Origin of the sequence: Hydrogenophaga pseudoflava (assembly GCF_004353865.1) — a bacterium.
Classification (GTDB): Bacteria; Pseudomonadota; Gammaproteobacteria; order Burkholderiales; family Burkholderiaceae_C; genus Hydrogenophaga; species Hydrogenophaga pseudoflava.
The window spans coordinates 718203-774464 of sequence record NZ_CP037867.1; the positions used below are offsets into that span (position 1 = coordinate 718203).

Consider the following 56262-nt stretch of genomic DNA (forward strand, 5'->3'; position numbering starts at 1 on the left):
GCTGCTGGCCGCCGTGATGCTTGAAGGCATGCAGCGCGCCACCGGGCGCCAGGCCGGTGCCATGCACGCCGCGGCCGCCGCCGCGGGCCAGACGCTGAGTGCGCGCGACTGCCTGCGCGTGCTGGTGCGCAACCACCTGGAGGTGCTGCTGGGCGCAGAGAGCGACTTCATCCCGGTGATGCTCTACGAGTGGCGCTCCTTGTCCGAGGTGCAGCGCCAGGCGGTCAACGAGCTGCGGCGAGAGTACGAGGCCGTCTGGGTGCCGGTGCTGCAGGCGCTGCACGACAGCGGCGAACTGCAGGGCGACCCGAGCCTGGCGCGGCTGATGATCTTCGGCGCGCTCAACTGGGCGGTGCAGTGGTTCGAGCCGGGGCGCCGGTCTTCGCTCGACGATCTGACCGAGGCGGCGCTGCAACTCTTCCTGAAGGAGGCCGCATGAGTTCAGGCTACCGGTCGGTGTTTCGCGACGGCCTGTTCGCCAGTCGCGTGGTGATGGTCACGGGTGGCGGATCGGGCATCGGTCGCTGCACCGCGCACGAGCTGGCCCGGCTGGGGGCCATGGTGGTGCTGGTGGGCCGCAACCCCGAGAAGCTGCAGGCCACGGCGATCGAGATCGCCGACGACGGCGGCCGCGCCAGCTTCCACGTCTGCGACATCCGCAACGAAGACGGCGTCAAGGCCATGGTGGCGGACGCGGTGCAGGCCCACGGCCGCATCGACGGCCTGGTCAACAACGCGGGCGGCCAGTACATCACCCCCCTGGAGAAGATCAGCGCCAAGGGCTGGCAGGCGGTGATCGACACCAACCTCACCGGCGGCTTCCTGGTGGCGCGCGAGTGCTACCTGCAGAGCATGGCGGCACACGGCGGCTCAGTGGTCAACATCGTGGCCGACATGTGGGGCTCCATGCCCGGCATGGGCCACAGCGGCGCGGCGCGCATGGGCATGGTGAGCTTCACCGAAACCGCGGCGATGGAGTGGGCGAAAAGCGGGGTGCGCGTGAACGCAGTGGCGCCGGGCTATATCGCCTCCAGCGGCATGGACCATTACCCGCCCGAGGCCGGGCCCATGCTGCGCGAGATGCGCCAGACCGTGCCGCTGGGGCGCTTCGGCAACGAGGCCGAGACCTCGGCCGCCATCGTCTTTCTGCTCTCGCCCGCGGCCAGCTTCATCAGCGGCACGGTGTTGCGTGTGGACGGCGCACGGCCCCAGGTGCGCATGGGCTGGGGGCAGGTCGCCGCACCGGCCGAGGTGCAGCAGCGCGACGCGGTGAAACCTTTCGACGGTTTCCACCGCGCGGTCACGCCCAAGGTGTTCCAGTCATGAGCTTTGCGTCGAATTTCAACCCGCACAGCGAACAGGCCGCGCAACGCCGCGACGCCCTGCTGGCGCGCATCGCCCAGCTGCGGGCGCTGGAAGACCGCGCCGCGGCCGCTTCGGCCCTGTCGGCGCCGGTGTTCCACAAGCGCGGGCAGCTGCTGCCGCGCGAGCGCGTGGGCCTGCTGCTGGACCCGGGCGCGCCGTACCTGCCGCTGTGTTCGCTGGCCGGTTTCCTGCAGGACACGAAGGACCCGGAGAAGTCCGTGCCCGGCGGCGGCATGCTGGCTGGCATCGGCTTCATCGGCGGCGTGCGCTGCATGGTGGTGGCCAGCGACTCGGGCATCGAGGCCGGTGCGATCCAGGCGCGCGGGCTGGAGAAGATCCTGCGGGTGCAGGAGATGGCGCTGGAGAACCGGCTGCCTTTCGTGCACCTGGTCGAGAGCGCGGGCGCGAACCTGATGAAGTACCAGGTCGAGGGCTTCGTGCTCGGCGGCGGTCTGTTCCGCAACCTCGCGCGCCTCTCGGCGGCGGGCCTGCCGGTCATCACGGTGCAGCACGGGTCGGGCACCGCCGGTGGCGCCTACATGCCGGGCCTCTCGGACATCGTGATCATGGTGCGCGGCCGCTCGCGCGCCTTTCTCGCCGGGCCGCCGCTGCTCAAGGCCGCCACCGGCGAGATCGCCACCGAAGAGGAGTTGGGCGGTGCCGAGATGCACACCACGGTGTCGGGACTGGGCGAGCACCTGGCCGAAGACGACCGCGAGGCCCTGGGCCTGGCGCGCGACATCGTGGCGCGCACCGGCTGGCAGATGCCTCAGCGACCGACGGCGCCCGAACCCCGTTTAGACGCCGAGGACCTGCTGTCCCTGATGCCCGCGCACCACCGCGAACCGGTGGACATGCGCGAGGTCATGGCCCGCATCACCGATGGCTCCGACATCCTTGAGTTCAAGGCGCTCTACGGCGCCGCCACGGTCTGCGCCCAGGCGCACATCGGCGGCCACGCGGTCGGCATCATCAGCAACAACGGTCCCATCGACGTGGCCGGCGCGAACAAGGCCACGCACTTCATCCAGTGGATGTGCCAGCTCGGCCACCCCATCGTCTACCTGCAGAACACCACCGGCTACATGGTCGGCAAGGACAGCGAGCAGGCCGGGATGATCAAGCACGGCAGCAAGATGATCCAGGCGGTGACGAATGCGACGGTGCCGCAGATCACCATCCAGTGCGGCGCCAGTTTCGGTGCGGGCAACTACGGCATGTGCGGCCGCGGTTACGCGCCGCGCTTCCTGTTCAGCTGGCCCAACGCGCGCACCGCGGTCATGGGCGGCGAGCAGGCCGCAAAGACCATGCAGATCGTGGCCGAGGCCGGCATGGCGCGCAAAGGCGTTGCCACCGACACGCCCGAGGTGCAGGCGCAGATGAAGGCGCAGTACGACGCCATCGTGCAGAAGTTCGAGTCGCAGGCGGATGCTTTTTATACGAGCGGTCTGGTGCTGGACGACGGCGTGATCGACCCGCGCGACACCCGCGCCGTGCTCCGCTTCTGCCTGGACACCGTGGCCGAGGCGGCGTTGCGCCAGCCGAGGCCCACGCAGTTCGGTGTCGCGCGCATGTGACCACCGCATTCCAGACAACGACAGGAGACACGACATGCAGTTCACCCACGAACACCGCGAGATCCAGAAGACCCTCAAGCGCTTCATCGACGAGCAGATCAACCCGCACGTGGACGAATGGGAAGCGGCCGAGATGTTCCCGGCGCACGAGGTCTTCAAGCAGATGGGCCGGCTCGGCCTGCTGGGCCTGACCAAGCCCGAGGCGCACGGCGGCATGGGACTGGACTATTCCTACAGCGTGGCCATGGCCGAGACGCTGGGCCACATCCACTGTGGCGGCGTGCCCATGGCCATCGGCGTGCAGACCGACATGTGCACGCCCGCACTGGCGCGCTTCGGCAGCGAAGAACTCAAGGCGCAGTTCCTGGCGCCGGCGATTGCGGGCGATGCGGTGGGCTGCATCGGCGTGAGCGAACCCGGCGCGGGCAGCGACGTGTCGGCCATCAAGACGGTGGCGCGCAAGGACGGCGACGACTACGTCATCAGCGGCCAGAAGATGTGGATCACCAACAGCCTGCAGGCCGACTGGATGTGCATGCTGGTCAACACCAGCGACGGCCCCGCGCACAAAAACAAGAGCCTGGTCATGGTGCCGCTGCGCGAGAACGGCAAGACCGTCAAGGGCTTCGAGGTCGGTCAGAAGATCAAGAAGATCGGCATGAACAGCAGCGACACCGGCCTGCTGTTCTTCGACGAGGTGCGTGTACCGCAGCGCTACCGCATCGGCGCCGAGGGCGCGGGTTTCATCTACCAGATGCAGCAGTTCCAGGAAGAGCGCCTGTGGGCCGCGGCCAGCTGCATCCAGAGCCTGACCAACTGCATCCAGTGGACGGTGGAGTACGCGCAGGAGCGCAAGCTGTTCGGCGCCTCGCTGGCCGACCAGCAGTGGGTGCAGTTCAAGCTGGCCGAGCTCAAGACCGAGGTCGAGAGCCTGCGCGCGCTGACCTACCAGGCCTGCGAGCACTACGTGGCCGGCGAAGACGTGACCGAGTGGGCCACCATGGCCAAGCTCAAGGCCGGGCGCCTGAACCGCCTGGTGCCCGACACCTGTCTGCAGTTCTGGGGCGGCATGGGCTTCACCTGGGACAACAAGGTCTCGCGCATGTACCGCGACGGGCGCCTCGCCTCGATCGGCGGCGGGGCCGACGAGGTGATGCTCGGCATCCTCACGAAAATCATGGGCATCGCCAAACGCCCGGTGCACTGAAGGGGCGCGGCATGAGCAACTTTCTGGTGGTGCGGCAGGGCGACACCGAGCGCTGGACGCTCAACGACCCGGCCACGCGCAACGCGCTGTCCGACGGCATGGTGGTCGCCCTGTTCGAGGCCTGCCTGCGGGCCAAAGCCGACGCCAGTCTGCGCACGGTGGTGCTCACCGGCGGGGGCGGCGCCTTCTGCGCAGGCGGCAGCCTGGGGCATTTCGCCAGCGCCATCGGCCAGCCGCTGGCCGAGGGCGCACACGACCCGCTGGTCGACGCCAACCGCGCGTTCGGCGACGTGCTGCACGCGCTGACCGAACTGCCGCAGCTGCTGGTGGTGGCGGTGGACGGGCCGGCCCTGGGCGGCGGCTTCGGGCTGGCCTGCTGCGGCGACGTGGTGCTCGCCACGCAGCGCTCGGTGTTCGCCACGCCCGAGGTGACGCTGGGCCTGCCACCGGCGCAGATCGCGCCCTTCGTCTGGCGCCGCCTCGGCGACCGCGCCGCGCGCGACTGCCTGCTCTCGGGCAGGCACTTCAGCGCCAGCGAAGCGTGCGACCTGGGCCTGGTCAACGACGTGGTGGCCGACGGCGAGATGGAAGCGGCGCTGGCCGACACGCTGGCGCGCCACCGCCTGGCCGCACCCGGTGCCCTGGCCGCCACCAAGCAGCTGCTGCGCCGCCTGCACGGACCGCTGCCCGACCTGCGCGACGAAGCCGCCATCGCCTTTGCGTCGGCCCTGCGCGGGCCGGAGGCGGCCGCCGGCCTCAAGGCCTTTGTGCGCAAGCAGCCCGCACCGTGGGTGGAGGGGGGCGCATGAAGCGCCTGCTGATCGCCAACCGCGGCGAGATCGCGCGCCGCATCCTCCGCACCGCGCGCCGGATGGGCGTCGCGACCGTGGCGGTGTATTCCGACGCCGACCGCGACGCCTTGCACGTGCGCGAAGCCGACACGGCCGTGGCGCTGGGCGGCACGGCCTCGGCCGACAGCTACCTGCGTGTGGACAAGCTGATCGACGCCGCGCGCGCCAGCGGCGCCGACGCGGTGCACCCCGGCTACGGCTTCCTGAGCGAGAACGCCGGTTTCGCGCAGGCCGTCATCGACGCGGGCCTGACCTGGGTCGGCCCGCCGCCCGCCGCCATCCGCGCGCTGGGCAGCAAGTCCGCCGCCAAGGCGGTGGCGCTGCGGCAGGGCGTGCCGGTGCTGCCGGGCTACTTCGGCGACGACCAGCGCGACGAGACCTTCGCGGCCGAGGCGCAGCGCATCGGCTACCCGGTCATGGTCAAGGCCGTGGCCGGTGGCGGCGGGCGCGGCATGCGCCTCGTGCACAGCGCCGAGCAACTGCCCGCCGCGCTGCAGAGCGCGCGGTCCGAAGCCCTGGCCGGTTTCGGCAATGGCGACCTGCTGATCGAACGTGCGCTGCTCAACCCGCGCCACGTTGAGGTGCAGGTGTTCGCCGACACCCACGGCCACTGCATCCACCTCGGCGAGCGGGACTGTTCGGTGCAGCGCCGCCACCAGAAGATCATCGAGGAGTCGCCCAGCCCGGCGGTCTCGCCCGAGCTGCGCGCCGAACTGGGCCGCTGTGCGGTGGCGCTGGCGCAGGGCGCGGGTTATGTGGGCGCGGGGACCGTGGAGTTCCTGCTCGACGGCGACCGGTTCTTTTTGATGGAGATGAACACTCGGCTGCAGGTGGAGCACCCTGTCACCGAAATGCTCACAGGGTTGGACCTGGTCGAATGGCAACTTCGCATCGCGCGAGGCGAACCCCTGCCGCTGACGCAAGACCAGGTGCGGCTCCAGGGCCACGCCATCGAGGTCCGCCTCTGCGCCGAAGACGGGCATTTCACCCCGCACGCCGGCACGGTGCAGCGCTTCGGCGAACCACCGCTGAGCGACGGCCTGCGCTTCGACCACTCACTCGAAGACGGCACGGTGGTTACGCCGCACTACGACGCCATGCTGGGCAAGCTGATCGCCCACGCGCCGACCCGCGGCGAGGCCATCGCGAAGCTCGCGCAGTCGCTGGACGACACCGTGTTGCTGGGCCTGCCCAGCAACCGCGCCTTCCTCGCGGCCTGCCTGCGCCACCCGGTGTTCGGCGCGGGCGAGGCCACCATTCCCTTCCTCGCGCAACACGGCGACGGGCTGCGCGCGGCGCTCCAGCCGCCGCACGAGGCCGGCGTGGCCGCCGCGCTGGCCGCGACCTGGCTGGGCCGTGCGGGCACCGATCTGCCCAGCCCGTTCGTGCGGCCGCTGCGCGTGAAGTTTGGAGAGACCACGCTGGACCTGACCGTACGGGAACTCGGCCACGGGGTGTTGCAGGTGCAGGCCGGTGAGCGTGAACACACCGCGCACATCGGCTACGGGACGGTGGCGCTCGATGGCATCGCAAAGCCCGCGCAGGTGGTGCGCAAGACCGGCGGCCACTGCCATGTGCGCTGGGGTGCCCACGACCTGCACCTGCAGGACCTGAGCCTGTCCGCCGCGCTGAGCGGTGGCCAGGGCCCCGCGGCGCGCGAACTGCGCGCGCCCTTCAACGGCAAGCTGGTGTCGCTCATGGTGCAGCCCGGCCAGCGCGTGGCGCGCGGGCAGGTGCTGCTGACCATCGAGAGCATGAAGATCGAACACCAGATCGGCGCGCCGCGCGACGCCACCGTGTCCGGCGTGACCGTGGTGGCGGGGCAGCAGCTGGTGCCGGCACAGGTGCTGCTGGTCTTTTCGGAAGAGGGCGCATGACCACCGACACCGCGAACCACTTCGACGCCGCCGACCTGCAGGCGCTCGTCGACACCGTGCGCCGCTTCGCTCTGGAGCACGTGCGCCCCAACCTTGACGCCTGGGAAGCCGCCGGCGAGATTCCGCGCGCGCTATACCGCGAAGCGGCCGACCTCGGCCTGCTCGGTCTGGGCTACCCCGAACACCTGGGCGGCGCGCCCGCGCCCTGGCGCGCGCGCGACGCGCTCTCGCAGACCCTGGCCCGCTACGGCACCAGCGGCGGGCTGATGGCCAGCCTGTTCTCGCTCAACATCGGCCTGCCGCCGGTGCTGGCGCACGGCACGCCCGAGCTGCAGGCCGAGGTGGTGCCGCCCGTGCTGCGCGGCGAGCAGATCGCCGCACTGGGCATCACCGAACCCGGCGGAGGGTCCGACGTGGCCGTGCTGCGCACCACCGCGCGGCGCGAGGGCGACGAGTACGTGATCGACGGCGAAAAGGTCTTCATCACCTCCGGCCTGCGCTGCGACTGGCTGACCCTCGCGGTGAGAACCGACGCCAGCAACAAGGGCGCCAGCGGCATCAGCATGGTGGTGGTGCCCATGGACCGGCCCGGCGTCTCGCGCAGCGCGCTGCAGAAGATGGGCTGGCACTGCTCCGACACCGCGCACCTGCGCTTCGATGGTGTGCGCGTGCCGGTGCGCTACCGGCTCGGCGAAGAGGGCGCGGGCTTCCGCATGATCATGGGCAACTTCAACGGCGAGCGCCTGGCCATGAGCGCCATGGCGCTCGGCTTTGCCCAGGCCTGCTACGACGAGGCGCTGGACTGGGCGCGCCAGCGCCAGACCTTCGGCGCCGCGCTCATCGAACGCCAGGTCATCCGCCACAAGCTCATGGACATGCGCATGCGCATCGAATCCACCCAGGCCTGGGTGGACGCCGTCACCGCGCGCGCCGACGCGGGCGACACAGGCCCGGATTGGGTGGCGCATGTCTGCCTGCTCAAGAACCACGCCACGCAGGCCATGCAGTTCTGCGCCGACGCCGCGGTGCAGATCCTCGGCGGCATGGGCTACATGCGCGGCACCGCCAGCGAACGCATCTACCGCGAGGTCAAGGTCATGATGATCGGCGGCGGCGCCGAAGAGATCATGAAAGAACTCGCCGCGCGACAATCCGGACTATGAGCAAAACCCCACCACCACTGCCCACCGAGTTCGAGCCCGAGTTCATCGCCGGGCTCAAGGCCATCTTCGAAGAGAAGATCGTGTTCAACCAGGTGCTGGGGCTGAGGATCACCAGCCTGCTGCCCGAGCGCGTGACCGCGCGCATCGACATGCGCCACGAACTGATCGGCCACTACAGCCACAACCGCGTGCACGGCGGCGTCATCAGCGCCGGGCTCGACGCCATGGGCGGCCTGGCCTGCATGGCCGCCATCGGCGCGCGCCACATGGACGAAACGCCCGATCAGCGCCTGCACCGCTTCGGCAAGCTCGGCACCATCGACCTGCGCATCGACTACCTGCGCCCCGGCATCGGCGAGCACTTCGAACTCAGCGCCGAGGTGCTGCGCCTGGGTTCGCGCGTCGCGTCCACGCGCATGGAGTTCCGCGGCGCGGACGGCAAGCTGCTGTCCTGCGGCTCGGGCGCATACATCGTGTCCTGACGCCATGTCACGCCGCAGGCCCCGGCCGGCCGGTCGCCTCGGGCGCTGGGCGCGGCGGTTCTGGGCCTCGCCCAACACGCTGCTCGGTCTCGCGCTCGGCCTGCTGCTGGTGCCGTTTGGCGCGCGCCTGCGCATCGTGGACGGCGTGATCGAGATCGCCGCGCGCCGCGCGCCACCCCGCCGCCGCTGGCCGTTCGCCGCCATCACCTTCGGCCACGTCGTGCTCGGCACCCATGCGCAGGAACTGCAGCGCCTGCGCGCGCACGAGCGGGTGCATGTGCGGCAGTGCGAACGCTGGGGGCCGCTGTTTCTGCCGGCGTATCTGCTGGCCGGGGCGTGGCAGTGGCTGCGCGGGCGGGATGCCTACCGGGACAACCCGTTTGAGGTGGAGGCGCGGCGGTTGGGTGGAGGATGAACCCCGTTGGACGGGTTGAAGCTGCGGCCTTGATTGGCCGGGTGTCCGAGTTGCAGCGACAGCCGACGGTGGACATCGCCAAACGTACTCTCCGTGACTGCCCAAAAAAAGCGGCTGTTGGTTAAAGCGTCTGGCGCAGGCATGAGTGGCGGCTGTGCGAGGTGCCGCGGCCATAACGTTCCCGCGATCCGGCCACTCAAAGACACTCTTGACCGCGTGCCACAGTGCATCGAACCCGTGGACTCAGAATGCCGTTCGCGCAATGTTCTTCGCGACCACCCGTTTGGTTCGAAGATGCCCACGCTCGCGCTCTACTTGTCTGCGTTGACAGCGCGTGCGTAGAAAAACTTCTTCGCCAACTCCACAGCGAACACGTAGGTCAAAGCCAAAGCGATCATGCCGAGCATCAGGGGGGCAGGCAAAGGAACAAAACCGAAGATCGAGCTGAATGGCAGGTACGGCAGTACCAATGCAATCGCAATCACTACCCCGGTGGCAATCAAAAGCCAATTGCCTGGTCGGCTGCGATAGAACGGGCGTCGTGTACGAACGACCAGTGCGATCACCAATTCCGTGAGAAGCGATTCGACGAACCAGCCGGTCCGGAACTCTTGCGGCGCAGCCTGGAACACCCTCAGCAGGACGCCAAAGGTCAGCAAGTCGAACACGGAACTGAGCAACCCAAACAGCACCATGTAGTCGCGGATGAAGACCGTGTCCCAGCGGCGCGGCTTCGCCACCATATCCGCATCCACCCGGTCGCTGGCGATGGCCGTGGCCGGAATGTCGGAGAGGAAGTTGTTGAGCAGGATTTGCGAGGCCAGCAGCGGCAAGAAGGGCAGAAAGACAGATGCCACTGCCATGCTAAACATGTTGCCGAAGTTGGCGCTGATGGTGGTGAGGATGTACTTGAGTGTGTTGGCGAAGGTCATCCGCCCTTCGTCGATGCCCAGGCGCAGGATGCCCAGGTCCTTACGAAGCAGAACAAAATCAGCCGCGTCTTTCGCGACGTCCACCGCGGTATCCACCGAGATACCCACATCGGCGGCGTGCAGGGCCAGAGCGTCATTGATGCCGTCGCCCATGTAGCCGACCACATGACCGGTCTTTTGCAGCGCGAGGATGATGCGCTCCTTCTGGTTCGGGTCCACCTCCGCGAAGACGGTGGTGCGCGATGCCGCATGCATGAGAGCCTCGTCGCTCATGTCGTTGAGCTCTCGGCCGGTGATGACGTTCGTAGTGGGAAGATTGACCACTTTGGCGACATGGCGTGCCACCTTTTGGTTGTCGCCCGTGATGATCTTGAGTTGCACGCCGCGCTGCGCCAGATCGACCAATGTCTGGCTCGCGTCCGGCTTGGGTGGGTCCATAAAGAGCAGGAACCCAGCAAAGTTCAATCCGTGCTCGTCCACGCGCGCATATGACCCGCTGCGAGCTTCGATCGCCCGCGAGGCCACACCAAGAACACGGTAGCCCTGGCCGCTCCACTCCTCAAAACGGGCCTCGATTTGCTGGCGCCTGGTGGCATTGAGCGGTGCTTGATCGACTCCCGCACTCGTGCACAGTGCCAGTATCTTGTCGAGCGCGCCCTTGGTGATCAGCGTGCGCGCACCGGCGGCATCGGCGACCACTACGGACAGGCACTTGCGCACGAAGTCATAAGGGATCTCGTCGACCTTCTTCACAGCACCGAGGTCCAGGTCGGTGTTCTTCGCTGCGGCGATCACCGCCTCATCGAGCGGATTGGCAAGGCCAGACTGGAAACCTGCATTGATGCTTGCAAGCCTCAATACCTCCGCGCTGGGTTGTCCGAGGACGTCGACAGCGCCGTCGAGCGCCACAACGCCCGCGGTCAGGGTGCCAGTCTTGTCGGTGCACAGCACATCCATGCTGCCGAGGTTCTCGATCGAGTTCAACCGGCGCACGATCACGCCCAGCTTGGCCATGCGCTTGGCCCCATGCGACAGGGTGATGCTGACGATGGCCGGCAGCAGCTCCGGCGTGAGGCCAACCGCCAAGGCCAGGGCGAACAGCAGCGAGTCAATCGGCGGCTTGGCCATGAAAATGTTGATGGCGAGCACCACCAACACCATCACCAGCATGATTCGAGTGAGCAGGTAGCCAAAGCGCTGGATACCGCGCTCGAACTCGGTCATGGGGGGCCTCATGGCGAGCTTGCCCGCTATCTGACCGAACACGGTTGCCTTGCCTGTCTGAGCAATCAAAACGAGCGCAGTGCCGCTGCTCGCACTGGTCCCCATAAACACACAGTTGTTGCGCTCGGCCAAGCCAGCTTTGGCGGTGACGACACCCGGCTTCTTTTCAACTGGAAATGTTTCTCCGGTGAGAACCGCCTGATTGACGAAGAAGTCCTTCGCTTTCAGCACGACGCCATCGGCGGGGACCAGGCTGCCAGCAGAAAGGAGCACCAGATCGCCCTGGACCACCCTCCTTGAAGGCAATGTCTTAGGCTGACCATCACGCAGGACATTCGAATGAATGGTGACTTTGGAGCGCAGCTTTTCGATGGCGTTGCCCGCGATGTATTCCTGCGCAAAGCCTAGGAGGGTGCTGCCCAAAACAATGGCCACTACCACGCTCGCATCAATCCACTCACCGGCGAACATCGAGATGATCGACGCGACGATCAGGATCAGCACCAGCGGACTCTTGAACTGGGTGATGAAAAGCCCAAGTGCCGTTGCCTTCTTGGTCGCATCGAGCGCGTTGGGGCCATGGAGCTTCAGGCGAACACTGGCCTTGTGCTCGGAGAGGCCACTTGCGTCGGAACCCAGTTTTTCCAAGAGCTCTTCTGCCGGCACGCTCCAGTATGCGTCGGGAATGATTTGTGAGGCTGAACTCGGGCGCGATTTGGGCCTGATCAACTTGGAAACCAACGGCATTGATGTTTCCTCAAACCACTGAACCGGTTCTGATGTTCAGGTCAGGGGCAACCATTGGTCAGAAAGCAGCCAACTCCACCCGATCGACGGCAACGGGTCACCGGTGGGCCAAGACAAAATCTATGAACCCGCGCTCAACTGAAGTGGAAACCAGCTTGACCTGTACCTGCTCGCCAATATGGATGCTGGTGGTGACGCCTTTGATTCTTCCCTCCGCAGGCGGTTCGAAGATGCGCACCCATATCCCGTTGTCGCCTGCCCCCGTGACCACGCCAGCAAATACCTGACCGATGTGGGAGTGAAGCAGCAAGGCCGCCTCTGACTTGCGAACCTGACGTTCCACCTTTTGTGCCGCGTCCTCCTGAGTGGTGCAGTGAATCGCCAGCTCATCCAGTTCCTCGTCTGTATACGCCGATGGCGCGTCGGCCAACGCCGCCTTCAACAACCTTTGAGTGATCAGGTCCGCAAAACGCCGGTTAGGCGCGGTGGAATGCATGTAGTCCCGCACGGCAAGGCCAAAATGCCCGATCGCTGGGCTCTCAGGCCGCTCGACGACGTACTCGCCCGAGCCCATCAGCTTGACAATCACCAGCGAGAGGTCGGGAAATCGCAGGGGATCGGCTCGGTGTTGTTGCGCAAGAAAAGCCTCCAGAGCCTTGCCGTCTGGCTGCCGAGGCAGGCTCGTGCCGTACTGGTGTGCAACCTCAACGATGCGCTGCCACCGTTCTGGTGACCGAACCACCCGCCGCAACGATGCCATGCCTTTGTCCGCCAGGAACCGTGTGGTACAGCCGTTGGTGGCAATCATGAATTCTTCGATCAACTGCCGGGCGCGGTTTTGCGGTTGTTGCCGTATCGCGGTGATGCGCTCTCCTTGAAACAGGGCCCTGGGTTGGAAGGTTTCAAACTCCAGCGAGCCCTGCATCCGGCGCAGCACCCGGAGTTTCTGTGCTAGGTCGTCTTGCCAACGCAGCTGCAAGCTCATGCCTTCAACGCGCTGTGCAGGCTCGGGCAGCTCGCCTTCACCCTCAATCCAGGCCGACACTGCGTCATACGCGAGCTGCGCCTTGTTGCGCACGATGGCACGGTAAATGGAGGAAGCCGTCATGATCCCGTCGTCACTGAACAGCATCTCGACGACAACGGCCAGCCGGTCCTGATCGGGGTTCAGTGACGTCAGGTCGGTGCACAGGCGCTCTGGCAACATTGGAAAGATCCGCGCCGAGGTATACACCGAGGTGGTGTTGTGGCGCGCATGCGAGTCGATCGGTGTCCCCTTTTTGACCAGGGCATCAACATCCGCAATGGCGACGAACAAACGCATCTCCCGATGCTTCACTGTTTCTATGGCGGTCAGTTGATCCAGGTCACGGGAGTCATCGTTGTCGATGGAGCACCAAGGCAGGCCGCACAGATCCCGGATATGGGAATCCTTCTCCATCGCTGGACTGCTCAGACGTGCTACTTGCTTGTGCACGTCGTTTTGAAACTCCGGCTCCAGGCCCCGGCTGAACATGGCCCATGAGGCTATCGTCGCCAGGCTGGTACGGTGATTGGACAACGCGTGGCGCAAGATGTTCTCCGGCAGTTGACATGCATTCTGCGCCCGTGGCGCGCTGCGCGGTTTGCACACGGTCAACATTTGACTTTCGGTGTGATCGGACGATGCAGAGCAACCTCAGTGGGCAGTCGCTGGTGGAGCGCATGGTGGGCGGTTCGGGCAGTGGCGGTGCACGCATCACGCCGCAGGGTCTGCAGCTGCTGGCGCTGGCGGCGGTAGCAGCCGCGAGGGCCAGAGGCGGTTTTGGACTGAGCAATCCCGGGCGCAAGCTGCATGGAGTTGCCTCAGCAGGAACCTCATTCGAACGAGCACCGCCAGGTGGCAGTCCATCCACATGTCCGTGCGCCCTGACCGCCGACGCTGACAAGCTCAGCGACTCAAGGGGGTTTCATTCGGACTCGGAAGTCGAGCGGTCAAGACTCGGACCAAACCACCGCCACATCGGCTTTGTTGGCTTGCTCCAGCATGCTCACCAGTGGCACCAGCCGCTGTGACAGCCGCACATCGGGGTCGGCATCGTCCGTGGCGGGGAGCGGTTCCGGCGCTGACTTTTCTTCCTTCAGGCGCAAGGCGTGGTCTTCCCGCCAGGCCCGCTGCAGGATGTCGATGGCCCGGGGCAACTGATCCGGACTGATCACGCCCTCTGGCGTGAGGTCTTTTCCGATCAGCCGCAGCGCACCCTGGGCATCGGCGCCCAGCATGACGAGATCGGCCGTGGCCTGTGATTTGAATCGGTACAGCATGGGCAGCTTTCGGTTGAAGTGGTGAAGGGTGTGGACGACCGGAGCATCGAACACCAGTGGCCACAACGGCAATCACGACCGTACGCCAACTTGCCACGTTGCGCAAACCCGAAAGTCAAGCACGTGCCCGATACGCGTCATGAGACATCCGTGGGTTCGCCAGCGCACAGACGCCCGCCGGCCCGGGCGCCAGCATGCGTGCACGGGTCTCGCAAAAGCATGGCCCTGCGGCGCCGCTGTTTGCGGACGCTGCCATTCCTCTCCTACCGAAAGCCCCCCATGAAAACCAGCACCCAACGTTTCTCCGCCCTCCTGCTCGCAGCCGCTGCGCTCACCAGCGTGATGGGCTGTGCCTCCACTGCCACCCAGGAAAGCACCGGCCAGTACATGGATGACACCGCCATCACGGCCAAGGTGAAGTCGGCCATCTTCAACGACGCGTCGCTCAAGTCGGCCGAGATCAATGTCGAGACTTTCAAGGGCGTGGTGCAGCTCAGCGGCTTCGTCAACTCGGCGGCCGACATCCAGCACGCAGCACAGCTGGTGCAGGGCATCAGCGGCGTGCGTTCCGTGCGCAACGACATGCGCCTGAAATAAGTGTCCCCTCCCACCACCCTGGAAAGAACGCCATGAACACCACCGTCAAGACCCTCGGCGACGAAGCCTCGAACCTGGCCCACGAGGCCGCACTCGGCACCGAGCACGCCATCCGCTCCACACAACACCTGGCCCAGCAGGGGCTCGACGGACTGGGCACCGCGCGGGCACAGACCGGTGCCGCCCTGCAGCAGCTGGCGCACGACACCAGCGCGCTCACCCACCGGGGCATGGAAGCCCTGCGCGACGGGGGCCAGCAACTGCGCGAGAAGTCCTCGCACGCGCGCCAGGCCACCGCCGAGTACATCCAGCACGAGCCGATCAAGTCCGTGCTGATCGCGGCCGCGGTGGGGGCGGGTCTCATGGGCCTGCTGACGCTGTTGAGCCGGCACCGCGGCAACGGCCACTGACTCACGGACGCCGGTACATGATCCATCCCGTGTTCCGCCTGGCCGCGGCTCAGCCCATGCTGCTGGCCGCGCATGTGGGCGCCTATGCCGAGCTGGTGTCCGAAGAATTGCACACCAGCGCAGCCGCGGTCCAGCGGCGCCTGCTGTGGCAGCTCGGCGGGGCCTTGTGCCTAGCGGTCGCGGCGGTGCTGGCCGGGGTGGCCTTGATGCTCTGGGCGTCGCTCGCGCCCGGCGCGGCACCGGCCGCATGGCTGTTCGTGGCCACGCCGCTGCTGCCTGCGGCACTGGGGCTGGCGGCGTGCTGGCGGGCCCAGACCCACCGCAACGGCGAACCCCTGGCCCAGCTGCGCGCACAACTGGCCGAAGACGCTGCCCTGCTGGCCGGTCACACCGCGCCATGAACACGCCCACACCGTTCTCCCAGGCGCTTTCTGCCAGCAGCGCACAGCTGCGTCTGGCCGAGAGCCGGGCACAGATCGCCCGCTGGCTGGAACAGGACCGCCAGGCGCCCGTCGCATCGTCGGCACTGGGCTGTGCGGTGCGCAGCGCACTGCCGCTGCTGGGTGGTCTGCGTGCCCACCCGGGAACGGCCGTGGTGCTGGGGGCGCTGGCACAGGCCTGGCTGCGGTCCGGTCCGCCGCCATCCCCTGTTGGGAGCGGCTTCATACGCCCGCCGTGGGACCTGGCCATCGCGCTCGCACGCCGCCATCCCAGGATCAGCCTGGTCGCGGTGGGCGTCACCGGTCTGGCGCTGTGGTGGTGGAGCCGTTCGTCCAGCCGCCCACCGTCTCGCTGAATCTCCTCACCCCTCGAAAGGAACCGCCATGCTGTACACCATCGCCCTCGCTCTGCTCATCCTCTGGCTGCTGGGCCTGGTCACCGCCACCACACTGGGCGGTTTCATCCACATCCTGCTGGTGGTCGCCATCGTCATCGTGCTGCTGCGCGTGATCCAGGGGCGCAGCCCGCTTTGATTCCGGCGCGGGGCGCGCCGGTCCGATCCGGCCACCCCGCCCGACTCACTCCCGGGGTTCGCCCTGGGCGTTGACCGTCACGCTCGGTCCCGGCCGCTCGGTCAGCTGCACATGGTGGATGACGCCCCGGAACTCGTAGGTCACATCCCAGTAGTCGACCTGGTCGCGGCCACCCGAGGGGCTGCAGCGCTGGACGTCCTGGGTGACGGGGCCGCGCTGTGGGGACTGGCCCACCTGGGAACCGATTGCCGCACCGGCCACCACACCACCGACGGTGGCCAGGTCCTTGCCGGACCCGCCACCGATCTGGTGACCCAATATGCCGCCGATGACCGCGCCCGCCAGCGCGCCCGGGACATTGGCGCTGCTGCGCGGCGGTGGCACCTCTTCGCGCTCCATCCAGCAGCGCTGGCCGCCGGCGGTGATCACGGCGCGCGCCGACAGCACTTTCGCCTCGAACAGCCGTTCGTCGGGGGCACGCCGGTAGTCCCGCCGCGCCGATGACGGCCCCGCCTCCGGGTGGCTGGGCCGAACCGTGTCCGGATAGCGGTCGGCCGGGGCCGGTGCCGCGCAACCGGACAAGCCAGAGATGAATGGCACCAGCACAACGGCGATGCACAGGCGGGTGAGCGGGGTGGGAAGACGGGTGTTCATGGTGAAGCTCCTGACGGTGGACCGAACGGTTCAACGAACGGGATGACACAGGCTGTCCAACCCTTGTTCGCCACCGTCAGGCTAGGCCCGAGGGAGGCGAGGGTCTGTTCGACGGCGCACAGACCATCGCGCCCCCAATCCTTACAAATGTTCTGCGGGCCGACCGGCCACTTTCTCCCTCCCCAGACAGGCGCAGACCATGACACACACACCTTCTTCCCCCCCCACCTGGGACACCGCTTCGCTGGGCCGACCGGCCGGCGCATCGGCCCTGGAACACAGCGCCCTGAGCGCCCACCTCAGCGACTGCGGCGCCCGCCGCGGCCGCCTGCGCGACCTGCGGTCGGGTGCCGACGGTCTGCGGCAGGTGCTGTCCGCGCGCGTGGTCTCCACCGCGCTGGTGCTGACCCTGCTGCTGGGTGCCTTGTGGCTGTTGCGCTGAATGGCACTGGCCAGCCTGCGGGCCCGGTGGGAGTGGATTCCACCCCTTGTTGACGGCATGCTCGACGCCCGCCGGGGCATGGCGCTGGAGCCGATCCGATCCGAGCTCTTCGGTGTGGACCGGCTGGCGCAGCATGGCCGCAGCCTCGGCAGCACGCACCGCGCCGGGCCGGCCCGCTTCGGCCAGGCCACCTTCTACCCGCGCCTGCAGAGCAATGTGCGCACTCTGCGCGCGGCCTACCAGTTCGTGGCGCACGAAGCCCAGACCGGGGGGGACATCAGTCCCGCGGCCGAATGGCTGTTTGACAACTTCCAACTGATCGAGGCGCAACTGCGCGAGATCCGCGAGGGCCTGCCCGCGCGCTTCTACCGCTCGCTGCCGGTGCTGCTGGACGCCCCGCTGGCCGGACTGCCTCGCATCTACGGCGTGGCCTGGGACTACGTGGCGCACACCGACAGCGCGTTCGACGAAGACCTGCTCGTGCAGCTGCTGGACGCCTACCAGGATGCGCGGGAACTCAGCCAGGGCGAGCTGTGGGCATTGCCCACCACCCTGCGTGTGGTCCTGGTGGAGAACCTGCGCCGCCTGGCCGACCGCATTGCCAGCCAGAAGGCCGCACGCGAACTCGCCAGCCTGTGCGCGCTGCGGATCAACAGCATGGGCCTGCCGGAACTGCAGGCCCTGCACACGCTCATGGTCCAACGCGGCGTCGGTCCCGAGTTCCTGTGCGCCCTGGTGAGGGCCCTCATCGGCCGGGTCGCCATGCCAGGGGAAGACGGGCTGCGACAGGCCCAAGCCTGGTTGCAGGTCCAGGTGCCCGACCCGGCCGCACTGCAGGCGCAGGAAGCGGCCGACCAGGCCGCCGACCACTTGAGCGTCGGCAATGCCGTCACGGCGCTGCGCCGGATCGGGGCGGCCGACTGGCAGGACATCGTCAGCCGGTCCAGCCGTGTGATCCGCGAGATGCTGGCCTCTCCCGTGTTCGCCGCCGAGGACGACACCACCCGCAACGCCACGCTGCATGCCATCGAGCGCCTGTCGGTGCAGAGCGGCCACAGCGGCGCGCACGTGGCCCGCGAGCTGATCCGTGCCATGGCAGAGACCCGCCCGCCCAGCCTGGCCTCGCACTGGCTGCAGGGAGATGGCCGCTCGGAACTGGGGCGCACGCTCGGCGTGCGCCAGCACCGCAGGGGCTGGTGGCGGCCCTTATTGCGGGTATCACGCACGCCCGCTTACCTGGGCACGCTGGCGCTGGGCAGCGCCGGGCTGGTGGCCGCGCTGCTGCCCATTCCGGTGGGAGCCACCGCCAGCCCGGCCGCGCTGGCCCTCACTGCGCTCACCGGCCTGTTGATGCTGCTGCCCGCGTCCGAAGCGGTGGTGGCCCTGGTCAACCGGCTCATCAGCGAATCGGTGCCACCGGTGCACCTGCCGCGCCTGCTGCTGGCCAAAGGCATCCCGCCCGAGGCGCAGGTCATGGTCGTGATACCCGCGCTGCTCGGTCACCGCGCGGGCATCGACGCCCTGGTGCGGCGTCTGCAGCTTCACCACCTGGCCAACCCCGAGGCACACGCCCAGTTCGCCCTGCTCAGCGACTGGACCGACGCCGACACCGAACACCACCCGGACGACGACGCGCTGCTGGCGCATGCCGCCGATGCGCTGCGCGCGCTCAACCGGCAGCACCCGGTCGCCGCGGACGCCCCCGCGCGCTTTCTGCTGCTGCACCGCGCACGCACGTTCAGCGCCACCCAGGCCCAGTGGCTGGGCTGGGAGCGCAAGCGCGGCAAGCTGCAGCTGCTGGTGGCCCGGCTGGCCACGGGCGAGCCCGGTCCGTTCTTCGACCTGGGCGAGCTCTCGTGCACCGCACCACACACGCGCTATGTGCTCACGCTCGACAGCGACACGCAACTGCCCCCCGGCCGCCTGCGCGCGCTGGTGGGCGTGGCCGAACACCCGCATAACCGGCCGGTGCTGGACGCCGGTGGCCGGCGTGTGCTGCGGGGCTACGGCATCCTGCAGCCGCACCTGATCCCGCCGCTGCCCACCGAGGGTGTGCAGACGCCCTGGCAGTGGCTGTTCGCCGGGCAGAGCGGCATCGACCCCTACAGCGCCATGAGCTCCGACGCCTACCAGGACCTGTTCGGTGAAGGCAGTTTCACCGGCAAGGGCCTGCTGCACGTGGCGACGCTGCACGCGGTGCTGGGCGAGCGCCTGCCCACGGAACGCATCCTCAGCCACGACCTGCTCGAAGGCGCGCTGGTGCGCTGCGCCGTGGTGAGCGACGTCACCCTGATCGAAGCCGAACCCGAGCACAGCGACGCCGACGCGGCCCGCCAGCACCGCTGGATGCGCGGCGACTGGCAGTTGATGCCCTTTCTGTGGCAGTACCGGCGCTGGCCCCTGGGCGCCATCAACCGCTGGAAGCTGCTGGACAACCTGCGCCGCTCGCTGGTGCCACCGGCCGCATTGGCGCTGACCGTCCTGGCGCTGGGCGGCCTGGGCCTTAGCCTGCCGGTGGCCCTGGTGCTCGCGGTGACCGCCTACACGGCCGGCCCGCTGATGGGGGCGCTGGCGGCCTGGGTGCCGCGCCGCTGGGACCTGACGGGCGAGCGCTTTGTGGTCACCGCCTCGCTGGACCTGCTGCGCGCCCTGGCCGCTGGCCTGTGGCAGCTGGTCCTGCTGCCGCAGCACGCGCTACGCGCACTCGACGCCGTGCTGCGCACCGCGCACCGCCTGGCCCGCAGCCGCCGCCAGTTGCTGCAGTGGACCACCGCCGAAGCCACCCAGGCGGGCCTGGGCACCGGCCTGTGGGCCACGCTGCGCCGCCACGGCGCCGGGCCGCTTGTGGCGCTGGCGGGGGCGGCGGCGTTGTGGGTGGCCGGCTTGCAGCCCGGTGCCCTGGGCTGGACCCTGCTCGCGCTGTGGGCCACCGCGCCGCTGGTGGTCTGGGCGGCCAACCGGTCCTGGGCGGTGCATCCGCTGCCGCTGTCGGCAGCGGACCGCGAATGGCTGCACGGCGTAGCACGCGACACCTGGCGCCTGTTCGAGCGCACGGTGGACGCGACCGACCACCACCTGCCACCCGACAACCTGCAGAGCGCGCCTTACGAAATGGTGGCCCACCGCACCTCGCCCACCAACATCGGCCTGTACCTGCTGAGCGCCGCCTGCGCGCGGCGGTTCGGCTGGATCGGCACGCAGGACCTGCTGGCCCGGCTGGAGGCGACGCTCGCCACCCTGCACCGGCTCGAACGCCACCGCGGCCACTTTCTCAACTGGTATGACACCCGCACCCTGTTGCCCCTGCCGCCGCGCTACGTGTCCACCGTGGACAGCGGCAACCTCTGCGTGCACCTGCTGGCAGTGGCCCAGGCCTGCCGCGAACTGACCCACGATGCCGACGGCGACGCCGCCTGCGCGCAAGCGATCGTGCGCTCGCGCCGGCGTCTGCAACCTCTGCTGGAACTGCTTCCAAAGCGGCTGCACCAGCCAGTGGAGCAGACCGCGCTGGGCCGACTGTTCGCGGCCGAGCCGCTGGCGGCCGGCGAGACGCCCCTGCCGTTGGACTTCCCTGCGCTGCTGCAGGCCGCCACGATCGAGCTGGACAGCCTGCCCCCCACCGGCCACCCGGGCATCGTGGACCACGCGCCTACCGCGCACGACGAGTTGCAGTGGCTGCTGGGCGACCACCTGGCCACCTGGCGCTCGGCCCTGCGCGACCAGGCCGCCGCCGATGCCGGCTGCGACGCACCGCACTCGCACACCCACCAGCGCCTGCTGGCCCTGGCAGACGCCTTTGAGGCCCTGGCATGGGCGGCCGACTTCCGCTTTCTCTACCACCCGCGGCGCCACCTGCTGCACATCGGCTACCGGCCCGACGATCAGCTGCTCGACACCGCCTTCTACGACCTGCTGGCCTCCGAGTCGCGCAGCACCAGCCTGCTGGCCATCGCCAAGGGTGACGTGCCGTTCAAACACTGGACGGCGCTGGGCCGGCCCTTCTTCGCCAGCGGGCAGCACGCGGTGCTGCGTTCCTGGTCGGGCTCGATGTTCGAGTACCTCATGCCCACCCTGGTGATGGCCGAACCGCGCGGCAGCGCGCTGGGCGAGGCGGCGTATTCGGCGCTGCAGGAACAGCGCGCCAGCGCGCCCGGCAGCGGCCAGCCCTGGGGCCAGTCCGAAAGCGCCTACGCGGTGCGCGACCAGACCCTGGCCTACCAGTACGCCCCGCAGGGCGTGGCCCGGCTGGCGCTGCGCCGCACGCCACCGGCCGAACACGTGGTCGCGCCCTACGCCAGCGTGCTGGCCACGCTGGTGGACCCGCGCGCCGCCTGCGCCAACCTGCGCCTGCTCTGCGGGCTGGGCGCGCGCGGACGCTACGGCCTCTTCGAGGCCCTGGACTACACCCCCGCGCGCCAGTCCCACGGCCACGCCCACACCCTGGTGCGCACCAGCATGGCGCACCACCAGGGCATGAGCATCGTGGCGCTGGCCAACCTGCTGCACGGCGGGGTGGCCCAGCGTTGGGGCATGGCCCACCCGCGGCTGCAGGCGGTGGCCTCGCTGCTGCACGAACGCGCCCCGCGCGAGCTGGCGCCGCCCCTGCCGCTGCCTGGCCTGGTACCTCAGGAGCTGCACCCCCGCGTGCCCGAACCGGTGCGCGCGCTGGTGCCTGGCGAACAGGCACTGGAGCCGACCCACCTGCTGTCCAACGGGCGCTACACCGTCACGCTGCGGCCCGGTGGCGCAGGCTGGAGCCGGCACGGGCAGACCGGCATCACGCGCTGGCGCGACGACGCGCTGCGCGATGCAAACGGCAGCTTCCTCTACCTGAGGCGCGACGCGGCCCTGCCACCGGTCTCGCTGACCAGCCACCCCGCGCCCGACCCGTCGGCGCGCTACCTGGCCCACTTCCACACCGACCGGGTGGTGTTCGATGCCGCCTGGGACGACCTGCGCGTGAGCACCACCGTCTGGGTCAGCCCGGAGGACGACATCGAGCTGCGCCAGGTGGTGCTGCACCACGACGGCGACGAGCCCATCGAGCTGGAGCTGATCTCGGCCTTCGACGTCACGCTCGCCAGCCACGCGGCGGACGAGGCACACCCCGCCTTCTCCGGCCTGTTCGTGCTGGCCGACTGGCTGCCCTCGCAGCAGGCGCTGCGCTTCGCGCGCACACCGCGCCTGCCCACCGAAGGCCGGCTGCAGGCCGCGCACTTCGTGGCCAGCACGCAGGGCGAGGTGCTGGAGCTTCGCTGCCAGACCGACCGCGCCCGGTGGCTGGGCCGCCACCACCCCGCCAGCCAGCCGCTGGCCGACCTGCAGGCCGTGCCCCTTGGGCCCGAAACCCTGACCACCGGCCTCGACCCGGTGGCCGCGCTGGGTGTGCGCCTGCGCATCGAACCCGGGGCGCAGGCCTGTGTGACCTTTGCCACCGCCGCCAGCGAAGACGCCGCCACCCTGATGGCCGTGGTCGACAAGTACCGCCAGCCCAGCTACGTGGAGCGCTCCTCGGTCATGTCGGCCACGCTGACCAGCATCCCGGTGGCCTCGGGCCGGCCACACACCCAGGATTTGCCGGCCCTGCACGCGCTGACCACCGCGCTGGTGCTGACCCTGCCCCGGGTGGCCATGGCCGACCCTGGCGTGGCCGAAGCCCCGCCGGTCGTCGAGAGCGACCGGCGCCTGCTCTGGCCGCTGGGCCTGTCGGGCACGCGCCCCCTGGTGCTGGTCACGGCCGGGCCGACCAAGGGCATGGGCCTGCTGCGCGCCCTGGTCCAGGCCCAGCGCGAATGGGCCCGCGCCGGTGTGCCCTGCGACCTGGTGGTGCTCAGCCACGAGGCGCACTCGTACCACATGCCGCTGCAGCACGAGCTGACGCTGATGACCGAACAGCCCGGTTCAGTGCCCGCGGGCTCCACGCCCACGGTGAGTGCGCTGCACCGCCTGCGCTTCGACCAGCTCTCGCCTGACCAACTGGCCACGTTGCAGCGCCTGGCGCGCGTGCACCTGGTGGCCGGCGGCCGGCCGCTGCTGGCGCAGGTGGGCGCCTGGAGCGAGCGGCATGCCACACCGACGGCCGGTGCGTGGAAGGGTTTGGTCACCGAGACCGTGCCGGTGCGCCGGCTGCCGGCCAGTCCCGGCCCGTCCAGCGGCCACTTCGGTCCGGACGGGCGTGATTTCGGCTTCAGCGTCGGCGCCGACCAGCAACCGACACGGCCCTGGATCAACGTGCTGGCCAACCCCGGCTTCGGCTGCATGGTGTCCGACAGCGGCGCAGGCCCCACCTGGGCACTCAACAGCCGCCTGAACCAGCTCACGGCCTGGTCCAACGACCCGGTGGCCGACCCGCCGGGCGAGTGGTTCCTGCTGCAGGACCGCCGCAGCCGCGACATCTGGAGCGTCGCCCCCTCGGCCTGGGGCGCGCCCGGCGTGGACTACACCGTCACGCACACCCAGGGGCTGACCTCCATCAGCCACCGGCGCGGCGCGCTGGCGGTCAGCGTGCACTGGTGCGTGGACCCGGTGACGGCGCTCAAGCAGGTGCGCATCCGGCTGGAGAACCAGGGCGGCCGCAAGGCCCACCTGCGCATCACCGGCCTGGTGGAATGGCTGCTGGGCGAACAGCGCAGCGACCGCGCCACCCTGGTCACGCAGCCCTGCCTCGCGACGCCGCCCGAGGTCGGCCTGACCGGCCTGCTGTGCACGCAGACCGAGGCGGCCGCGGGTCTGGGGGGCGGCACCGCGTTCTTCTGCGAATCTCACGAAGGCGTGGACGCGCCCGAGGCCATCGACTGGACCTGCGACCGCCGCGCCTTCTTCGATGCCCGCGGCCAGCTGGTCCTGCCCCAAAGCCTGGGGCAGCGCAGCGGGGCGGGGCTGGACCCGTGTGCCGCGCTGTCTCGCCCCATCACCCTGCGGCCGGGCGCGGTCATCGACCAGGTGTTCCTGATCGGCCACGCCGCCAGCCCCGAGGCCGCGCGCACCCTGATGCGCCAGGCCGTGCGCAGCCCTGCGCGGGCGCGCGAACAGGCCGCGCAGGCGCAGTGGGAGCGCCTGCTGGGCGCCACACAGGTGCACACGCCCGACCCGCTGTTCGACGCCCTGGTTAACCGCTGGCTGCTCTACCAGACCGTCTCGTCGCGCCTGTGGGCCAAGGCCGGCTTCTACCAGGCCGGTGGCGCCACCGGCTACCGCGACCAGCTGCAGGACGCCATGGCCCTGGTCTGGGCCGACCCGGCGCTGCTGCGCGCCCAGGTCCTGCGGTGCGCGGCGCGCCAGTTCGAAGAAGGCGACGTGCAGCACTGGTGGCACGAACCCGGTGGCGCCGGCGTGCGCACGCATTTCTCGGACGACCTGCTGTGGCTGCCGCTGGCCATCGCGCACCACGTTCAGGCCACCGGCGATGCGTCGCTGCTGGACGAGACGGCCCCCTTCCTGACCGGTCCGCCAGTGCCCGAGGGCGCTGAAGACCGCTACGACGTGCCCGCCGTGAGCGCGCACCGCGCCAGCGTGTTCGAACACGGCGCGCGCGCCATCGACCACAGCCTGCGCGTGGGCGCGCACGGCCTGCCGCTCATGGGCAGTGGCGACTGGAACGACGGCATGAACCGCGTGGGCCACGAAGGGCGGGGCGAATCGGTCTGGCTGGGCTGGTTCCTGTGCCACATCGTGCGCGCCTGGCTGCCGCTGGCGCTGGCGCGCGGCGACCACCACCGGGTGGAGCGCTGGGCTGCGGCGCTGGCGGGCTGGCGCGAGGCCCTGGCCACTCAAGCCTGGGACGGCGCCTGGTTCAAACGCGCCTTCTTCGACGACGGCAGCGCCCTGGGCAGCCATACCAGCGCCGAGGCCCGCATCGACCTGATCGCCCAGGCCTGGGCGGTGCTCTCGGGGGAAGCCACGCCCGAGCGACAGCACCTGGCCCTGCAGGCGGTGGACACCGAACTGATGGACATGGAGCACGGCCTGGTGCGCCTGCTCGTCCCGCCGCTGGTGGACGCCGTGCCCAGCGCCGGCTACATCCAGGCCTATCCGCCCGGCGTGCGCGAGAACGGCGGCCAGTACACCCACGCCGGCGCCTGGGCGCTGATGGCCGCGGCCCTGGTGGCGCTGCGCGAGCCGGGCAACGCCTGGGCCCGCAACACACCCTACCGGCTGTTCACCTGCCTGAGCCCGGCCCACCGCGCCGCGCACCCCCAGTGGGGGCAGGTGTACGGGCTGGAACCCTATGCGGTGGCGGCCGACGTGTACAGCCAGTCTCCCTATGTGGGGCGTGGTGGCTGGAGCTGGTACACCGGCGCCGCCGGCTGGCTGCACCGGGGCGCGGTGGAGTCCATCCTGGGCCTGAACCTGCAGGCGGACGAATTGTGGTTCACGCCCTGCCTGCCGCTGCACTGGCCACGTGCCGAGCTGACGCTGAAGCGGAACGGGTACCGCCTGCACTTTGTGCTGCTGCGTGCCGACATGTCCACGGCCCTGTCCGCCTGTGCCAGACTGAACGCGGGCCTGCTGCGGGTGGACAAACGCCTGCGCTGGCGCGAATGGCCGACCGACAGCACGTTCGTCGTTCCGCTGGACTGAGCGGTCGCCGGCGCGGCTCAGCCGCGGCGGCGCACCACGGGGAAGTGCAAACGGCCCGGTGCCTTGCGAGGAGGGCTGTGGCCGCTGGTGCGCAGCACCCGGTCCCAGAAGCCGCTGGTGACGCCGAAGCAGCAGGGCTGCAGCAGGTGGTGGTGGCGGGCGTGGGCATACCGGCGGGCCTGCCACCAGGGATGAACCATCTGTGCGTGGTGCAGGGCATGGTGCGTGGCCACATAGGCCAGGTAGCCCACGAGAACGCCCAGCGTGAGGGCGCCGCCGCGCAGGGGCTCCAGCGCCAGCACCGCCGGCAGCGCCACCAGCAGGCCGAACAGCGGCGCGCTCACGAGCGTCGGTGTGCCGATCAGCGCCTTCGGCCGACGGTGGTGTTCGCCGTGCCAGCGCGCAAAGGGCTCGAGCCCGTGCAGCACGAAGCGGTGCAGGGCGTACTCCAGCGCGGTCCACAGGACGACGCCGGCCAGGGCCAGTCCCACCAGGGACCACCCCGTACCTTCCGGCGCCTGCAGGGTGAGCCACCCGGCGAGGGCCGCCACCGCAAGACCGTAGACGACGAGGTCGGCGCGGTAGCGTGCGGGGCTGTGTTCGATGGCGAAAGCGGGCATGCGCGGGTCCTGTGGGCTGCGGTGGTGTGGGTGTCGAGCCTGTTCATGTTCGGTCCTGTGCGCCGGGGGGTCTGTGCAGCAGCGAACCGAGCGCGCCGAAATTCCTCGACATTTGTATGTGCGATATCGAACATACGGCGCACGCACCCGTGCCTACACTGAAGAAAGTCACACCACGTGCATGGGCGCATGGCCCGCGCACTTTCCGGGAGCCTCCACATGAACCCTGCACCCATGCAATCCGTCAACGATCTGTTGGCCTCATTGCCACCCGCCGAATGGGCTCGCCTCGCACCCCAGCTCGAAGCCGTCGAGCTGCCCCTGGGCAAGGTGCTGTACGAGTCGGGCGCCGCCATGGGCCATGTCTACTTCCCTACCACGGCCATCGTCTCGCTTCTGTACGTGATGGAGGATGGCGCCTCGGCCGAAATCGCGGTGGTGGGGCATGAAGGCGTGGTCGGCATTGCGCTGTTCATGGGCGGTGAGACCACGCCCAGCCGTGCCGTGGTGCAGAGCGCGGGGCAGGGTTATCGGCTGCGCGCCCCCGCCATCAAGGACGAGTTCAACCGCTCTGGTCCGGTCATGCACCTGCTGCTGCGCTACACCCAGGCTCTCATCACCCAGATGGCGCAGACGGCGGTGTGCAACCGCCACCATTCGCTGGACCAGCAGCTGTGCCGCTGGCTGCTGCTGAGCCTGGACCGGCTGAACAGCAACGAGCTGGTGATGACGCAGGAGCTGATCGCCAACATGCTGGGCGTGCGGCGCGAAGGCGTGACCGAGGCAGCGCTGAAGCTGGCGCGGCTGGGGCTGATCCGCTATGCGCGGGGCCACATCACGGTGCTGGACCGCGCGGCGCTGGAGGGGCGTGTCTGCGAGTGCTACGCAGTGGTCAAGAACGAATACGACCGGCTGCTGCCGCACCGCCTGTCGGAATGATCGCCCGAGGCACGCACCCGCCACGGCGGGCCCCGGGGTCGTGGCAGCGGGTCAGCGGGTGCCGGTGACTTCGATTTCCACCCGGCGGTCGGGTTGCAGGCAGTCGATCAGGCGGGCGCGCGACAGGCTGTCGGGACAGTCGGCCACCGCGGTCACCGGCTGGCGCTCGCTCAGGCCGGTGGCGCTGATGCGGGCCGGGTCGATGCGACCGTGGATCACCAGGTAGTCCTTGACCGATGCGGCCCGCGCATCCGAGAGACGCTGGTTGAAGGCGTCGGACCCCGTGCGGTCGGTGTGGCCCTCCACGCTGATCGATTCGTAGGTGGCCCCGCCGAGTTGCTGGCTGAAACGGTCCAGGTCGTTCTGGCCCTGCTGCTGCACCACCGACTGGTTGGAGCCGAACAGGGCATCGGCCGACAGGCTCAGGCGCTCCGGTTCACGCGGCGCCACTGCGGGAGCCGCCGGCACCGGCGCGGGTTCGGGCGCGGGGGCCGCCGCCACGGCCACCGGCGCCGGTGCCACATAGGCAGGAGCGGCGGCCATGCGCGGCGCCGCCGTGCGACCGAACGGAAACACCAGGCTCACCGAGGCGACATCGATGTTGTTGCGGCGACCGGTGATGTCCTTCACGCGGTAGCGCTCCATCTCGCCGCGCACCCACATGGCGGGGGTCAGCTGGTACTGCGCCCCCAGTCCGACCTTGTAGTTGGTGTTGTTGTGTTTGCTGCTGAACGCGACGCCGGCGCCCGCACCGGTGCCGCTGTAGCGCTCCTCGGACCAGGCGTGGTGCACACCCACCCGCGCCAGTCCGGCGAAGCGCTCGGTCAGTGGCAGCGTGCCCACCACGTCGAAGTTCAGGCCACGCACCTTGGTGGCGCCGGAGAGCGAACCGGCCGGCGAGGTCTGCGTCGTGAACCGGCTCTTGCCCAGGCTGTAGTAGCCCGTTTCAAGCGCGAGGTTGCGGTTGATCTGGTAGCCGCCAAACACCTTGAAGGCGTTGTCGTTGCGGTCGCTGGAACTGGAGAGCGTGTCGACCCCGGGCAGCAGCACGCCGGTGGTGCGGGCCGTCTCGTTGGCCGAGCGGGCGATGCCGGCACCGACGCCACCATAGAAGTGGCTGCTGCTTTGGCCCAGTGCGGGCACGGCGAGCAGGGCACCGAGGCCGGCAAGCCCGATGAGGCGGAAAGAGGAGGCGTGGTTCATGGGGTCTTTCTTGCGTTGTGGACGCGTTGCGCGGATTGCGTGGTCCGTTTGTAGAGGCCCTGACGAGGGCCGTCGGTGCGCTGTCCAACATGGCGTTTGACGGGTGAGCGTGCGCTGTCGAACAGTCGGCACCGAAACGACCCCACACACTGGGCACCCACCGGTCACACCGAGGCGCCTGCACCATGTCCACATCCGAGAATTTCCTGATCCGCCGATTGCCCCGGACGGCACGCAAACACTTGTTGGACCAGTGCGCGCTGTTTGAGCTTGTGCTGTCCGACGAGCTCAGTGTGCGCGGTCAGCCGCTGGGCCATGCGCACTTTCCTATTGATGGGTTCATCTCCATGGTGATCGACATGGACAACTATCCGGAACTGGAGGTGGGCATGGTGGGGTGCGAAGCCATGCTGGGCGCCGAACTGCTGCTGGGTGTGACCCCGGCGCCCTGGCGGGCGCTGGTGCAGGGTCCGGGTCACAGCTGGCGCATTGGCGCCAAGGCCCTGCGGCGTGAATGCGCCACCAGTCCGGCGCTGCTTCAGGCGGTGCAGACCAGCCTGCTGGTGCGCCTGCATCAGCAGGCACTGGCCTCGGCCTGCGAGCGCTTTCACATGATCGGCCAACGCCTGGCGCGCTGGCTGCTGATGAGCCAGGACCGGGCCCAGAGTGATCACTTCCACGTGACGCACGAGGGCATGGCCACGATGCTGGGTGTGCGCCGCGTGGGCGTGACACTGGCGGCCAGCGAACTGCAGGACTGCGGCCTGATCCGCTACCACCGAGGCGAGCTCACCGTGCTGGACCGGACCGCCCTGGAAGGCCGGTCCTGCAGTTGCTACGCGACCGACCGGGCGCTGCACCGGACGCTGTTTCCTGCACAGCCCGCCTGAAGGAAGACGGCACCCGTCCGGCCGACCTGTGAGAGGGGCCGACCGAACCGAAGCGACCCGTTCTCAACCGAGCCAGCTGTCTTCCGCCTTGGCGGCCCATTCCTCCAGCTGCCGCTCGGCTTCTTCCTTGGCGATGCCGTAGCGCTCCTGGATCTTGCCGGCCAGCTGGTCGCGGCGGCCCGCGATCTGGCTCAGGTCGTCTCCGGTCAGTTTTCCCCACTGGGCCTTGGTCTGTCCGGCCAGTTGCTTCCAGTTGCCTTCGATGGTGTCCCAGTTCATACAAGTCCTTTGGTGGGGGTGAACACCGCGTTCACCGTTCCTGTTTGTCGCAGGGCCGGGTTCCGGCGTCTGTGCGCCATCGAACCCGGATGCGCTTTGGGCTCAATCCTTGTCGGCGGGCATACCTTCGAGCAAATCAGCCAGTTCGTCTGCGTGCTCCTCTTCCACCGCCAGGATCTGCCGAAGCAGGTCGCTGGTGGTCGGGTCCTTGTCTTCGAGAACTCGCACCATGTCGCGGTAGCTGTCGATGGCAATGCGTTCGGCCACCAGGTTTTCGCGAATCATCTCGGGCAGGGTCTTGGCGGGCACGTATTCAGCGTGGCTGCGCTCGCTCAGGCTGTCGGGTGAAAAGTCGGGCTCGCCGCCGAGCTGCACGATGCGCGCGGCCAGCTGGTCGGCGTGGCCCTGCTCTTCGTTGGAATGCACCAGGAATTCGGCACCCACGGTCTGGCTGTGGATGCCTCGCGCCATGAAGTGGTGAAGGCGGTAGCGCAGCACGCACACGATCTCGGTCGCCAGGGCCTCGTTGAGCATCTTCAGCACCTGGGGCCGGTCGGCGCTGTAGCCCTCGGTGACGGCGCCGCGTTCGATGTGCTGGCGCGCCTGCCGGCGCAGCACCTTGACGCTCGTGAGCTTGTGGTGAGAGGTCATGGCGGTCACTTCTTGATCATGAGTTCGTTCTTCACGCCGCTCACCCCTTCGGCAGCAGCGGCCAGCTTGCCCGCCTGCTCGATCTGGTCCGGATCGTTCACAAACCCGGTCAGCTGAACCTCACCCTTGTGGGTGAGCACACTGATGTCAAGGCTCTTGATGCCGGGATCGGCCAGCAGCGCGGACTTGACCCGTCCAGTGATCGTGGTGTCGTCGATCGCGGAACCCAAGGTGCCAGGAGCGCCCTTGAGGGAAATGCCGTTCTCCACATCGGTCACACCGGCCACAGCCCGGGTCAGGGCCAGGGCCTGATCAATCTGGGCCTGGCTGTCGACGAAGCCGCTGATCTGCACCACGCCTTTGCGCGTTTCGACCTGCAGGTCCAGGCTCTTGACCAGGTCGTCGGCAATCAGCGCGGACTTGACGCCGGAGGTGATCACCGTGTCGTCCACCTGGGTGCCCAGGGTCATGGGCGGTGATGGCGGCACGACGAGCTCCGGTTCGGCGGGCTTGTTGCAAGCCACGAGTGTGGTCAGGGCCAGGAGGCCGGTGGCCAGGAAGGCGGTGGGGATGCGGCGGTGATGGTTCATGAAGAACTCCAGTGGTTGAAAAACGGGCGATCAGCGGGCCAGGTAGCCGCCGTCGACGGGGTGGTACGAGCCGGTGACGAACGAGGCTCGTGTGGAGGCCAGCCAGACCACGAGCTCGGCCACCTCTTCGGGCAGGCCCAGGCGACCGATGGGATGCGCCGCCACCAGCGCGGCGTGCACGGCGGGGTCGGCGTCCAGCGCGCTGATCATGGGCGTCTGGATGAAGCCGGGACCGACCGCATTGATGCGCACGCCCTGTGCGCTGTATTCGAGCGCGGCCGCCTGTGTGAGACCCAGCACACCGTGTTTAGCGGCGGTGTAGGCAGCGGCCGTGGCAAAGCCGACCGCGCCCAGGATGGAGGCGACGTTGACGATCGCACCGCCACCGCTGCGCAGCAGGGCCGGGATCTGGCAGCGCATGCCGTAGAACACCCCCGACAGGTTGACCTTGATGACCTGTGCCCAGCCGTCCAGCGGGTAGTCGGCCAGCAGTGCCGACGGGCCGCCGATGCCGGCGTTGTTGCAGGCTACATCCAGCCGGCCAAAATGCGCCAGGGCCTGGTCCACCAGGGCCTGGGCGTCGTCGGGCTGACTCACGTCCGATGTCGCGAACAGCGCCTCGGTGCCCAGGTCGCGCACCTGCCGGAGGGTCTCGTTGCCCGCGTGCGGGTCCAGATCGGCCAGCACCAGGAGCGCGCCCTCGCGGGCGGCGACCAGCGCGATGGCCCGGCCAATGCCCGATGCGGCGCCGGTGACGAGCACCACTTTGTCTTTCAGCATGACTCGATTCCCTTCCAGGGTGGCGACCGTGGACATCGACGGCCGCACTCCCGTCCAAGGCAGGCGCCAGCGGAGGGGAGATGCGTGGACCTTGGAGCGCCGCGTTCAGCGGGTCTGTGCGCCAGCAGACACAGCGCCGTGGTGTTCACAGGAGTACCATGGTCCGCACCCAGGGGTGCGCTGGACGTGACACCGCCCCACAACGATTCGCTTGAATCGCCACCGGTGGCAGCGCCGCCCCTGGCGGGACAAGTCCTTTTCAGGAGCTGTCCCTTGTCAACCAGACGCACCAACCCGCCAGCCGCCGGCCCCGGCGAACACGCCGAGCTGCACCGGCAGGGGGCCAAGGCCGCCGCTCGCGGCGATGCACGGGCAACGAACCCGATGCTCGACGTGGTCAACCAGCCCGATGCCACTGGCGAGAGCAACACGGTGTGGACGGGGCGTCGAGACGCATGGGATCGAGGCCACACCACGCAGCTCGCACCGGCCGGCGAGCCGCTGCGCAGTGTGAAGACCGCCGCACCGCCCATGGGTCCACGGGATGAGGCCCTGTTCGGCGTCACCCGCGTGCTCACCTTCGCGGGCGCCCGCGGGCTGACGGAAGCCAGCGGGTTCTTTTTCGAGCGAGATGCCCGGCTGTACCTCGTCACCAGCCGCCACGTGCTGTTCGACGCCCAAAGCGGGCACGCGCCCGACCGCATCGAGATCGAGATGCACACCGATGAGCGCGATCTGACACAGATGGCCCGCTTGTCGATCCTGCTGCACCGCGATGGCGTGACCACATGGCACCAGGCCAGCGACAGCGGTGGAGAGATCGATGTGGCCACCATCCAAATCGATCGGAATGCGGTGCCAACCGGCTGCGTGCTGCAGCCATTCAGGCCGCAGCACCTGGTGGTGGGATTCGATCAATTCGATGTGGGCGACCGGCTGGCCATTCCTGGTTTTCCGCTCGGGTTTTTCGACACCGTGCATCACCTGCCGGTGGTTCGCCAAGCCAGCATCGCATCGTTCTACGGCATCCGCTTCCAGGGTCAGGGCCTGTTCCTCACTGATGCCCGGATGCACCGCGGCGGCAGTGGCTCACCGGTGCTGGCGCGCCTGGAGGGCGACGGTGCCGTGCACCCACGTTGGAGTCTTTTGGGCGTGCACTCCAGTCGCATGGACATGGCCACCCGCGACGTGGTGCTGGATGAGTCACTGGGACTGAACTGCGCCTGGTATGCCGATGTGCTGATGACCTTGACGGCTGACGACCTTTGATGAAACAGCGCTCAAGGAGTGCCACGGCCCTGCTATCTAGAAAGTTGTTCATGCCGAGGACCACTCTGTTTCTGAATCGACCCTGGAGTCTTGGAATTCAGGGTCGATTGAGGTGGCGGGCAGATCTGACTGTCATGGGCAGAAGACGATACGCTGCATCAAGAGGCTCAAAGGCGACGACAGACCTCTGATCGCAGTGGCCAGGCCGCTTTCAGCGGTTAGCAGTCATTCGAAGAACATGGACCGAAGTCCGTTGTTCAGCCTTGAACTGACCTTGACCGTGGCTGAGTGAACTACCGTTCCTGGCCGACATCAGCGCTTCGCGTGTCCCACCGTCTGCGTCAGCAGAATCTGCTGATCATTCGTCAACCCCATCGCTTTCGTCAGCGCATGGCGGTCAAACCAGGCCCGCACCACCGTGCCCAGCCCATGCGAGGCACAAAACAGGTACACGTTCTGCGCCATGGCACCCGCCGCCACCGAGGCGTAGGCCTCACGCTGCGCGGCGGGCACCATCTTCATGCGGCCGTGGTCCGCCACGTAGACCAGGTCCAGCGGCGCGTTGTCGACGAAGTCCTGGTAACCCGTCACACGGCGCACGTCTTCGGCCTTGATGAGCAGCAGCACGTGGCGTTGCGGCTCGTAGAGGTACAGGCCTTGCGGCAGCGCCACGTACAGGTCCACCTCCTGTGCGTTCATGGCCGAGGGCGAGGTGCGGCCGCCGTGCTCGGCACGGTTGATGCCGGCGGCGGCCCACAGCAGGTCCGACAGGGTTGGCGGCTCCAGCGCGTCAGGGCGGAAGTCGCGTTGGGACTGGCGCTGTTGCAGGGCCTGCATCAAGGGCAGGCCGCCCGTGGTCTGTGCCGGGGGCAGCGCCATTTCTCCAAGCACCGCGCCGCTGGCGGGCTGGCCGTGCAGTTGCCCCAGCACACCCAGGGCGAGTTTGGTCAAGGTGTTCATGGTTTCCTCTCTGCAGAAATCAGGCATCCAGGCACAGGTGCCTGTCCGCCCTTGCCCACGACCATGCGGATGGCAAACATCCAGGTGCCAGAGAAGACCGGCGCGGGTCCCACCCAGGAGGTTTCATCGTGTGCTTTTGTTCAGTCGCCGTCCAGGTGCGGGGGCGAGAGGCCTTCGGCCGGTTCACCGGTCTCGGGGTCGATCCAGTCCGAAATGCCAAGTTCACTCTCAGCCTCGCGCAGGCTCTCGCCAGGCTCGAGCGCTTCGAGGTCGGCAGCCTGCAGGTCGGCCAACGCGTCCTCGTAGCTGCTGAAGGGGCCAATCTCCTGCTTGCCATCAGGGGCGGTCCTGTAATAACCGTCGGGCCGCTTGACGATCTGTTCCTCCACCGCATCCGCGGTTTCCGGCACGGCCTTCATCGCGGCGGTCTCGCGTTCCGTCAGGGGGGTCTTGCGCTTCATGCCTTGCACCTTCCTTCTCGGCTGTCGTTCCCAATCCGTCGGACCTCGTGATGGCGGTCCGCATGCTGCGTGCATCCACCCGGCGGCGCCGGCGTTTCTTGAGCCGCGTCAAACGATGTCGAGCATGCCTGAGTCGGCGCCATTGTCAAAGCTGGTGTTTCATCCACCCGCGGTGCCGGTCGGGAGCGCCGCCAGCCACGGGCAGCGCTGTCGGGTCATTGGCCTGTTCGGGCATTCCGGGCGCAGGCCGTGCGTCAGCCTGAGCGTGGCCGCACCCACCACCAGGCCACCGCCACCAGCAGGGCATACGCCGTGTAGGCCGCCTCGAACACCCACCAGGGTGCGTCCCAATACAGCAGGCGCGCGAGCCAGTGTTCGATGAAACCTTCCGGGTAGCCGCCTTGCCCGGCCAGGTGCCGCAGGTCCTGCTCCCACACGGTCAGCGGGCAGAGCTGGCCGAGCCAGGTCTGGGCAGCGATGAACAGGATCAGCCCCAGATGCGTGACACGCAGGCCTCGGTGGTGCACCCAGCGCCAGCCCCGCGCGCCGCCGATGAGCACCAGTGGAAGCAGCCCGACGACGAACAGCACCACGCCCGCATGCAGCGCCATCAGGGCGTCGGCGAGATGGGCTGCGGTGGCGGGGGTCATGGCCGTCGGTGCTGCGCCCGAAGCAGGATGAGAAAGATTCGTCAGCGCTCGTTCGCGCCCTTGCCCGCCAGGATGTGTGGGCGCGCCTTCTCGATCCGCGACACGCGCGTGGCCGCCGTTTTTGCCGAGCTCAGAAGGATCGCGTAGCTGCGCTGGCGGCCCGGGGTGAGGCGGTGGAAGGCCTCGGCCAGTTCGGGGTCGGCGTCCATCGCGTCGACCAGCTCGTCGGGCAGTTCCAGCGCCTGCACCACTTTCAGTGGGCGGATGCCGGCGTCGGCATAGGCCATGGCTTCGAGCAGGTAGGCGTGGATGGCGCTGGCCCGTTCTTCGACCTGCTCGGTGGCGGTGAACCGGATCGAGTCGGGGTGCTGCGTGTTGGGGCCTTGCCGCTCCAGCAGACCCTCGGGGTCTTTCATCAGCGCGGCGTTGAAGAAGTTGAGCCGGAAGTCGCCCTGCAGCGCACCGATGAGCGCGATGTTGCGCCCGGCGTGCATGTAGCAGGGGTGGCCCCATTTCACCGTCTCGACCAGGCCCGCCGAGCGGCAGAGGGCGCGCAGCCGGGTCAGTCCGTCGTGCCACCGGTTGGCGGAGCAGGCGGGGGTGGCGAAGCGTTCGCAGCGGCCGCAGCCCTTGGCAAAGAAGTCCTCGATGTCCGTGATCATGGGGCGTCCTTCGTGGTCTGCCGGGTGGTGTGTGGTCGCGTGGTCAGCGGCGCCGCTGGAGCGGCGCTGGCAGCGGGTCGCCGGCCTGGCGTCGGCGGAACAGTGCGGCGCGTGCCAGCACGATGGTCGTGACCGGGGCCGAGATCGACAGCACGATGATGATCAGCCAGACGTGCAGGCTCAGTCCCGCCCCGCGCGTGCTGAAGTGCACGATGGAGGCCAGGGTGACGATCCAGGCGCCAAGCGTGGACGCCAGGGCCGGTGCGTGCATGCGCAGGAAAAAGTCGGGCAGTCTCCACAGGCCGAGCGCGGCCACAAGGACCAGCACGCCGCTGGACACCAGCAGGACTGCCACCAGGATGTCGGCCAGGGGGGGCATGGTCAGATCACCTCCCCGCGCAGCAGGAACTTGGCCATGGCGACCGACCCGACGAAGCCGAACAGCACCATCACCAGGGCGCCTTCGAAGTACATCTCGCTGTCGTAGCGGATGGCCAGCACCAGCAGGACCAGCATGCCCACCACGTAGACGAAGTCCATTGCGAGCACGCGGTCCTGCGCGTGGGGCCCGCGGAACAGCCGCATCACGCCGACGGCCATGGCGGCGGCGTAGAGAACCAGGGTGGTGGTGATTGCGATCGACAGCAGTGGACTCATTCGAAAATCTCCTTCAGCGGCTGTTCGTAGTCGGACTTGAAGTGCGCAATGAAGGTCGCCTCGTCGTCAAGATCGAACACATGGATCAGCAGCGCGCTGCGGTCGGGCGCGAGTTCCGACCACACGGTGCCCGGGATGACGGCGGTGATCATGGCCAGGGCCGCGAGGCCGTGCATGTCGTGCAGGTCCAGCGGCACGGCCACAAACGCGCCGCGCGGCGGGCGGCGCTGCCCCCGCCACACACCGAACGCCACCTGCACCGCCGAACGCAGCACGTCGCGGCCAACCCGCAGGATCAGGCGCAGCAGCACGCCCCAGCGCCGCAGGGGCCCGGGGCGAGGGCGCAGGGGCGCCATCAGCAGCGGCATCACCACGGCGACCACCAGGCCCAGCAGCACCTGGCCCAGGCTGAAGCTGCGGGTCAGCAGCAGCCAGCCGCCGAACAGGCCCAGCGAGAGCCAGGGCGATGGGAGCAGGTGCTTCATGGCGCACCTCCCGCCGCGCGGGGGACCGGCTGGGCACCCATCACCGCGTTGATGTAGAGGTCGGGGGCGTGCAGCCCCTCGGCCGCGGCCCGGGTGTAGGTGAGCGCGGTTTCGGCCTGCAGCACCATGGCCAGCGAAGCGGCCAGCAGGCCCGCAATCGGCAGGGTCTCGATCACGCGCAGGCGCGGCGGCGGGCGGTCCTGCGTGGTCCAGAAGTGGCGCATGCCCACCCGCATCAGCGACATGGCGGCGAACAGCCCCGAGAGGATCAGCAGCACGAACAGCGTCCAGGCCGCGGGCGTGCGCAGGTCGAGCAGCGCGGTGAGCATGGTCAGCTTGGCCACGAACCCGGACAGCGGCGGCAGCCCGGCCGTCACCATCGCCCAGACCGTGAAGGTGAGGCCCAGAAAAGCCAGTGCCGCCGGGATGGCGCGGCCGATGAGAGCCTCTTCATCGTCGTCGAGGTTGGTGCCCGGCGGTGGCTCGGCGTCGAAAAAGGCGGGCAGGGCGTAGTTGCCGTCGTCGACCTGCTGCGGGCCTGCTTCGACCTCGCGCGCACGATCCAGCAGTTCCACCAGCAGGAACAGCGCGCAGCCCGCCAGCGTGGAGCTGGCCAGGTAGAACAGCGCGCCGCCGCTGAGCGCCGGCGCATCGAAACCGATGGTGGCTACCAGCGTGCCCGAAGAGGCGATGACCGAGTAGCCCGCCAGCCGCGCCAGCTGCTGCGAGGCCAGCATGCCCACGGCCCCGAACACCAGCGTGGCGATTCCGCCCCAGACCAGCACCCCGCCGCCGAAGCCGGCCGAAGCGCCGGCGTCTGCCGGAAAACACAGCGTCCACAGACGCAGCACGGCGTACACGCCGACCTTGGTCAGGATGGCGAACACCGCCGCGGCCGGTGCGCTGGCCGCGGCATAGGCCGGTGGCAGCCAGAAGTTCAGCGGCCACAGACCGGCCTTGGCCAGGAAGGCGATCGCCAGGATGGCGGCCCCGGCGTGCAGCAGGCCGCGGTCGCTCGCGGGCACCGCCGGCAGCTTCTGCGCGATGTCGGCCATGTTCAGCGTGCCGGTGACGCCGTAGAGCACCGCCACGCCGATCAGGAACAGCAGCGAGGCGACCAGGTTGATGGTGATGTAGTGCAGGCCGGCGCGCACGCGTTCGCCCCCGCCGCCGTGCAGCAGCAGGCCATAGCTGGCGGCCAGCAGCACCTCGAAGAAGACGAAGAGGTTGAACAGGTCGGCCGTGAGGAAGGCGCCGTACAGCCCCATCAGCTGCAGCTGGAACAGCACATGGAAGTACACCCCGGCGTGTTGCCAGCGCGCCAGCGCGTACAGCAGCGAGGCCAGGCCCACGCAACCCGTCAGCACCACCATCAGGGCCGACAGCCGGTCCGCGACCAGCACGATGCCGAACGGCACGGACCAGTTGCCGGGCAGGTAGATGCCGAAGGCCGCCGGTGCATCGCGTCCGGCCACGTCCAGCAGCAAGGCGACGGCGATCACCAGCCCCAGGGCGGTGGACACCACGTTGGTCACGGCCTTCAGCCCGCGCCGGCCCTCGCCCAGCAGCAGCATCAGCGCGGCGGTGGCCAGCGGCAGCAGGATGGGCGCGACCAGCAGGTGGTTCAAACCTTCCGTCACAGGCGCTCCTCCTGGCCATCCACATGGTCGCCGCCGGACAGGCCGCGCAGCGCCAGCAGCACGACGAGGAACAGCGCCGTCGTCGCAAAGCCGATGACGATGGCCGTCAGCACCAGCGACTGCGGCAGCGGGTCGCTGTAGTTGACCAGGTCGGCCACCACGCCCGGCTTGACGATGGGCTCGCGGTCGATGGCCAGGCTGCCGACACTGAAGATGAACAGGTTGACCGCATAGGACAGCAGCGTCAGGCCGATCAGCACCTGGAAGGTCCGGGGCCGAAGGATCAGCCACACGCCCGCACTGGCCATCACGCCGATGGCGATCGAGATCACGGTTTCCATCCGGTGTCCTTTCTATCGTCGACGGCCACACCTTGCCGGCGGCGCGCGCGCAGCGACTGGTGGGCGATGGCGGTCAGCAGCAGCAGGGTCGAGCCCACGACGACCGCGAACACACCGAGGTCGAACAGGGCCGCCGTGGGCAGGTGCACCTCGCCGACCAGAGGCCAGGTCACGTGCGCGGTGTGGGTGGTCAGGAAGGGGTGTTCCAGTGCCAGGGAACCCAGCCCGGTGACCAGTGCGACCAGCAGGCCGGTGGCGATCCAGCGCGTGGGCAGCAGGTGCATCCGCGCCTCGACCCAGCGCGTGCCGCTGACCATGTACTGCGCGATGAAGGCAATCGCCACCACCAGTCCGGCGACGAACCCGCCGCCGGGTTCGTTGTGTCCGCGCATGAACAGGTGGAAGGCGAGCAGCCCGGCCACCGGCAGCAGCAGCCGCACCAGCACCGCCGGCACCTCCAGGTAGGGCGGCAGGTGGTCGTCGCCATCGCCGTCGCGATCGATCAGGTCGGCGCCGGCGGCATCGACGTGCACCTGTTGCTGCTCGGTCGGGTCCACCGTTTCGCGCGCCGGCCGGAAGCGGCGCAGCAGCGCATAGACCGTCAGGCCGACGATGCCCAGCACGGTGATCTCGCCCAGCGTGTCGAAGGCACGGAAGTCGACCAGCATCACGTTGACCACGTTCGTGCCGCCGCCTTCGGGCAGCGCCTTCTCGATGAAGAACGGTGAAATCGACTGGGGCGCCTGGCGCGTCAGCAGCGCATACGACAGCGCCGACAGGCCGACACCGATCAGCACCGCGAGCAGCATGTCGCGGCGCCGGCGCCACCGGGTGTGCAGGACCGTGCGCGGGTCGTCCAGCTCCCGCCGCTTGGGCAGCCAGCGCAGGCCCAGCAGGAACAGGACCAGGGTGACGACCTCGACGGAGAGCTGCGTCAGCGCGAGGTCGGGCGCGGAGAACCACGCAAACGTGATGCACATCGCCAGGCCGACGACGCTGAGCATGGTCAGCGCGGCCAGCCGGTGGAACTTGGCCTGGTTGGCGGCCCCGATGGCGCAGGCGCCGGCGATCAGCCAGAGCAGCACGAATTCGGGCGTGGCCGGCACGCGCGCGCGGTCGCCCCAGGTCAGGGGCACGATCAGCGCCGAGCCCAGGCCGGCCAGGCCTGCGATCAGCAGCATCGCGAACAGCTGCGGCTGGAGTCGGCGGGTGCCGAGCCAGCGGGTCAGGTGCCTGGCCGCGCCCGAGGCACGGGCCAGCCCGTTCTCGAACAGGCGCTTGCCGTCCAGCCGCTGCAGCAGCGGTGCGCCGCGCTGGCGGCGCTGCCTGAGGCGGCTGGCAAACCGCAGGTACACCAGCAGACCACCCACGGTGGCCACCAGGCTCATCACCAGCGGGGTGTTGAAGCCATGCCAGACCGCAAGGCTGTACTCGGGCAGGGTGCCGCCGACCACCGGTTGCGCCGCCAACGCGAGCACCGGCCCGATGGACCAGGCCGGCAGTGTGCCGACGACGACGCAGGCCAGCACGAGCAGCTCCACCGGCACGCGCATCCAGTGCGCCGGCTCGTGCGGATTGCGCGGCAGGCCCCGTGGCGGGGGGCCGAAGAACACGCCGTGGGCAAAGCGCAGCGAATACACCACCGCGAACACGCCGGCCAGTGTGGCCAGCGCCGGCAGGCCGTTCTCGATGACCGGGCTGGCGCTCACGAACACGGTTTCTGCAAAGAACATTTCCTTGGACAGGAAGCCGTTGAGCAGCGGCACACCGGCCATGGCCGCGCAGGCCACGATGGCCAGGGTGCCGGTGACGGGCAGGCTGCGCGACAGGCCCTGGAGGCGGCGCATGTCGCGCGTGCCGCTCTCGTGGTCGATGATGCCCACGGACATGAACAGCGAGGCCTTGAAGGTGGCGTGGTTCATCATGTGGAAAACCGCGGCCACCGCAGCCAGCGGGCTGTTGAGCCCCAGCAGCAGCGTGATCAGGCCCAGGTGGCTGATCGTCGAGTAGGCGAGCAGGCCCTTCAGGTCGTTCTGGAACATGGCCACGTAGCTGCCCAGCAGCAGCGTGACCAGGCCCGCACCGCCCACGATCCAGAACCATTCGTCGGTGCCGGAGAGCACGGGCCACAGGCGCGCCAGCAGGAACACGCCGGCCTTGACCATGGTGGCCGAGTGCAGGTAGGCCGAGACCGGCGTGGGTGCGGCCATCGCATGCGGCAGCCAGAAATGGAACGGGAACTGCGCGCTCTTGGTCAGCGCGCCCAGCAGCACCAGACACAGCGCCAGCGGATAGAGCGGGTGGGCGCGCACCAGATCGCCCGAGCGCAGCACCGCTTCAAGCTCGTGGCTGCCCACGATGTGCCCCAGCACCAGCACGCCGGCCAGCAAGGCCAGACCACCCGTGGCGGTGACGGTGAAGGCCATGCGCGCGCCGCGGCGGGCGTCCTTGCGGTGGGTCCAGTAGCCGATCAGCAGGAACGAGAACACGCTGGTGAGCTCCCAGAACACCACCAGCTGCACCAGATTGCCCGAAACCACGACGCCGAGCATGGCGCCCATGAAGCCCAGCAGCAGCGAATAGAAGCGTGCGGCCGGGTCGTCGCTCGACAGGTAATAGCGCGCGTAGACGATGACCAGCAGGCCCATGCCGCTGACCAGCATCGCGAACATCCACGCGAAACCGTCCAGGCGGATGACGACATCGATACCCAGGCTGGGCAGCCAGGCCAGGCGCTCGGTCACGACGGCGCCTGCGCTCACCGCCGGGTACAGCCAGGCCACCTTCGCGCCAATCACCAGAGCGACGGCCGCGGCCCAGAGCGACACGATGTTGCGCGCGCTGGTGGGCAGCAGCGCAGCGACCAGGCTTCCGAAGAATGGCAGGGACAGCAGCAAGAGCAACGACATGGTTGCGAGTCTACTGGCGGCTCATCCCCAGACGCGCCCTGGCCGGCTGTGGCCCCGCGAGAGAACCGGGCACCCCGGGACCGGTCACCAGCCGGTCCGCACCGGTGCGGGCGGCGTCACTTGCGCGCGCTGACCAGCAGCACCAGGCCGCCCGCCACGATGGCGGCCACGCCGGCCCACACGGGGATGTTGACCCGGTTTTCTTCCCGGACCTTGAGTTCCAGCGGACCCAGTTTGGCGGCGGTGCTTTCCGTTGTGTACGAGAAGCCGCCGTACACCAGGGCGGCGATCCCGGCGACGATGACGATCAAGGCGGCGATGCGTGCGATTCCCATGGTGCTGGCTCCTGAAAGGGGACGGTCGGCCCCGTGGCGTCATTGGACCCGGGCCGGTGTTCCGTGTCCGTAGGATAGGTCCTATGCTCCTCGTAGGCCAGGGCCGCGGGCGCAAAAAAAAGCCGCCATCGCACGGGGCGAGGCGGCTTGCGCGCATGGCCTGTTCAGACAGGCGGCGCGCAGCTCTGAGCGGGGATCAGTTCTTCGGGTAGTCCGAGATCACCTTCCACTTGCCGTCGACGATCTGCGACAGGCGCGATGCGTTGCTGCCCAGGCGCTTCTGCGGGCCGAAGCTGGCGGGCGCGCTGCCGAAGATGTCGGTGGGGATCGTCATCGTGTCCATCACCTTGATGAAGCTGTCGGTGCTCAGGCCTGGCCCGGCCTTGCCCGCGACCTTGGCGAAGGTGTCGATGATGTTGTAGCCGTAGACCGAGAACACGGTGGGGTCTTCGTTGAACTTGGTCTTGTACTTGTTGGCCCAGAAGCGCACCGGCTGCGAGGCGTCGTCCAGGTAGGGGTTCTGCACCGTCATGGTGGCGTACAGGCCGTTCATGGCCGGGCCACCGAGCTTGTGGATCAGGTCGGTGTAGAGCGCGCTGCTGCCCATGAAGGTGGGGTTGAAGCCGAGCTTGCGGGCGGTGGCGATGGTGCCCACGGTCTCGCGGATGATGGTGCCGAGCACGACGAAGTCGCACTGCGCGGCGGCCAGCTTCTGCATCTGCGAGCCGAATTCGGTGGCACCGCGCTTGAAGCTGGCCTCTTCGGCCATTTCCATGCCGATGGACTTCAGGCCTTCCTTGGCACCGCGCACCACTTCCAGACCGAACTCGTCGTCCTGGTAGACGGTGCAGACCTTCTTGGCACCTTTTTCCTTCACCACCAGCGGCAGCGAGTTTTTCATCTGGTCGAAGTAGGTGGCCGCGAAGGAGTACTTGAGCTTGTGGAAGGGCTCGTACATCTCGCGCGCGGCGGTGATGGGGAAGAAGTTGATCACGTTCTTCTGGAACTGCACCGGCATGGCGGCCATGTTCTGCGCCGTGCCGATGTGGCCGACCATCATGAAGATCTTGTCCTGGTTGACCAGCTTCTGCGCCGCCAGAACGGCGGTCTTGGGGTCGTACTTGCTGTCTTCCACCAGCAGCCTGAGCTTGCGGCCGTTGATGCCGCCCTGCTCGTTGATCTCGTCCACGCGCAGCATCATGCCCAGGCGGGCCTGCTTGCCGAAGCCGGCGAGCGGGCCGGAGAGGTCCTGGATGGAGCCGAGGACGATTTCGTCCTTGCTCACGCCTTGCGACTGTGCGAAGGTGGCGCCGGCCGTGAGTGCCAGCGCGGCGGCGGTCAGAGTGAGTCGGGCTTTCATGGGGGCTTGTCTCCTGGGTGGAAAAAACGGGGCGGCCGGATCAGCGGTACATGGCCTCGATCTGTTCGGCGTATTTCTGCTGCACCAGCTTGCGTTTGAGCTTCATGGTGGGCGTGAGTTCTTCGTCCTCGGCGGTCAGCTGGGTGTCGAGCAGCCAGAATTTCTTGATCTGCTCGACGCGGGCGAACTTCCTGTTGGTGGCGTCGATCACGTCCTGGATCAGCTGCTGCACCTCGGGGGAGCGTGTCAGGCTGGCGTAGTTGGAGAAGGGCACGTCGTTGTCCTGTGCAAACTTCTCCACGTTCTCCTGGTCGATCATGATGATCACGGTGAGGTAGGCCCGCTTGTCGCCGATCACCACCGCGTCGGTGATGTAGGGCGAGAACTTGAGTTCGTTCTCCAGCTCGCTGGGGGTGATGTTCTTGCCCCCTGCGGTGATGATGATGTCCTTCATGCGGTCGGTGATGCGGAAAAACCCTTCCTCATCCACCACGCCCACGTCGCCCGTGTGCAGCCAGCCGTCCTTGTCGATGGTCTCGGCCGTCTTCTCGGGCAGGTTCAGGTAGCCCATGAACACGTTGGGCCCGCGCACCAGGATCTCGCCGGTCTGCGGGTCGAGCTTCACCTCGTTGTACTGCGCGGCCGGGCCGATGCTGCCGGGCTTGATGCGCTCGGCCGGGATGCCGGTGGAGGCGCCGCAGGTCTCGGTCATGCCCCAGACCTCCAGCATGGGCACGCCCAGGGCGAGGTACCAGCGCACCAGCTCGGGCGAGATCGGCGCCGCGCCGGTGACCAGGAAGCGCGCGCGGTGGATGCCGATCAGCTTGCGCACGTTGTCCAGCACCAGCAGGCGTGCGGCGCGGAACTGCCACTGCAGGCTGCCGGGCACGGCCTCACCCTTGAGCACATGGTCGGCCACGCGCTGGCCCACGCCGATGGCCCAGGCGTAGGCCGCCTGCTGCAGCTTGCTGGCTTCCTTGAGCGCGATCATCACGCCCGAATAGAACTTCTCCCACACGCGCGGCACCGCGGTGAACACGGTGGGCGCGATCTCGCGCACGTTCTCGGGCACGGTCTCGGGGTTCTCGACGAAGTTGAGCCTGGCGCCGGTGTAGAGAGAGAAATACTCGCCGCCCATGCGCTCGGCGATGTGGCACAGCGGCAGGAAGCACATGCACTCGTCGTGCTGGTCGCGCGCGATCAGCGTGTTGTAGCCGCGCACGGTGTAGACCAGCCCCTGGTGCGCGTGCATGGCGCCCTTGGGCTTGCCGGTGGTGCCCGAGGTGTAGACCAGGATGGCCAGGTCGGCGGGTTTCACGGCGGCCACGCGCTGCGCCAGCGCCTGCGGGTGCTGTGCCAGGTGCTGGCGGCCAAGCTCGCGCAGTGCGTCCAGGCTGATGACCATGGGGTCGTGGAAGTCGCGCAGGCCGTCCATGTCGAACACCACGATCTTCTTCAGGCGCGGCAGGTGTTCGCGCACCTCCAGCGCCTTGTCCAGCTGCTCATCGTCTTCCACGAACAGCACGGTGGTGCCCGAGTCTTCGCTGAGGAACTGCACCTGTTCGGCCGCGTCGGTCGGGTAGATGCCATTCGACACGCCGTTGGCGCTGAGCACGGCGATGTCGCACAGCACCCACTCCACATTGGTGTTGGAGAGGATGGATGCGGTTTCGCGCGCATCGAAACCGATGGCCAGCAGGCCGTGCCCGATCTCGCGCACCGCCTGGCCCACCTGGGTCCAGGTCCAGCTGCGCCAGATGCCGAATTCTTTCTGCCGCAACCAGATGTCGGGGCCGCGTTGTTGCACCGCGTTCCAGAAGATCGCGGGAATGGTGTCGCCGGGCATGACCACCTCGGTCTGCGGGCGGATGGCGGAGAGATCCCACAAGTAACTCATGCGCTCACCTCCAGTTCTTCTTCTTTTTCCAGCGGCGGTCGGCGCGCACGCCGGCTTCCTTCATGCCGAGGTAGAACTCCTTGATGTCGTCCTTCTCGCGCAGGCGGGCGCAGGTGTCTTCCATCACGATGCGGCCGTTCTCCAGCACGTAGCCGTAATCGGACGCGTTGAGCGCCATGTTGGCGTTCTGCTCCACCAGCAGGATGGTGGTGCCGCGCTCGCGGTTGATGCGCACCACGATCTCGAAGATTTCCTTGGTCAGCTTGGGCGAGAGACCGAGGCTGGGCTCGTCCAGCAGGATCAGGTCGGGGTTGGCCATCAGCGCGCGGCTGATCGCCAGCATCTGCTGCTGGCCGCCCGAGAGCAGTCCGGCGTCCTGCGCAGCACGCTCGCGCAGGATCGGGAAGTAGTTGAAGACCAGCTCCATGTCCCGCGCCACGCCGTCGCGGTCGCTGCGGGTGTAGGCGCCCATGAGCAGGTTGTCGCGCACCGAGAGCAGCGGAAACACCTCGCGGCCTTCGGGCACGTGCATCAGCCCCTGCTGCACGATCAGCGCCGGGTCCTGCGCGGTGATGTCGTTGCCCTTGAATTCGATGCTGCCCTTGCGCGGGTCGATGATGCCGCTGATGGTCTTGAGGATGGTGGTCTTGCCGGCGCCGTTGCTGCCCAGCACGGTGGCGATCTCGCCGCGCCGCACCTGCAGGCTCACGCCGCGGATGGCCTTGATGGGGCCGTAGGCGCTCTCGACGTTGAGCAGCTTGAGCACGGCCTGGTCCGATACGGGTGTGCTCATGCCCCGGCCCTCACATGGTTCTCGCGGCGCAGGCTGGACACGTCGTCCACCGTGCCGAGGTAGGCCTCGATCACGCCGGGGTGGCTCTGCACCTCGGCCGGCGTGCCGGTGGCCAGCTCGGCGCCCATGCTCATGGCCAGCACGCGGTCGGACACCTTGGACACGAGGGTCATGTCGTGTTCGACCATCAGCACCGTCACGCCCAGCTCGTTCTTGATGTCGCTGATCCAGAACGCCATGTCCTCGGTTTCCTCCACGTTCAGGCCCGACGACGGTTCGTCCAGCAGCAGCAGGCGCGGTTCGGTGCACAGCGCGCGCGCCAGCTCCACCACCTTGCGCACGCCATACGGCAGGCCGGCCACCATCGACTCGCGGTGGTGCTGCAGGTCGAGGAAGTCGATCACCTGCTCCACCTTCTCGCGCGCGGCGATCTCGGCGGCGCGGGTCTTGCCGGTGAAGAGCAGCTCGCTCCACAGCCCGGTCTGCCGGTGGGTGTGGCGGCCGATCAGCAGGTTCTGCAGCACCGTGGCGTGCTCGAACAACTCGATGTTCTGGAAGGTGCGTGCGATGCCCAGGCCGGCCACCTTGTGCGGTGGCAGGTCGGTCAGCTTCAGCGGCCCCTGGTGGCTGGCGAAGTGGATCTCGCCGCTGGTGGGCGTGTAGATGCGGCTGATCAGGTTGAACACCGTGGTCTTGCCCGCGCCGTTGGGGCCGATGAGGGTGAACACCTCGCCCTTCCTGACGTCGAAGCTCACCTTGTTGACCGCCAGCACGCCGCCGAAGCGCACGCTGAGGTCCCGGGCCGAGAGGAGGATGTCGTCGTTCATGGCGCTCATTTCAGACGGTCCGATTTCTGGAACGACTTCTGCCGCTTGAACATGCCCTTGCGGTAGAACGGGAACAGCTGGAACCAGGTGCGGACCTTGAGCCAGCGGCCATACAGCCCCATGGGCTCGAACAGCACGAAGGCGATCAGCACCGCGCCGTAGACCGTGCCCTGCAGGCCGGTGGACTGGCCGATGGCCTCGGGCAGGAAGTCCTTGGCCAGGGCGATCAGCTGCGGCATCACGATCAGGAACATCGCGCCCAGGAAGGCGCCATGGATCGAGCCCAGCCCGCCGATCACCACCATCAGCAGCAGGTCGATGGACTGGATGATGGAGAACTGGTCGGGCGAGAGGAACTGGATCTTGTGCGCGTACAGCGCGCCGCCGATGCCGGCCAGCGCGGCCGACAAGGCGAAGCTCAGCGTCTTGTAGCGCGCCAGGTGGATGCCCATGCTCTGCGCCGAGATCTCGGAGTCGCGGATGGCCACGAAGGCGCGGCCGGTGGGCGCGCGCAGCAGGTTGACGATGGCCAGCGTGGCGCCCACGCAGAGCACCAGGCAGAGGAAGTAGAAGCCTTCGGTGGAGTCGATGGTCCAGCCGCCGATGGCCGGCGGGTTGACCACCAGGCCGGCATTGCCGCCGGTCACGTGCTCCCAGCGCGCCAGGCCTTCCTCGACGATGAAGCCAAACGCCAGCGTGGCCATGCCCAGGTAGATGCCCTTGACGCGCAGCGCCGGCAGGCCCACCACCATGCCCACCGCGGCGGAGAGCAGGCCGGCGCAGGCGATGGAGACAGGGAAAGGCCAGCCCGCGTTGGTGAGCACCGCCTCGGTGTAGGCGCCCACGCCGAGGAAGGCCGCGTGGCCGAGCGAGAACAGGCCGGTGAAGCCGGCCAGCAGCATCAGCCCCAGACCGACGATGGCGTAGATCAGCACGAAGGTCAGCTGCGCCAGCCAGTACTCGGGCAGGGTCCAGGGCGCCACCGCGAGGAACAGGCCCAGCAGGCTGTACCAGAACACATGACCACCGTGTTTGGCCAGCCGGATGTCCTGGTCGTAGTCGGTCTTGAAAATGAAACGCATCGGTTCAGACCTTTTTGCGCAGCTTCTCGCCGAACAGGCCGTTCGGCTTGAGCACCAGCATCAGCAGCACCACGATGTAGGGCGCGATGTCCTTGAAACCTTCGGGCAGGTAGAAGCCAGAGAGTGCCTCCACGATGCCGATCACCAGCCCGCCGACGATCGCGCCGGGCAGGCTGCCGAAGCCGCCCACCACCGCCGCCGGAAAGGCCTTGAGGCCGATGAACCCCATGTTGGCGTGCACGAAGGTGATGGGCGCCAGCAGCAGGCCGGCGATGGCGGCGACACCGGCCGCCAGGCCCCAGACCAGGCCGTTGAGCCGTTTGACCGGAATGCCCATGTAGTAGGCGGCCAGCTGGTTCTGCGACGAGGCCTGCATGGCGATGCCCAGCTTGCTGTACTTGAACATGGCGAACAGGCCGCCGCAGAGCACGGCCGTCACGCCGATGATCACCAGCTGCTCGGCGGCGAGCACCAGGCCGCCCATGCTCAGCACCTCGCCCGCGTAAGGCACGGCCAGAGAATGGGTGTCGGTGCCGATGTTGGGGATCATGGTGATCACGCCGCGCAGCACGTAGCCCACGCCGATGGTCAGCATCACGATGGAGAAGGCCGGCTGACCCAGGATGGGGCGGATCACCATGCGTTCGAGCAGCACGCCGAACAGGCCCATGCCGATGACGGCCGCCAGCACCGAGACCCAGAAGGGAAACCCCAGCAGGGTCATGGTGAGCAGGCCACCGAAGGCGCCGACCATCATCAGGTCCCCCTGCGCGAAGCTCACCGTCTCGGTGGCCTTGTAGATCAGCACGAAGCCCAGGGCAATGAGTCCGTAGATGCATCCCTGGGCCACACCGCCGATCAGCAGTTGCAGCAGTTGCACGCACTGTCTCCTTTGTTGTTGTGGACACAGGGCGCTGCAAATGCTGTGGCGCAGGGTCCAGCTGTGGTGCGGGTTTTATATCGGCCTTGCCTGAAACCGGCGTCAGGGTAGACCCGAGCCCGAGTCGCGCAGGCGGCAGTTTTTCTGCGCCTTATTTTCAGCAAGCAATCGCTTTGCAAAAATAGGGAATGCCCGTATGCTGGCCGCATGAAGTCCATCCGCATCGGCGCCGGTCTCGGCTTTTATGGCGACCACTGGGAGCCCGTGGTCGCCAGCATCGAACGTGGCGATGTGCAGTTCATCGCCAGCGACCACCTGGCCGAACTCACCCTGGCCATCCTGCAGAAAGACCGGCAGCGCGACCCGTCGCTGGGCTACGCGCGCGATGTCGTGCCCATGCTGCTGCGGCTGTGGCCGCTGATGCGGGCGCGCGGCGTGCGCTTCGTCTGCAACGCGGGTGGCCTCAACCCCCTGGGGGCTGCGCAGGCGGTGCAGGCCGCGCTGGCGGCCAAGGGCATGGCGCCGCGCATCGCGGTGGTGACCGGGGACGACGTGCTGCCGCGCCTGCTCGACGCGTCGGTGCCCGACGCGGCGCTGGCCCACCTGTTCAGCGGCGAGCCGGTGTCGGCGGTGCGCGAGCGGCTGGTGTTCGGCAACGCCTACCTGGGCGCGGCGCCCATCGTGCAGGCGCTGGACCGGGGCGCGGACATCGTGATCACCGGCCGCGTGGCCGACGCCGCGCTGTTCCTCGGCCCCATCGCCCACCACCTGGGCTGGGACCTGAAGGCCACCGACGCCGCCGGTCTCGACCGGCTGGCGCAGGGCCTCACCGTGGGCCACCTGCTCGAATGTTCGGGCCAGGGCAGCGGCGGCAACTTCGGCAGCCAGGAGGCCTGGAAGGCCATCCCCGATCTGGCGCACATCGGTTTTCCCATTGCCGAGGTGTGGGACGACGGCACGGCCCTCATCACCAAGGCGCCGGGCACGGGCGGGCGCGTCAACTTCGACACCGTGCGCCAGCAGCTGCTGTACGAGGTGCACGACCCGCACGCCTACCGCTCGCCCGACGTGGTGCTGGACATGGGCGGCATCCACCTGCACGACGAGGGCCACGACCGCGTGCGGCTGACCGGGGCGCGCGGCACAGCACCGGGCGACCAGCTCAAGGTGGTCGCCGGGTTCAGCGACGGCTTCAAGGCCGAGGTGACCTGGGGCTTTTCCTGGCCCGACGCCTGGGACAAGGCGCAGGCGGCCATCGCCACCATCCGCACCCAGCTGGCCGAGCGGCGCGTGCCGCACGAGGAGCTGTACATCGAATACCCGGGCCTGAACTCGGCGCACGGCCCGCTGGCACCGCTGCCGCCGCCAGAGCAGCTGAACCAGATGAACGAGGTCTGGACGCGGCTGGTGCTGCGCACGAACGTGAAGGCCGCCGCCGACGGCTTCGGCCGCCTGTTCCCCTGGATCGGCCTCAGCGGCCCGGCCTACACCTGCGGCTTCACCGGGCTGCACAACACCAGCGAGCTGCTGGGCATCTGGCCAACGCTGATTGCGCGTTCGGACGTGGAGCCGAATGTGCGCGTGGACGTTTTGGGGGAGGGGTCATGAGCACGCAACGCATTCCCCTGGTCCGCATCGCCCATGCGCGCAGCGGCGACAAGGCCGACTGGGTCGACTTCGGGCTGTTCGCCTGGAACGAGGTCGGCTACCGCATCCTCGAACGCGAGGTGACGGCCGAACGGGTGCGCCAGCACTTCGCACCCTGGCTGCCGGGCGAGGTGGACCGCTGGCCGCTGCCGAACATCCTGGCGCTCAAGCTGGTGCTCAAGGGCGCGCTGCAGGGCGGCGGCGCCCGCAACCTGCGGCTGGACAACCTGGGAAAGTCCATGGCGGGGGCGCTGTTGCGGATGGAGATCGAGGTGTCGGCGGACGAGCTCGACGCCACGCTGAACGAACAGCGCGTCGGATGGTGGGGAGGTGAAACATGACCGCCGTCACCATCGAGATCCTGGGCGACATCCACGTCGTCACCTTGAACCGCCCCGAGGTGCGCAACGCGGTCGATGGCGACACCGCACAGGCGCTGCACGCCGCCTTCCTCGCTTTCGAGGACGACCCGGCCGCCAAGGTCGCGGTGTTCCACGGTGCGCACGGCCACTTCTGCGCCGGCTGGGACCTGCAGCACGGCGCCCGCCTGGCGGCCTCGGGTGGCGCTGGGGGCATGGACGCGCTGGACTTCCACAGCGACGACGCCCGCGTCATCGGCCCCATGGGGCCATCGCGTCTGCGCCTGTCCAAGCCGGTGATCGCGGCGGTCAGCGGCGCGGCGGTGGCGGGCGGCATGGAACTGGCGCTGTGGTGCGACATGCGGGTGATGGAAGACGATGCCTACTTCGGTGTCTACTGCCGCCGCTTCGGCGTGCCGCTGATCGACGGCGGCACGGTGCGCCTGCCGCGCCTGATCGGCATGGGCCACGCGATGGACCTGATACTCACCGGCCGCAAGGTCGAGGCGGCCGAGGCGCTGCAGATGGGGCTGGCCAACCGCGTGGTGCCGACCGGGCAGGCGCGCGAAGCCGCCATCGCGCTGGCGCGGCAGCTCGCCGCCTTCCCGCAGGCCACGATGCGCGCCGACCGCGAGAGCGCCCATGCGCAGTGGGACCTGCCGCTGGGCGAGGCGCTGCAGCAGGAGTGGCAGCGCGGCCGGGCGCGCATCCCCGATGCGCTGGAGGGTGCGGCGCGCTTCGCGGCCGGCGAAGGCCGCCACGGCACCTTCTGAGCGGCGCGGATTGGCCCTCCGCCGGGCCGGCCGGCTGGCGATCATCCCGGCCATGAACGATCCGACTTCCCACGACACCGAGGTGCTGGTGCTCCAGCACCTGCACGAAGACGGCCCGGGCCACCTGGGTGACTGGCTCAACGCACAGTGTGTGCGCTGGCGCGTGCTGTGCACCGAGGCGGGTGAGGTTTATCCAGCGACGGTGCGGGGGCTGAAAGGACTGGCCGTGCTCGGCGGCGCCTGGAGCGCCAACGACGACCGACCCAGCCTGCGCCAGGCCGAGGCGCTGATCCGCGAGGCCGACGCGCTGGGCATCCCGGTCATCGGCCACTGTCTGGGCGGGCAGCTCATCGCGCGCGCCTTCGGCGGCCAGGTGCAGACGCTCGACACGCCAGAAATCGGCTGGCTGCCCATCCGCCACGACGGCAGCGCGGCGGCGCGCGACTGGCTGGGCGACGCGCCGGACGCGACGGTCTACCAGTGGCACTACGACAGCTTCACCGAACTGCCGCCGGGCGCACAGCTCGTCGCCGGCTCGGCGGCCTGTCCGCACCAGGCCTTCGTGCTGCGCCAGCACCTGGCGATGCAGTTTCACATCGAGATCACGGAACGCAAGGTGGAAGACTGGATCGCGGTGCCGGGCGCCGGCTACGCTCCGGCCTGCGCGGCGCATCCCGCCACGGTGCAGACACCCGCAGCCATGCGCGCAGGCACCCGTGACCACCTGACCACCAGCCAGGCGCTGGCGGATCGCATCTACGGCCGCTGGCGCGCGCGCTGGCCGCGCTGAACGGCGGGCGGGCTCAGGCCATGCCGGCCGGCAGGCCCTCGCGCGGGATCGGGCGCGGGCGGCCCTCGTGGTCGATGGCGACGTAGGTCAGGCTGGCCTCGGTCACCTTGACGTACTGGCCCTGGGCGGAAAAGCGTTCGGCGAACACCTCCACCTGCACCGTGATCGAGGTGTTGCCCACGCGGGTGACGTGCGAATAGAAGCTCAGGATGTCGCCCACCCGCACCGGCTGCTTGAAGATGAACTGGTTGACCGCCACGGTTGCCATGCGACCCTTGACGTAGCGCGCCGGCAGCACCGCGCCGGCCAGGTCGACCTGGGCCATGACCCAGCCACCGAAGATGTCGCCGTTGCCGTTGGTGTCGGCCGGCATGGGGATGACCTTGAGCACCAGCTCGCGGCCTTCAGGGAGATCGGTGTGGGGGCGGGGGCTTGATTCGGTGGACATGGGCACAATCTCTTGAAAACTCCCACGATTGTCCCGCATGCGCCCTTCGTCCGTCTCCCGGGCCGCCTATCCTGTGCCCACCGCCGACAGCGGTCCCGCGCCCGCCCGTTCCGACTGGGCGACGCTGCGCCGCCTGTTCCCCTACCTCTGGCAGTACAAGTGGCGCGTGATCGCGGCACTGGCCTTCATGGTGGCAGCCAAGGGCGCCAACGTCGGCGTGCCACTGCTGCTCAAGGAGCTGGTGGACGCGATGACCATTCAGCCCGGCAGCGCGGCGGCGCTGCTGGTGGTGCCGCTGGGGCTGATCGTGGCCTACGGCCTGCTGCGCCTGTCCACCAGCGTGTTCACCGAACTGCGCGAACTGGTGTTCGCCAAGGCCACCGAAGGTGCCACGCGTTCCATCGCGCTGCAGGTCTTCGGCCACCTGCACGCGCTGAGCCTGCGCTTCCACCTGGAGCGCCAGACCGGGGGCATGACGCGCGACATCGAGCGCGGCACGCGCGGCGTGCAGTCGCTGATCTCCTACTCGCTCTACAGCATCTTCCCCACCTTGATCGAGGTGGTCTTCGTGCTCACCCTGCTGGGCACGAAGTTCGGCATGGGCTACGTCTGGATCACGCTGGTGGCGCTGGTGCTGTACATCACCTTCACCGTCACGGTGACCGAGTGGCGCACCAAGTTCCGCCGCGAGATGAACGAGCTGGAGTCCACCAGCCAGACCAAGGCCATCGACTCGCTGCTCAACTACGAGACGGTCAAGTACTTCAACAACGAGGCCTTCGAGGCGCGGCGCTACGACGAGTCGCTGGAGAAGCTGCGCAAGGCGCGCATCAAGAGCCAGACCACGCTGTCGCTGCTGAACACCGGCCAGCAGCTGATCATCGCGGTGGCCCTGGTGCTGATGCTCTGGCGCGCCACCCAGGGCGTGGCCGACGGTCACATGACCCTTGGCGACCTGGTGATGGTCAACGCGTTCATGATCCAGCTCTACATCCCGCTGGGCTTTCTGGGCGTGCTCTACCGCGAGATCAAGCAGAGCCTGACCGACCTCGACAAGATGTTCGTGCTGCTGGAGAAGGAGCGCGAGATCGCCGACGCGCCTGGCGCTCAGCCGCTGGTGCTGGACGGGCCGCCGGCGGTGAAGTTCGAGAACGTGCGCTTTTCCTACGAGCCGGCGCGCGAGATCCTGCACGGCATCAGCTTCGAGATTCCGGCCGGCAGGACGGTGGCGGTGGTCGGACCCTCGGGTTCAGGCAAGAGCACGCTGGCGCGGCTGCTCTACCGCTTCTACGACGTCACGAACCACGAGCCCGGCGGTCCCCACGGCGGTGGCCGCATCACCATCAACGGCCAGGACATCCGCGAGGTCACGCAGTCCAGCGTGCGCCAGGCCATCGGCATCGTGCCGCAGGACACGGTGCTGTTCAACGACAGCATCGAATACAACATCCTCTACGGCCGGCCGGACGCGGGCCACGACGCGGCGGTGGAAGCGGCCAAGGCCGCGCACATCCACGCTTTCATCGAGAAGCTGCCCAAGGGCTACGCCACCACCGTCGGCGAGCGTGGGCTCAAGCTCTCGGGTGGCGAGAAGCAGCGCGTGGCGATCGCACGCACCCTGCTCAAGAACCCGCCCATCGTGATCTTCGACGAGGCCACCTCCGCGCTGGACTCGGCCAACGAGCGCGCGATCCAGGCCGAGCTCAAGAGCGCGGCACGCAACAAGACCTCGCTGGTGATCGCGCACCGGCTGTCGACGGTGGTCGACGCGCACGAGATCCTGGTGCTGGTGAACGGCGAGATCGTCGAGCGTGGCACGCATGCCGACCTTGTCTCCAAAGGCGGCACGTATGCGGGGATGTGGTCCCTGCAGCAGTCCGGTCAGGACTGAGGTTCAGCGCGGCAGCATCGTCCCGGTCTGTTCGTACCGGGCGTGCCAGCTCAGCGCTTCTTCCAGCAGGTGCGGCGTGTGCATGCCCGCGTGGCCGGCCTTGGCGTTCGCTTCGCTGCGCTCCACGTAGTCCAGCAGCGCGGGCCGGAAGTCCGGGTGGGCGCAGCGCTCGATGATCAGGCGCGAGCGCTGGCGCGGTGACAGGCCCCGCAGGTCGGCCAGGCCCTGTTCGGTCACGACGATCTGCACGTCGTGTTCGGTGTGGTCCACGTGGCTGACCATGGGCACGATGCAGCTGATGCTGCCGCCCTTGGCGGTGGACGGCGTCATGAAGATGGAGAGGTAGGCGTTGCGCGCGAAGTCGCCCGAGCCGCCGATGCCGTTCATGATGCGCGTGCCCATCACGTGGGTGGAGTTCACGTTGCCGTACAGGTCGGCCTCGATCATGCCGTTCATGGCGATCAGGCCCAGGCGGCGGATCACCTCGGGGTGGTTGCTGATTTCCTGGGGCCGCAGCACGATGCGCTCGCGGTAGAAGTCCAGGTTCTCCACGAACTCCTTCATCACCTCGGCCGAGAGCGAGATCGCGGTGGACGAGGCCATGCGCATCTTGCCGGACTTGAGCAGCGCGAGCATGCCGTCCTGCAGCACCTCGGTGTAGCCCTGCAGCCCGGAAAAGGGGCCGTCGTTCAGGCTTTCCAGCACGGCGTTGGCGATGTTGCCCACGCCCGACTGCAGCGGCAGCAGGTCCTCGGGCAGGCGGCCCTGCTGCACCTCGTTCTGGAAGAAATCCATCAGGTGGCCGGCGATGCGGCGCGAGGCCTCGTCGGGGGCTGCGAAGCGCGTGTCGCGGTCGGGCAGGTTCGTCTCGACCACGGCGATCACCTTGGCCGGGTCGCAGTGCAGGTAGGGCGTGCCGATGCGGTCTCCGGCGTCCGTCATCGGGATGGGCTTGCGGTGCGGCGGTCGCTCGGTGCCGTAGTAGATGTCGTGCATGCCCTCCAGCGCCAGCGGGTGGCCGTGGTTGACCTCCAGGATCACTTTGTCCGCCTGGTCCAGCCAGGTCTTGTTGTTGCCGACTGAGGTGGCCGGGATCAGACGGCCGTCTTCGAGGATGCCGGCGACCTCGATCACCGCCACGTTGAGCTTGCCCAGAAAGCCGAACCACACATATTGCGCCACGTGCGAGAGGTGGATGTCGGTGTAGGCCATGTCGCCGGCGTTGATGCGGGCGCGGCAGGTCGGGTCGGACTGGTAGGGCAGGCGCATGTCCATGCCGCCCACCTTGGCCAGCGCGCCGTCGAGTTCGGGCGCGGTCGATGCACCGGTCCACAGGCCGATGCGGAACTCGTGTCCCGCGTTGTGTTGCTGCTGGATGTGGCGCGCCAGGGCC

53 protein-coding genes (2 of these 53 running past the window's edge) are annotated in these 56262 nt (G+C 68.4%); 24 read left to right on the plus strand and 29 right to left on the minus strand.

All coding sequences use genetic code 11. From position 1 onward, the window contains the following. The 9 genes in view from HPF_RS03610 to HPF_RS03650 are tightly spaced (at most 34 nt apart) and all read left to right on the plus strand, a layout consistent with a single transcriptional unit that may run on beyond the window. A protein-coding gene (locus HPF_RS03610; protein WP_133155768.1) for a TetR/AcrR family transcriptional regulator crosses the window boundary here: on the plus strand, positions 1–439 show its 3' portion. 233 nt of this gene lie to the left of the window's left edge; 439 of the gene's 672 nt are visible here — the last part of the coding sequence; its start codon lies off the left edge, out of view; the stop codon is at positions 437–439. Further along, complete coding sequence (locus HPF_RS03615) at positions 436–1326, plus strand: SDR family oxidoreductase (protein WP_133155769.1); 891 nt, start codon at positions 436–438, stop codon at positions 1324–1326. The genes HPF_RS03610 and HPF_RS03615 overlap by 4 nt, the downstream gene beginning before the upstream one ends. Then, complete coding sequence (locus HPF_RS03620) at positions 1323–2942, plus strand: acyl-CoA carboxylase subunit beta (protein ID WP_133155770.1); 1620 nt, start codon at positions 1323–1325, stop codon at positions 2940–2942. Before HPF_RS03615 ends, HPF_RS03620 begins: the two co-directional genes overlap by 4 nt. 34 nt (positions 2943–2976) lie before the next feature. Next, positions 2977–4149 (plus strand): acyl-CoA dehydrogenase family protein, encoded by a 1173-nt coding sequence (locus HPF_RS03625; protein ID WP_133155771.1) that lies wholly within the window; start codon positions 2977–2979, stop codon positions 4147–4149. Positions 4150–4160: 11 nt separating this feature from the next. Further along, a complete protein-coding gene (locus HPF_RS03630) occupies positions 4161–4958 on the plus strand; it encodes an enoyl-CoA hydratase/isomerase family protein (protein WP_133155772.1) in 798 nt (265 codons plus the stop codon). Continuing rightward, the gene (locus HPF_RS03635) at positions 4955–6877 is read left to right on the plus strand and encodes an acetyl/propionyl/methylcrotonyl-CoA carboxylase subunit alpha (protein WP_133155773.1); all 1923 of its coding nucleotides are present in this window, start codon (positions 4955–4957) and stop codon (positions 6875–6877) included. The genes HPF_RS03630 and HPF_RS03635 overlap by 4 nt, the downstream gene beginning before the upstream one ends. Continuing rightward, the gene (locus HPF_RS03640) at positions 6874–8040 is read left to right on the plus strand and encodes an acyl-CoA dehydrogenase family protein (protein ID WP_133155774.1); all 1167 of its coding nucleotides are present in this window, start codon (positions 6874–6876) and stop codon (positions 8038–8040) included. The genes HPF_RS03635 and HPF_RS03640 overlap by 4 nt, the downstream gene beginning before the upstream one ends. Continuing rightward, complete coding sequence (locus tag HPF_RS03645) at positions 8037–8522, plus strand: thioesterase family protein (protein WP_133155775.1); 486 nt, start codon at positions 8037–8039, stop codon at positions 8520–8522. The genes HPF_RS03640 and HPF_RS03645 overlap by 4 nt, the downstream gene beginning before the upstream one ends. Positions 8523–8526: 4 nt before the next feature. Beyond that, complete coding sequence (locus HPF_RS03650; protein ID WP_133155776.1) at positions 8527–8937, plus strand: hypothetical protein; 411 nt, start codon at positions 8527–8529, stop codon at positions 8935–8937. A 311-nt stretch (positions 8938–9248) separates the two neighbouring features. On the opposite strand, the gene mgtA is transcribed toward HPF_RS03650, so the two are convergent. From mgtA to HPF_RS03665, 3 genes are all read right to left on the minus strand, one after another. Beyond that, entirely contained in the window at positions 9249–11840 is a 2592-nt protein-coding gene (gene mgtA, locus HPF_RS03655) for a magnesium-translocating P-type ATPase (RefSeq protein ID WP_133155777.1), read from the minus strand. Between the two features lie 97 nt (positions 11841–11937). Further along, entirely contained in the window at positions 11938–13413 is a 1476-nt protein-coding gene (locus HPF_RS03660) for an RNB domain-containing ribonuclease (protein ID WP_341785651.1), read from the minus strand. Between the two features lie 401 nt (positions 13414–13814). Next, positions 13815–14144: a DUF1840 domain-containing protein gene (locus tag HPF_RS03665; protein ID WP_133155779.1), complete on the minus strand. Its 330-nt coding sequence runs from the start codon at positions 14142–14144 to the stop codon at positions 13815–13817. Between the two features lie 279 nt (positions 14145–14423). Here HPF_RS03665 and HPF_RS03670 point away from each other — a divergent pair, with 279 nt between their 5' ends. Genes HPF_RS03670 through HPF_RS03690 form a run of 5 tightly spaced genes read left to right on the plus strand, consistent with a single transcriptional unit; the run spans position 14424 to position 16125 of the window. Continuing rightward, positions 14424–14741: a BON domain-containing protein gene (locus HPF_RS03670; protein ID WP_133155780.1), complete on the plus strand. Its 318-nt coding sequence runs from the start codon at positions 14424–14426 to the stop codon at positions 14739–14741. Positions 14742–14773: 32 nt separating this feature from the next. Continuing rightward, positions 14774–15151: a hypothetical protein gene (locus HPF_RS03675; RefSeq protein WP_133155781.1), complete on the plus strand. Its 378-nt coding sequence runs from the start codon at positions 14774–14776 to the stop codon at positions 15149–15151. A gap of 17 nt (positions 15152–15168) precedes the next feature. Beyond that, positions 15169–15552 carry a hypothetical protein gene (locus tag HPF_RS03680; protein WP_133155782.1) on the plus strand — a complete coding sequence of 128 codons (384 nt, stop codon included), beginning with the start codon at positions 15169–15171 and terminating at the stop codon, positions 15550–15552. Next, positions 15549–15947, plus strand: coding sequence for a hypothetical protein (locus tag HPF_RS03685; protein WP_133155783.1), 399 nt, complete (start codon positions 15549–15551; stop codon positions 15945–15947). The genes HPF_RS03680 and HPF_RS03685 overlap by 4 nt, the downstream gene beginning before the upstream one ends. 28 nt (positions 15948–15975) lie before the next feature. Further along, the gene (locus HPF_RS03690; RefSeq protein ID WP_133155784.1) at positions 15976–16125 is read left to right on the plus strand and encodes a lmo0937 family membrane protein; all 150 of its coding nucleotides are present in this window, start codon (positions 15976–15978) and stop codon (positions 16123–16125) included. 45 nt (positions 16126–16170) lie between these two features. Here the strand turns inward: HPF_RS03690 and HPF_RS24040 are convergent, their stop codons facing one another. Beyond that, a complete protein-coding gene (locus HPF_RS24040; protein ID WP_279512607.1) occupies positions 16171–16779 on the minus strand; it encodes a glycine zipper 2TM domain-containing protein in 609 nt (202 codons plus the stop codon). Between the two features lie 199 nt (positions 16780–16978). Here HPF_RS24040 and HPF_RS03700 point away from each other — a divergent pair, with 199 nt between their 5' ends. Together HPF_RS03700 and HPF_RS03705 are read left to right on the plus strand one after the other, a co-directional pair. Next, positions 16979–17221, plus strand: coding sequence for a hypothetical protein (locus tag HPF_RS03700; RefSeq protein WP_066260994.1), 243 nt, complete (start codon positions 16979–16981; stop codon positions 17219–17221). After that, positions 17222–25801: a glycoside hydrolase family 94 protein gene (locus HPF_RS03705; protein ID WP_243721673.1), complete on the plus strand. Its 8580-nt coding sequence runs from the start codon at positions 17222–17224 to the stop codon at positions 25799–25801. It begins immediately after the preceding gene. 17 nt (positions 25802–25818) lie between these two features. On the opposite strand, the gene HPF_RS03710 is transcribed toward HPF_RS03705, so the two are convergent. Further along, on the minus strand, positions 25819–26421 hold the full coding sequence (locus HPF_RS03710) for a sterol desaturase family protein (protein WP_133155785.1): 603 nt from the start codon (positions 26419–26421) through the stop codon (positions 25819–25821). 234 nt (positions 26422–26655) lie between these two features. On the opposite strand from HPF_RS03710, the gene HPF_RS03715 reads away from it, so the two are divergent. Beyond that, entirely contained in the window at positions 26656–27360 is a 705-nt protein-coding gene (locus HPF_RS03715) for a Crp/Fnr family transcriptional regulator (RefSeq protein ID WP_133158013.1), read from the plus strand. A 51-nt stretch (positions 27361–27411) separates the two neighbouring features. On the opposite strand, the gene HPF_RS03720 is transcribed toward HPF_RS03715, so the two are convergent. After that, entirely contained in the window at positions 27412–28563 is a 1152-nt protein-coding gene (locus tag HPF_RS03720; protein WP_165961645.1) for an OmpA family protein, read from the minus strand. A gap of 185 nt (positions 28564–28748) precedes the next feature. On the opposite strand from HPF_RS03720, the gene HPF_RS03725 reads away from it, so the two are divergent. Continuing rightward, the gene (locus HPF_RS03725; RefSeq protein WP_133155787.1) at positions 28749–29453 is read left to right on the plus strand and encodes a Crp/Fnr family transcriptional regulator; all 705 of its coding nucleotides are present in this window, start codon (positions 28749–28751) and stop codon (positions 29451–29453) included. Positions 29454–29516: 63 nt separating this feature from the next. Here the strand turns inward: HPF_RS03725 and HPF_RS03730 are convergent, their stop codons facing one another. From HPF_RS03730 to HPF_RS03745, 4 genes are all read right to left on the minus strand, one after another. Beyond that, positions 29517–29732, minus strand: a complete 216-nt coding sequence (locus HPF_RS03730) for a CsbD family protein (RefSeq protein ID WP_133155788.1) — start codon at positions 29730–29732, stop codon at positions 29517–29519. Between the two features lie 102 nt (positions 29733–29834). Next, the gene (locus HPF_RS03735) at positions 29835–30383 is read right to left on the minus strand and encodes a ferritin-like domain-containing protein (protein WP_133155789.1); all 549 of its coding nucleotides are present in this window, start codon (positions 30381–30383) and stop codon (positions 29835–29837) included. Positions 30384–30388: 5 nt separating this feature from the next. Then, on the minus strand, positions 30389–30973 hold the full coding sequence (locus HPF_RS03740) for a BON domain-containing protein (RefSeq protein ID WP_133155790.1): 585 nt from the start codon (positions 30971–30973) through the stop codon (positions 30389–30391). Between the two features lie 30 nt (positions 30974–31003). After that, positions 31004–31753, minus strand: a complete 750-nt coding sequence (locus HPF_RS03745; protein ID WP_133155791.1) for an SDR family NAD(P)-dependent oxidoreductase — start codon at positions 31751–31753, stop codon at positions 31004–31006. Between the two features lie 225 nt (positions 31754–31978). On the opposite strand from HPF_RS03745, the gene HPF_RS03750 reads away from it, so the two are divergent. Further along, on the plus strand, positions 31979–33022 hold the full coding sequence (locus HPF_RS03750; protein WP_341785660.1) for a CrpP-related protein: 1044 nt from the start codon (positions 31979–31981) through the stop codon (positions 33020–33022). 312 nt (positions 33023–33334) lie between these two features. Here the strand turns inward: HPF_RS03750 and HPF_RS03755 are convergent, their stop codons facing one another. From HPF_RS03755 to HPF_RS03835, 17 genes are all read right to left on the minus strand, one after another. After that, the gene (locus tag HPF_RS03755) at positions 33335–33982 is read right to left on the minus strand and encodes a SagB/ThcOx family dehydrogenase (RefSeq protein WP_133155792.1); all 648 of its coding nucleotides are present in this window, start codon (positions 33980–33982) and stop codon (positions 33335–33337) included. 140 nt (positions 33983–34122) lie between these two features. After that, positions 34123–34443: a hypothetical protein gene (locus HPF_RS03760; RefSeq protein WP_243721675.1), complete on the minus strand. Its 321-nt coding sequence runs from the start codon at positions 34441–34443 to the stop codon at positions 34123–34125. A gap of 254 nt (positions 34444–34697) precedes the next feature. Next, positions 34698–35093, minus strand: a complete 396-nt coding sequence (locus tag HPF_RS03765; protein WP_066153663.1) for a DUF2784 domain-containing protein — start codon at positions 35091–35093, stop codon at positions 34698–34700. 41 nt (positions 35094–35134) lie between these two features. After that, a complete protein-coding gene (locus HPF_RS03770; protein ID WP_133155793.1) occupies positions 35135–35755 on the minus strand; it encodes a YdeI/OmpD-associated family protein in 621 nt (206 codons plus the stop codon). Positions 35756–35798: 43 nt separating this feature from the next. After that, on the minus strand, positions 35799–36134 hold the full coding sequence (gene mnhG, locus HPF_RS03775) for a monovalent cation/H(+) antiporter subunit G (protein WP_066153657.1): 336 nt from the start codon (positions 36132–36134) through the stop codon (positions 35799–35801). 2 nt (positions 36135–36136) lie between these two features. Beyond that, on the minus strand, positions 36137–36412 hold the full coding sequence (locus HPF_RS03780) for a K+/H+ antiporter subunit F (protein WP_066153653.1): 276 nt from the start codon (positions 36410–36412) through the stop codon (positions 36137–36139). Further along, positions 36409–36897 carry a Na+/H+ antiporter subunit E gene (locus tag HPF_RS03785; protein WP_133155794.1) on the minus strand — a complete coding sequence of 163 codons (489 nt, stop codon included), beginning with the start codon at positions 36895–36897 and terminating at the stop codon, positions 36409–36411. Before HPF_RS03785 ends, HPF_RS03780 begins: the two co-directional genes overlap by 4 nt. Beyond that, on the minus strand, positions 36894–38471 hold the full coding sequence (locus HPF_RS03790) for a monovalent cation/H+ antiporter subunit D (protein WP_243721747.1): 1578 nt from the start codon (positions 38469–38471) through the stop codon (positions 36894–36896). The genes HPF_RS03785 and HPF_RS03790 overlap by 4 nt, the downstream gene beginning before the upstream one ends. Before the next feature lie 62 nt (positions 38472–38533). Then, on the minus strand, positions 38534–38878 hold the full coding sequence (locus tag HPF_RS03795; protein WP_066153648.1) for a Na+/H+ antiporter subunit C: 345 nt from the start codon (positions 38876–38878) through the stop codon (positions 38534–38536). Continuing rightward, the gene (locus tag HPF_RS03800; protein WP_133155795.1) at positions 38866–41787 is read right to left on the minus strand and encodes a monovalent cation/H+ antiporter subunit A; all 2922 of its coding nucleotides are present in this window, start codon (positions 41785–41787) and stop codon (positions 38866–38868) included. The genes HPF_RS03795 and HPF_RS03800 overlap by 13 nt, the downstream gene beginning before the upstream one ends. A gap of 116 nt (positions 41788–41903) precedes the next feature. Then, a complete protein-coding gene (locus HPF_RS03805) occupies positions 41904–42122 on the minus strand; it encodes a hypothetical protein (protein ID WP_066153642.1) in 219 nt (72 codons plus the stop codon). Positions 42123–42318: 196 nt separating this feature from the next. Continuing rightward, on the minus strand, positions 42319–43482 hold the full coding sequence (locus HPF_RS03810; RefSeq protein ID WP_133155796.1) for an ABC transporter substrate-binding protein: 1164 nt from the start codon (positions 43480–43482) through the stop codon (positions 42319–42321). A 40-nt stretch (positions 43483–43522) separates the two neighbouring features. Beyond that, entirely contained in the window at positions 43523–45379 is a 1857-nt protein-coding gene (locus HPF_RS03815) for an AMP-dependent synthetase/ligase (protein WP_133155797.1), read from the minus strand. Between the two features lie 4 nt (positions 45380–45383). Continuing rightward, a complete protein-coding gene (locus tag HPF_RS03820) occupies positions 45384–46172 on the minus strand; it encodes an ABC transporter ATP-binding protein (protein ID WP_079364408.1) in 789 nt (262 codons plus the stop codon). Then, on the minus strand, positions 46169–46999 hold the full coding sequence (locus HPF_RS03825; protein ID WP_133155798.1) for an ABC transporter ATP-binding protein: 831 nt from the start codon (positions 46997–46999) through the stop codon (positions 46169–46171). The genes HPF_RS03820 and HPF_RS03825 overlap by 4 nt, the downstream gene beginning before the upstream one ends. A 5-nt stretch (positions 47000–47004) precedes the next feature. Beyond that, positions 47005–48081 carry a branched-chain amino acid ABC transporter permease gene (locus HPF_RS03830; protein ID WP_127804666.1) on the minus strand — a complete coding sequence of 359 codons (1077 nt, stop codon included), beginning with the start codon at positions 48079–48081 and terminating at the stop codon, positions 47005–47007. Positions 48082–48085: 4 nt separating this feature from the next. Then, positions 48086–48961 carry a branched-chain amino acid ABC transporter permease gene (locus HPF_RS03835; protein ID WP_133155799.1) on the minus strand — a complete coding sequence of 292 codons (876 nt, stop codon included), beginning with the start codon at positions 48959–48961 and terminating at the stop codon, positions 48086–48088. A 207-nt stretch (positions 48962–49168) separates the two neighbouring features. Between HPF_RS03835 and HPF_RS03840 the strand changes: the two genes are divergently transcribed. Genes HPF_RS03840 through HPF_RS03855 form a run of 4 tightly spaced genes read left to right on the plus strand, consistent with a single transcriptional unit; the run spans position 49169 to position 52530 of the window. Beyond that, positions 49169–50569 carry an acyclic terpene utilization AtuA family protein gene (locus tag HPF_RS03840; protein ID WP_133155800.1) on the plus strand — a complete coding sequence of 467 codons (1401 nt, stop codon included), beginning with the start codon at positions 49169–49171 and terminating at the stop codon, positions 50567–50569. Beyond that, on the plus strand, positions 50566–50949 hold the full coding sequence (locus tag HPF_RS03845) for an AtuA-related protein (RefSeq protein ID WP_133155801.1): 384 nt from the start codon (positions 50566–50568) through the stop codon (positions 50947–50949). Before HPF_RS03840 ends, HPF_RS03845 begins: the two co-directional genes overlap by 4 nt. Beyond that, the gene (locus HPF_RS03850) at positions 50946–51740 is read left to right on the plus strand and encodes a crotonase/enoyl-CoA hydratase family protein (RefSeq protein ID WP_133155802.1); all 795 of its coding nucleotides are present in this window, start codon (positions 50946–50948) and stop codon (positions 51738–51740) included. Before HPF_RS03845 ends, HPF_RS03850 begins: the two co-directional genes overlap by 4 nt. Positions 51741–51792: 52 nt before the next feature. Further along, on the plus strand, positions 51793–52530 hold the full coding sequence (locus HPF_RS03855) for a type 1 glutamine amidotransferase (protein ID WP_079364747.1): 738 nt from the start codon (positions 51793–51795) through the stop codon (positions 52528–52530). 13 nt (positions 52531–52543) lie between these two features. Here the strand turns inward: HPF_RS03855 and HPF_RS03860 are convergent, their stop codons facing one another. Then, positions 52544–52978 carry an acyl-CoA thioesterase gene (locus tag HPF_RS03860; RefSeq protein ID WP_066153612.1) on the minus strand — a complete coding sequence of 145 codons (435 nt, stop codon included), beginning with the start codon at positions 52976–52978 and terminating at the stop codon, positions 52544–52546. A 37-nt stretch (positions 52979–53015) separates the two neighbouring features. On the opposite strand from HPF_RS03860, the gene HPF_RS03865 reads away from it, so the two are divergent. Next, complete coding sequence (locus HPF_RS03865) at positions 53016–54869, plus strand: ABCB family ABC transporter ATP-binding protein/permease (protein WP_133155803.1); 1854 nt, start codon at positions 53016–53018, stop codon at positions 54867–54869. A gap of 3 nt (positions 54870–54872) precedes the next feature. Here HPF_RS03865 and HPF_RS03870 read toward each other — a convergent pair whose 3' ends face one another. After that, a protein-coding gene (locus HPF_RS03870) for an acetyl-CoA hydrolase/transferase family protein (RefSeq protein WP_207959299.1) crosses the window boundary here: on the minus strand, positions 54873–56262 show its 3' portion. Its footprint extends 161 nt past the window's final position; only the last 1390 of its 1551 coding nucleotides appear in the window; its start codon lies off the right edge, out of view; it ends in the stop codon at positions 54873–54875.

Coding starts and splice junctions, on each gene's coding strand:
- HPF_RS03615 (WP_133155769.1), top strand. CDS start 436: ATGAGTTCAGGCTACCGGTCGGTGTTTCGCGACGGCCTGTTCGCCAGT.
- HPF_RS03620 (WP_133155770.1), top strand. CDS start 1,323: ATGAGCTTTGCGTCGAATTTCAACCCGCACAGCGAACAGGCCGCGCAA.
- HPF_RS03625 (WP_133155771.1), top strand. CDS start 2,977: ATGCAGTTCACCCACGAACACCGCGAGATCCAGAAGACCCTCAAGCGC.
- HPF_RS03630 (WP_133155772.1), top strand. CDS start 4,161: ATGAGCAACTTTCTGGTGGTGCGGCAGGGCGACACCGAGCGCTGGACG.
- HPF_RS03635 (WP_133155773.1), top strand. CDS start 4,955: ATGAAGCGCCTGCTGATCGCCAACCGCGGCGAGATCGCGCGCCGCATC.
- HPF_RS03640 (WP_133155774.1), top strand. CDS start 6,874: ATGACCACCGACACCGCGAACCACTTCGACGCCGCCGACCTGCAGGCG.
- HPF_RS03645 (WP_133155775.1), top strand. CDS start 8,037: ATGAGCAAAACCCCACCACCACTGCCCACCGAGTTCGAGCCCGAGTTC.
- HPF_RS03650 (WP_133155776.1), top strand. CDS start 8,527: ATGTCACGCCGCAGGCCCCGGCCGGCCGGTCGCCTCGGGCGCTGGGCG.
- mgtA (WP_133155777.1), bottom strand. CDS start 11,840: ATGCCGTTGGTTTCCAAGTTGATCAGGCCCAAATCGCGCCCGAGTTCA.
- HPF_RS03665 (WP_133155779.1), bottom strand. CDS start 14,144: ATGCTGTACCGATTCAAATCACAGGCCACGGCCGATCTCGTCATGCTG.
- HPF_RS03670 (WP_133155780.1), top strand. CDS start 14,424: ATGAAAACCAGCACCCAACGTTTCTCCGCCCTCCTGCTCGCAGCCGCT.
- HPF_RS03675 (WP_133155781.1), top strand. CDS start 14,774: ATGAACACCACCGTCAAGACCCTCGGCGACGAAGCCTCGAACCTGGCC.
- HPF_RS03680 (WP_133155782.1), top strand. CDS start 15,169: ATGATCCATCCCGTGTTCCGCCTGGCCGCGGCTCAGCCCATGCTGCTG.
- HPF_RS03685 (WP_133155783.1), top strand. CDS start 15,549: ATGAACACGCCCACACCGTTCTCCCAGGCGCTTTCTGCCAGCAGCGCA.
- HPF_RS03690 (WP_133155784.1), top strand. CDS start 15,976: ATGCTGTACACCATCGCCCTCGCTCTGCTCATCCTCTGGCTGCTGGGC.
- HPF_RS24040 (WP_279512607.1), bottom strand. CDS start 16,779: ATGAACACCCGTCTTCCCACCCCGCTCACCCGCCTGTGCATCGCCGTT.
- HPF_RS03700 (WP_066260994.1), top strand. CDS start 16,979: ATGACACACACACCTTCTTCCCCCCCCACCTGGGACACCGCTTCGCTG.
- HPF_RS03705 (WP_243721673.1), top strand. CDS start 17,222: ATGGCACTGGCCAGCCTGCGGGCCCGGTGGGAGTGGATTCCACCCCTT.
- HPF_RS03710 (WP_133155785.1), bottom strand. CDS start 26,421: ATGCCCGCTTTCGCCATCGAACACAGCCCCGCACGCTACCGCGCCGAC.
- HPF_RS03715 (WP_133158013.1), top strand. CDS start 26,656: ATGCAATCCGTCAACGATCTGTTGGCCTCATTGCCACCCGCCGAATGG.
- HPF_RS03720 (WP_165961645.1), bottom strand. CDS start 28,563: ATGAACCACGCCTCCTCTTTCCGCCTCATCGGGCTTGCCGGCCTCGGT.
- HPF_RS03725 (WP_133155787.1), top strand. CDS start 28,749: ATGTCCACATCCGAGAATTTCCTGATCCGCCGATTGCCCCGGACGGCA.
- HPF_RS03730 (WP_133155788.1), bottom strand. CDS start 29,732: ATGAACTGGGACACCATCGAAGGCAACTGGAAGCAACTGGCCGGACAG.
- HPF_RS03735 (WP_133155789.1), bottom strand. CDS start 30,383: ATGACCTCTCACCACAAGCTCACGAGCGTCAAGGTGCTGCGCCGGCAG.
- HPF_RS03740 (WP_133155790.1), bottom strand. CDS start 30,973: ATGAACCATCACCGCCGCATCCCCACCGCCTTCCTGGCCACCGGCCTC.
- HPF_RS03745 (WP_133155791.1), bottom strand. CDS start 31,753: ATGCTGAAAGACAAAGTGGTGCTCGTCACCGGCGCCGCATCGGGCATT.
- HPF_RS03755 (WP_133155792.1), bottom strand. CDS start 33,982: ATGAACACCTTGACCAAACTCGCCCTGGGTGTGCTGGGGCAACTGCAC.
- HPF_RS03760 (WP_243721675.1), bottom strand. CDS start 34,443: ATGAAGCGCAAGACCCCCCTGACGGAACGCGAGACCGCCGCGATGAAG.
- HPF_RS03765 (WP_066153663.1), bottom strand. CDS start 35,093: ATGACCCCCGCCACCGCAGCCCATCTCGCCGACGCCCTGATGGCGCTG.
- HPF_RS03770 (WP_133155793.1), bottom strand. CDS start 35,755: ATGATCACGGACATCGAGGACTTCTTTGCCAAGGGCTGCGGCCGCTGC.
- mnhG (WP_066153657.1), bottom strand. CDS start 36,134: ATGCCCCCCCTGGCCGACATCCTGGTGGCAGTCCTGCTGGTGTCCAGC.
- HPF_RS03780 (WP_066153653.1), bottom strand. CDS start 36,412: ATGAGTCCACTGCTGTCGATCGCAATCACCACCACCCTGGTTCTCTAC.
- HPF_RS03785 (WP_133155794.1), bottom strand. CDS start 36,897: ATGAAGCACCTGCTCCCATCGCCCTGGCTCTCGCTGGGCCTGTTCGGC.
- HPF_RS03790 (WP_243721747.1), bottom strand. CDS start 38,471: ATGCTGCTGCTGGGCGAGGGCCGGCGCGGGCTGAAGGCCGTGACCAAC.
- HPF_RS03795 (WP_066153648.1), bottom strand. CDS start 38,878: ATGGAAACCGTGATCTCGATCGCCATCGGCGTGATGGCCAGTGCGGGC.
- HPF_RS03800 (WP_133155795.1), bottom strand. CDS start 41,787: ATGTCGTTGCTCTTGCTGCTGTCCCTGCCATTCTTCGGAAGCCTGGTC.
- HPF_RS03805 (WP_066153642.1), bottom strand. CDS start 42,122: ATGGGAATCGCACGCATCGCCGCCTTGATCGTCATCGTCGCCGGGATC.
- HPF_RS03810 (WP_133155796.1), bottom strand. CDS start 43,482: ATGAAAGCCCGACTCACTCTGACCGCCGCCGCGCTGGCACTCACGGCC.
- HPF_RS03815 (WP_133155797.1), bottom strand. CDS start 45,379: ATGAGTTACTTGTGGGATCTCTCCGCCATCCGCCCGCAGACCGAGGTG.
- HPF_RS03820 (WP_079364408.1), bottom strand. CDS start 46,172: ATGAGCACACCCGTATCGGACCAGGCCGTGCTCAAGCTGCTCAACGTC.
- HPF_RS03825 (WP_133155798.1), bottom strand. CDS start 46,999: ATGAACGACGACATCCTCCTCTCGGCCCGGGACCTCAGCGTGCGCTTC.
- HPF_RS03830 (WP_127804666.1), bottom strand. CDS start 48,081: ATGCGTTTCATTTTCAAGACCGACTACGACCAGGACATCCGGCTGGCC.
- HPF_RS03840 (WP_133155800.1), top strand. CDS start 49,169: ATGAAGTCCATCCGCATCGGCGCCGGTCTCGGCTTTTATGGCGACCAC.
- HPF_RS03845 (WP_133155801.1), top strand. CDS start 50,566: ATGAGCACGCAACGCATTCCCCTGGTCCGCATCGCCCATGCGCGCAGC.
- HPF_RS03850 (WP_133155802.1), top strand. CDS start 50,946: ATGACCGCCGTCACCATCGAGATCCTGGGCGACATCCACGTCGTCACC.
- HPF_RS03855 (WP_079364747.1), top strand. CDS start 51,793: ATGAACGATCCGACTTCCCACGACACCGAGGTGCTGGTGCTCCAGCAC.
- HPF_RS03860 (WP_066153612.1), bottom strand. CDS start 52,978: ATGTCCACCGAATCAAGCCCCCGCCCCCACACCGATCTCCCTGAAGGC.
- HPF_RS03865 (WP_133155803.1), top strand. CDS start 53,016: ATGCGCCCTTCGTCCGTCTCCCGGGCCGCCTATCCTGTGCCCACCGCC.